The following is a 56,466-nucleotide window of genomic DNA, read 5'->3' as shown; positions in this document are numbered from 1 at the left end:
CGCGATTTCGCGTCTCACTCACCATCGACAAGTCGGACGTACTCCGCTTCCGCCACCCCGTAAGACTTGCCCGCGAGCTTGAGCAGGGTGTCTCGGCTGCGCACCGTGATGGTGCCTCGCCTCGTTCCGATGACGCGTGCCCGTTCCAGGGTGGCGACGGCGGTCGTCAGGCCGGTGCGGTTGACCCCCATCATCAACGATAGGAACCGATGGGTCGTCGGGAGGAGGTCGCCATCGACCCGGTCGTGGCACATAAGGAGCCATCGCGCGAGACGCTGCTCCAACCTGTAGCGTCCGTTGGCGAGCGCCGTCGAGGCGACCTGGACGTTGGCGGCCTGGGCGTAGCGAAGCAGGCTATCGTGTAGGCGGGGGCTGTCGCGCAAGGCGTCGCGCAGGGGACCGCACGGCATCGACCACGCCATCCCCGCCATCTGGACCCTCCCCTCGTCCGGGCTGCGCCCCGCATCGAGCACCACCGGCACGCCGACCATGCCTTCCCGTCCGACCAAGCCGAGCTCGATCTGTCCGGCATCCTCCGGCGCGGCGATGATCGAGACGATGCCCTGCTCGACGAACCAGACCCGCGGGATCGCCGTATTGGCCGTGATCAGGATCTCGCCGATGGCGAGGGGACCGATGTCGAGGTGCGGTTTCAGCAGAGCAAAATCGTCCGGGATCAGAACCGAGAGCAGGTGGTTCAGGCACCGATGCTGGATGGGCTTGGGCATTGGTCCGTCCTCGTCGGGACGGGGGGCGCGGAGCCTCGACCACTTCCTTCAAGATGCGCCGTACGTCCGCCGACGAACAGGGGGCCGACAGCCAAATCGGGCCATAACCCATCCTATGATTGGACGGAGGTCGGGTTTCAGACTTACGGTGAGCCATACCATTGAAAAGACATGGCTTGATGCAGCATGCGCTGATCCGGAAATTGGAGAGTTACGAGACGCTGTCCGACAAGGACCGGCGGGCTCTGAACGCGTTGGTGACGAGAATTCGCCAGGTCGGCGCTCACGTAGACTTGGCGCGGGAGGGCGATCCCCCGGACAACGTCCACCTCATCCTCGACGGCTTCGCTTGCCGCTACAAGGTCCTGGCGGACGGCAGTCGCCAGATCATGGCCTACCTCGTCCCGGGCGACTTCTGCGACCTCAACGTGTTCATCCTTGACCAGATGGACCACAACATCGGCACGATCTCGCAGTGCCAAGTCGCTGACATCCCGCGCGAGGCCATCGAGGAGATCACGGCGAACCATCCGCTCATCACGCGGGCGTTCTGGTGGTGTGCCCTCGTCGACGAGGCCGTCCTGCGGGAGTGGCTGGTCAACATGGGGGCCCGCGCCGCCGACGAGCGCATCGCCCACCTGATCTGCGAGCTTCACGCGCGCCTGGAGGCCGTGGGCCACTCCAAGGACTACAGCTATGCGTTTCCCTTTACCCAGACCGACATCGCCGACACGATGGGTCTGTCCAACGTCCACGTGCACCGGACCCTTCGCGACCTCCGGGGCATGGGCCTAATCACGCTCAAGCACAGGGTCCTGACCATCCTCGACGTCGAGCGCCTGAAGGACTTCTGCAAGTTCAACGCGAACTACCTTCACCTCAGGAACGCGCGCTGGATCGACCGGCGCAGCGTCATCTGGCCCATCCAATCGCAGGGAGGGTAGCCGTGCCCGCGCGGGGCAACGTCGAGACGCTGGTCACGATGCAGCCCATCGCCGTGAACACCGGGAGCGACGACCGGGACGGGATGCTGGTCATGGCGAACGGGATGCTGGTCGCCGTTCTGGTCCGGCTCGCCACGCCCGGGCACGAGCAGGAGGGCGACTGGTTCGTGGAGGTGGCGCTAGGTCCGCTTAGGGGCCACCTCGCCCCGACGTTCGGAAATCTCGACGACGCGACCCGTTGGATGCGCCAGCGCCTTCGGGTGTGACCCGCGCCATTCTGCTAAAGATGAAGACCAACCTCCACGTCGATAGGACAAACAAGAAAAATAAATAAATCCGAATGTTCCGAAACCGTCGATGTGATGCTCCCGTACATGCATCGACAGGTTGGACACACGCAATCGAACTCGATTGCGATTTCAGAATCATGTCTGGCTCCGATAGTTGCATAAAGTGAAATATTCAGCACGGAACCAATTTATAAAATAAGACTTTCTTAGTTGACGAAGCTACCACCACGACAACAGGATTTCATCGCATGAAGAAGATCACTTTCGCGCTCGTCGCCGCCACCGTCCTCGGCGGCCTCGCGGTCGGCGGCGCCGCCACGGCGGCTCCGATGGGACCCAACGGAATGCAGGGTGGCAACGCCGGCATGACCCAGGTCCGCATGATGAAGGGCGACCGCATGATGATGAGGAAGCGCATGATGCATAAGCGCATGATGAAGCGCCAGATGATGAAGAAGCGGATGATGAACCGCGGCATGTGATCCGCCCCGACCATCGAAGCGGGAGGTCCCATTGGGACCTCCCGACATCTTCGTCCTTTTGGAGGAGGCAGCGTGCCACGTACCTATCTCACGCGCTCCGCCCCCGATGTCGGCGAGATCGAACACCGGCGCTGGATGTTCCGGCCCCCCCTCGTCATCCGGATCGCGCATTGGGTGAACGCCCTCTGCCTGCTCGTCCTTCTGATGAGCGGCCTGCAGATCTTCAACGCCCACCCGGCCCTGTACTGGGGCAAGGTCTCGACCTTCGACGCGCCGCTGATGTCGATGGCGTCGAGCGAGGACGATCCGCCCAAGGGCGTGACCACCGTCGTGGGCCATGCCTTCGACACCACCGGCTTCCTCGGTTCCTCGGCCGGAGCCGACGGCCAGCCCGCCGACCGTGGCTTCCCTTCGTGGCTGACCCTGCCGGGCGAGCAGGACCTCACCGGCGGCCGCAGCTGGCACTTCTTCTTCGCCTGGGCCTTCGTCATCAACGGGCTCGCCTACCTGCTGTACGGCCTTCTCAGTGGCCAGCTCCGGTTCCGGTTGATCCCGTCGCGGGACCAGATCCGACACTTCGGCGCGTCGATTTGGGAACACCTGACGCTGCGCTTCCCGCAAGGAGACGAGGCCAAGCGCTACAACGTCATCCAGAAGCTCACCTACGTCGCCGTAATCCTCGTCCTCCTGCCGGTGCAGGTCCTGGCCGGCCTCGCGATGTCGCCGGCGATGGACGCGGCCGCCCCCTTCCTGCTGACGATGTTCGGTGGCCGGCAATCGGCGCGCACGGTGCACTTCGTCGTCGCCACCCTGCTCATCCTGTTCGTGGTCGTCCACGTCGCCCTGGTCCTGCTCTCGGGCTTCTGGAACAACATGCGCGGCATGGTCACCGGCTGGTTCGTGATCGAGCGCAAGGTCGAGCCGGCGCCCGCTTCCGACCGGGCGGGGGAACCCGCATGATCCGCCCCCCGAGCCGACGCTCGATCCTGCTCGGTGCCACGGGTGCTCTCGGAGCCGGCATGCTGGGCGGCTGCGACCGCCTGGGTGAGATGGCCTGGTTCAAGCGCACGCTGGCGACAGGCGAGGACGCCAACCACTTCGTCCAACGCCTGCTCCTGACCGAGCGAACGCTCGCGCCGGAATACGCCGAGGCCGACATCTCGCCCTTCTTCAAGCCGAACGGCACCGAGGACCCGCCGGACAAGGCATATAAGGCGCTCGCGAGGCGCAAGTTCGCCGGCTTCCAACTGGAGATGGGCGGACTTGTCGAGAAGCCCTTCAGGATCTCCCTCGCCGACCTTCGCAAGCTGCCGCCCCGGACCCAGATCACCCGCCACGATTGCGTCGAGGGCTGGAGTTGCATCGGCAAGTGGACCGACGTGCCGCTCTCGGAACTCCTCCAACCCGCCGTCCTCAAGCCGAACGCCCGCTACGTCGTGTTCCACTGCGCGGACACGATGGATCAGGGCGAGGCCGCGGGGGCCGAGGATGCCGATGACGCGGAGGCTCCGGCCGCCAACCCGAACCCGAACATGGCGAGGAAGGCCGCCGGCACCGGGAGCGCAAAGGGTGCGGGCGATCCACCCGACGGGGCACCGGCCAAGGACGCCGGCACGACGGAACCCGTCAGGTTCTACGAGAGCATCGACCTCGTCGACGCCTACCATCCCCAGACGATCCTGGCCTACGAGATGAACGGCCAGACCCTACCCGTCGCGCACGGGGCGCCCTTGCGCCTGCGTCTCGAACGCAACCTCGGCTACAAGCAGGCCAAGTACGTGATGCGCATCGAGGTGGTCGAAGGCTTCGCGGACATCGGCGAGGGCAAGGGCGGCTACTGGGAGGATCAGGGCTACGCTTGGTACGGCGGGATCTGACGGCGCCTTCCCCCGTCGAAACCCTTTCATCCATGGACACACGGGAGGCCCGCATGGCCCACGTCCTCGTCATCGGCGCCAGCAACGGCATCGGCCTGGAAACGGTCAAGGCCGCCCTGGCGGCCGGGCACCGCGTGCGTGCCTTCGCCCGCTCCGCGGCGAGGATCGACCTTCCCGGACAAGGCCTGGAGCGGTTCACGGGGAACGCGTTGAAGGACGCCGACGTCGAGGCGGCGCTCGAAGGGGTCGACGGCGTGGTCCAGGCGCTGGGCGTCCCGTTTCGAGACCTGTTCGGACCGGTGCGCCTGTTCTCGGATGCGACCAACGTGCTGGTGCCCGCCATGGAGAAGGCCGGCGTCCGTCGCCTCCTGTCGGTGACCGGCTTCGGGACGGGCGATAGCCGGGAGGCGATCGGCCTTCTGCAACGGGTCCCGTTCCGGCTCGTGTTCGGGCGTGCCTACGACGACAAGGACGCGCAGGAGATCCGCATCCGGAAGAGCGGCCTGGATTGGACGCTGGTGCGGCCGGGAGTGCTCACCGGCGGGGCCTCCACCGGCCGATACCGGGTCCTCGACGAACCGTCCTCATGGCGGAACGGCCTGATCCCGCGGGCCGACGTGGCACACTTCATCGTCCAGAACCTCCAGAACGATTCCTACGTCGGGAAAGCCGTGGTGCTGGTCGGATAGGCCGCTGCCATCGTTCTCATGGCCTGCGGTGTGGGCGCGAACCCTCTTCCTTTGCGTGGGACAGGAAGAAGCGCAGCATCTCGCGACTGGCGTCGGGACCCTTCGGATCGGTGTAGGAGCCGACCTCGCTGCCGCCGGCCCAGGCGTGACCGGCACCGTGGAGGAGCCACTGCTCCGTTCCCTGGTTGCCGGCCGGGGCGGTCAGCACCGTCCTCGTGTAGGCCATCCCGCCCGGGGCATGGCCAACGCTCACCGACGTCCGCAGGTCGCCGGCCGGCCTTGCCTGCGCGATGGCCTGGTCGCCGTTGACGGGGGAGACGGTCCTGTCGCGGTCGCCGTGGAACACGATGGTCGGGAGCGGCCGCGTCGCCCTCATGGGACGGATCAGGGCGCCCCTGCGCATCGCGGAGAAAGCGGACGACGCGCCCGTGGCCGATCCACCGGCCAGGCCGGAATGGATGCCGACGGCGGCATAGAGGTCCGGGTAGGCCAGCGCCATGATCGCCGCGGCGGCCCCGCCGGACGAGAGGCCCGAGACATAGACCCTGGCGGGATCGACGGCGAAGTCCCGCATGATCCGACGCTTCATCCCGGCCAGGATCGAAGGCTCCCCTCGGTCGCGCCGCTGGTCGCCGGGCCTGAACCAGTTCCAGCTCCTGGAGATGTTGGCCGACCTCGGCTGGTCCGGGTAGGCGACGAGTAAGCCCTGTTCCTCGGCCATCGCGTCCATCCGGGTCCCGATGGCGAAGTCGCGCGGGGTCTGGGAGCTGCCGTGCAGCATCACCACGAGTGGCACGGGCCGGCCGTCGTAACCGGACGGGACGTAGAGGCGGTAGGCCCGGCTTCCGGCCAGGTTTCCGAACCGACGCTCAAGCGCGGGTAGCGTTTTCACCAGGGCGGTCCCCGCGGATACGGTCATCGAGCTACTTCGACGAGGGGGAGCCGTCGGCGTCGCCGAGGATTGACGACGCAATGCGCCGATGATCCATCGGGCTCATCGATGGCGGCCTCCTCGAACGTATCCGGATGGTGCCCAGAGCTGCCGGTCTACTGCATGGCACCAACGCCGACGGGCATCGCCTGGAGGGCTAGCATGACTTGCACCGCTCGGATCAGGCCCACCGTCCGCTCGCTCGCCCCCCCGGAAGATGCCTCGTCCCGCAGCGCGATCAGGGCGAGTTCGAGCTCGGTCCGTTGCGCGCGGTGACGTGTGTCCCGCTCCTGGTCCAGGAGCGCGATGAGGTCATCGAGATATCTGCCGCTCACCGTCCGTTGCGCTTCTTCCATCCGGCGCCGCTCCAGGAATGCGTCGTGAAGGCCCCGTCTGACAGGGGCCGGTCGAGGCCGGGAAGCGTCTCGCGACCTCGACGGCCGCGAGACGTCGTCCGCTGCGGGCCACTTCGACTTGACGGATCGGGCGAACCGGCATTCGAAAAGGCGCCGGACCCTAGCATAGCGATGGGACTGCAATCGAATACGATCATAGGATGGGATGTTTTTATTATTCTCAATTCACGGAGTTTATTTTACCAAAACCGGATCGGACATAGACCTGGGCATCCTAGGTCTTAGGTTACGGGTTCGCACCGATAACCGAAGATGGTTCGTGAAAATATGGCAGACCACACGAGTAGAACGCCCGAGTTCTGGCAAGATATCGACCGGAGTGTCTCGATCCGCGTCGAGGATGCCTCGCTCCAACCCGGCAGCGATCGCGAGGCGTTGGTTTCCTCGTTGCGCGATCTTGAGGAGACCGCACGACGGGAATGCCGTCGGCGGGACACGATCCAGATCCTGACGAGCGGGCGTCGGCTTCTCGGGGACCTGTCACCCGTCGGGATCTCGGACGGCCCCTTCTCCCACACCATGGAGTAGCGATGACGACCTGTATGCCAACCTCGCCATGGCCGGTCCTGCCCTTTCGTCAGGTTGGCCGCCGAGCGACGATGACCGGGACGGGTCAACTTCGGACGCGTGGTGGGCGTCGCCAGTCAGGCCATCGAACCGCCCTGAACAGGTGAGGATCGAACCGCCGCCCCCTCGATCGCCGCATGGCCTTAAGGGATCATTCCGCGTCTCGTCTCCCCTGAACGACTATGTCGGGACGAACAGGATCCATCTGCGGCGGGCCGTCGCGATCCAGCAGAAGGGCCTCTACAAGGATGCGGCCTTCATGGGACGGCTGCTCGCCGAGCATGCGCGGATGAACTTGGCCATCGCCTTCGACGATGCGGGTCGGATCGTGCCCACGGTGGAGAGCGGTCGAGATATCTTCCAGGCGCTCCTGGACCACCGTCTGGAATCGCGCCTTACGCTCAGGATGTTCGACGTGCCGAGCACCGAGCGGGTCGGTTAGGAGGACGGGACTTCGGCCTGGGTCACCCGCATCGGGCGATCAGGCATGCATCCGGACCAACGCGTGCAGCAGGCGGAGGGGGGACCCGGCTGCGCGGGGCAACTCGCCCTCATAGATCCGGGCATCGCGATACCGGCTGGCCCAATCGACCTCCCGCAGCGGCGAGGCGCCGGCATGCTCGTTCAGGATGCGCGTCCCGAGGTCCGCGGCGACGATGTCGGAGGGAGGCGCCAGCACGTAGCCGACGAGCATCGCGCAGGGATGTCCGCCGGCATAGAGGCCATCGGCGTACTTCCCGATCCCGGTCTTGATGTAATATCGCGCGAGGGCCCCACGCCTAGGCGCGACGCGCTTGCACTCGATCCCGTAGTATTCCGTGTATCTACCCACCTGATGCGTGAACTTGACCTTGAAGTCGATCCTTCCCTGGATCTTCAAGGGGCGTTTGCCGGGCCGGTTCAGAATGCCCTCGGGAAAGAACTCGAACCCCCCAAGCTGGAGGCCGGCGCGCGCAGCGTCCGTGGCCTCCTCAGATGTCGGGTCGGGTGGCGGCGCGGGGGCCGGGTTTTCGCGTCATCGGAGGCCTCATCGGCTGGTGGAATCGAGACGATCGCAGCTGGCGATTCGGGCGTCCAGCGAGTTCACTCGGCAGGGTGAACGGATCCCTGGGCGCGCCTGCGCTGGCGGGTCGTGCGCCCCTCCGCCCAGGCCCTAGCAGAGGCGGCCGCCCTCCGTGCCTTCTCCTCGGCGGGGTCCTTCACGCCGCGTTGGCGCAGGTTCTCCGCGACCAGCATCGCCTTGAGCGTCTCGCTGTCCGGTAGCTCCACCTGGCGCTTGGCATCCACCAGGGCGCCCGCCCATTCCTCAAGCGCCGGCGCCTTGAACGCGAGCAACTGGTCCATCGTGTAACGGGACGTCATGCCGGTGTCGGCGTTCACCTGGAGAAGGTCGCTCTTGGCGTGATCGAGCACCATACCGACCTGCGCGACCTGGATGCCGAGTTCGTTCTGCAGCACGCTCGCGAACGCGCGACGGACATCGTGCGGGCTCGCCCGGCAACCCGGCATCGCCGCGACCGCGTGCGTCAGGGTGTCCTCGGCGAGGTGCCCGTCGCCGTGCGCGCCGACCCGTCGCGGACGCGTCTGCGGGAACATCCATTTGGACCGCTCGACCCCGCGCTCGGAGGCGGCCGCCTCGGTCCGCCGCAGGTACGCCTGCACCCGCCACCACACATGCGGGGGGAGGGGCAAAGCATGCGATCCGCGCCGGGGATCCTCTGCCGTGGGCGTGCCCCTCGCGATCTTGCGGTGCCCCTGCCACCACAAACCCCAATCCGGCCGGGCCGCCCATGGCTCGAACTCTGAGACCTTGGCCCGAACCACGCTCAGGCGGCGCTGGGCGGTGAAGATCAGGATCTCGATGGCCATGCCGACGCTGTCTGAGAGAACGCCGTGCTGTGCCACCGCGAGCATGCGGGCGGTCTCCGGCAACAGCGGGAAATGCCGGCGCATCTTCACGTCTCCGAGCTTCGGCGCCACGAGATCGTCCATCGCCTTCCGTGTCGCCCCGGAGCGCGTCGCCTGTCCCGGAGCGGCCATCCAAGCCCAGAACCGCTTAGCCACGCGGACAACGTCGCGGGCGGTGCTCCGCCGGCCATCGTCGACGAGAGATTCCACCACGGCGGCGACGTCCGCGTCCCTGATGCGTGAGACGAAGCGACCGTCCAGTGTGCGCATCGCCGGGCAGCCGACGACGCCGAGATAGTTGCGGACCGTGGCGGCGCGAAACGCACCGGCATCGCTCTCTCGGCGAAGCCAGGCCCCCCATGCCTCCCGCGCCTCGCCGTACGTCCAGGTTGTCGGCGGCGCCGTGCGGGGCATGTACTCCGGGACGGCGATCTCCTCGCCCGCGTCCTTGCCCCGGCGGCGCCTGGCCTCCCGGGCGACGGCGGCGCGCTTGAGCTCGACCCACTCCGAGGCGGGCTCGCCCTTGCCGGCGTCGATGTGCCGGCGGACCTCGACGGCGACGGCCCGGGCCTGCGGCAGGGTCCACGTCCTGGCGTCGCCGAGGAGGACGCGGTGCTGCCTACCCTCGTAGCGGGCGCGCACGTGCCACGAGGCCGCCGTGGGGGACAGGCGCAGCGTCAGCCCCGGGCAGCCGCCGTCGGCGACGTCGCGCGCCGGGCCGGCCGCGTCCCGGAGCAGGCCGGCCACGACGCCGGCGTCGAAGGATAGAGCGGCCTTTCTCGACATGTGCCCCCCGGGTCGAGCGGCTGCTCTACCGAATAGCACACGCGTAGCAATCGATTTCCCGCCTCCGGCCTGTGGACGGCGTCCCGGGATCAGGCGCCAGGGTTACCCGAGGCCTGCCGGGATCGGCGGAAAACGGGGGCATTTCAGAGGAGAAAGCGCAGTGGCAGGAGTCCCTTGGTGACAGGGGGCAGGGGGCCTGCTACCACCGGATTGGCGCATGACTCCGTAGCTCAGCTGGATAGAGCAGCCGCCTTCTAAGCGGCAGGTCGTTGGTTCGAGCCCAACCGGGGTCGCCACCAATTAGCCCGCCTGGTCAACGACTTGGCGGGCTTTTTCATGCCCGCAGCAGCCGCGATCCATGTTGCGACGGGCTGCAACACGACCATAACGTTTACAATGGGTTACGGCGCGGCGTAGGTTGGTCCGTGCAACACGGATGGAACACAGATTCAGCATCTTGATCCGCACTCCAAGGGAGATTGCAGCCCGCCGGAAATGGTCGGCCAACCTCGTTCGCAAGATGATCGACAACTGCGAGCTGCCTGCGTTCCAATCCGGTGGTAAGCTGCTTAGGATCCATCTGTGCGACCTAGAGGCCTACGAGGAGGCTCAGGGCACCGTGAGGTTGGTTTTTCCCCTCGAGGCGATGCTGGGGCGCCAAGGGTTGCGGTGGTCGGGTTCAAGGCCGCCATGGAACAGGATAGGCCGCGGACACACGGCGATCGCCGAAGCTAACTCGCCAAATGATTGAAGTGCGCCGTGGAGAGCGTGCGTTGTCGACGGCGCTGGATTGCCAACGGTGGGCGCATCGGCGGTCATATGATCAACCTCGTGCGCGTGTCGGCAATCTCACCCTGGTAATGCTCGGCATTCGGTTCGGCAGCTATCTCGATCGAGACGCTATCAGCGCGCACCACGATACGCACGACAACCAAGCCTGCAGCCTGAGCACCACGGATCACGCGTGTGATGTCGGCTTGCGGGATGGCGGCGGTGCGACGGGGCATAAACTGAACCCTGCTATTCGAGGGTTCTGGCACAGAGACAAGCTCGGAATACAGGATGGATCGCGCGGCCCGTCTCAACAGCCTGATCGAGCGGGTAGCAGATGCGCCGGCTCCGTCCCGCGAGCTCTTCGCCGAGGTGTGGTTCGCCACCACCGGCAAGCAGCATCCCGACATCAAGGGCCGGTTCGCTGTCCTGATGGATGCGAAGGCTTGGACCGAAGCAGCGCTGATCACCGTGGCTTGCGCGCTGCCGGATTGGCGCGTGGTGACGAAGGCCAGCGTTGGACCTGGGGAGGCGCTGATGCTGCCGCCTGATCCCAGGGGCATCGTGCCAGAGGGCTCAAGCGATACCGTCCGCCATGCCGGAGGGACTGCGCTGGCAATCCTTGAGGCCATGCTCCGAGTGAAGAGTGAGGACCGATGATCGCGCCATAATGAGGTCTGGCAGAACATGCTATCGGGGCCATTCACCGACGAGATAGCCAATCGGCCGGCTCGCCTTGGCTAATGGTGACCGACGACCGCGTTGCGCGCCATGCCTCGGCCCCTATCCCCGCCGGCCCACATCCGGCGAGATCCATGGCATCCCCAGCACCGATTCGACCCGCGCCCTCCGACGTCCAGGCCTGGCGTGATGCCCTCGAGGCTATGAAGCCCACGGTGCCGCCCTGTCCCGGCTTCTCGGCTCAGCGCTGGCAGGAGATGCGCGAGGCGGCGATCGACTTCCCCGACCGGTTCGGCGAGGACGCCATCGCCCTCGCCTGGACGGTCACCGACCTGTTCGGCGTGCATCCGACCGTCGGCGTCGTCCGCGTCGACTACTGCGGCGGCCTGATGATCAACGCCCGCCGCGTCGAGGCGATCGGCGACACCTGGATCCGGTATGGGAACCAGACCTACCGGCGGGATCGTCCGGGGCGGCCCGTAGGCGTGCCTGTGTGGGAGGTCGGGCGGTAGGCGGAAACAGAGCGCGAACACCCGCACTGCGACAGCGACGGGACCGGCCCTTGCCATGGTGGCAGCGCTACTTCAGTCTGCCTGTTCCGAAACGCAAAGCCCGCCCTGAATCGCTTCGGGACGGGCTAAGCTGATCGGGTCGGCCAGAGGCTGGACAACACCGTCGGGGCAGCGAGATCAAAGACACGATCTCGTCGACGCGTCCAGCCTCTGACCGAACGTTTTCCCGTTCGTGTCATAGGAGGCACATATGAAATACGCCTTGCAGATCTTCGAGACCGCGGACCACCTCCCCATCCGCACGATCACAATCAACGGGGAGCCGTGGTTCGTTTTCTCCGACGCGTGTCGCGCACTTGAGTACGTGCCGAAGAACGGAACCTTCTCTCGTCAGGCAGACCGGTTGGACGATGACCAGCGTCGTCTCGTGGCCCGATCTGTCATTGAGGGCGGCCCCTCCCACGTGCAGGGGGAGGGTCTAGATGCTCCTAACGGTGCGTCCCTGCTCTGCACGAACGAGTCCGGCCTCTACACGCTGATCATTCGCTCGGATAAGCCGAATGCGAAAGAGTTTCGGAAGTGGCTTACTTCTGAGGTTCTTCCGTCGATCCGTCGGACGGGGAATTACTCGACGGCTGCGCCCGCAAGCCTCGGCGAGTGGCAACCGTTCCACGATCGCATCAGCCTCACGCTGTCGAAGGTACCTGAGGGCTACTTCTGCATCTTTAAGGAGATGGCTGACCTTGCAGCGCAACTGATCACACAGGGCGCCAAGGTCAACGACGAGACGGTGCCCGACATCAGCCTCGGGTTGGCTTGGGGCAAGGAGTGGACGGCGAAGACTTACGAAGTCGAGTTCGGTCCGCGCGTCACCTACGAGCACAACTACCCGGCCTACTTCCGGCAATCGCGATCGAACCCGCAATGGCCCTGGTGCTACCCGGAGGAAGCGCTCGGGCCGTTCCGGCGGTGGTTGCGCAACACCTACCTGCCGACCGCTTATCCAAAGTACCTGGCCTCCAAGGAGAAGAAGGGCGACATTCCCGCCATCGTGGTCCAGGCCGCCCTTAAGGCCGTCGCGGCCGCCCGTCCAAAGGCGCTCCGCTAAGCCACACGAACGAAAAAGCCCGCCGCGGCTGGTGCCGGGCGGGCTGATCTGACGAGTTGCCTATCGGTCGAGAGGGCGAGCGCGAAGAGTCATTCCCCCCCGAGCGGCGTCACCTACTGACCGCTGCTACCGCTTCCGCCACCCGAGCTTCCATTCGGCACAGCCTGTTCAGGCTTTGAGGCGTTCCCGCCTGCAGCTGAGTTCGTTGTTGCCGTTTCAGCCCCCGTGCCGCCACGGGAGATCACCACGTCGCGGTCGTTGCCGGTGGTATTCGGCTGGCCCTGAATGACCGCGCCGCCGGCACCCGGCTGGCCAGGCGCGACGTTCTGAGCGAGCGCAGGTGCCGCGGCCAGCAGGATGCCGCTGACAATGATGAGTTTCTTCATGGGCCACCCTCGTATTTAACGCAGGGCACGACGCCGCTGCATCTGATGCTGGGTACAAGCGACGCCAGCCCCTTTAAGTTCGCAGGTGAGCGTTGCTTGGAGCGGTTTGACATGAAAAGCCCGCCGCGGCGGATGACGGGCGGGCGGGACGGAGAGCAAGATGACGCCGCAGGTTTGGTTCGAGCAATGGTGTCGCGCCGAGCGCGATGCTGCGGCAGCCGTTCTAGCTCGGATGGAGAACGGTGAAATGCGAACATACGCTACCGATCCACGCGGCGAATTGCTCGACGTGTCGCAAGAGATGATTGCCGCCAAGCGATCTTCGATCGAAGAAGTCGACGCAATCATCGCCAAAATCGACGCTGAGAAGCTATGAACACGAAAAAGCCCCGCGCGGCGGATGCCGGCGGGGCTTAAGGTGTCCCAGTGAAGGCGCGAAAAAGCGCTTGCTCACCCGATTAGGTGGAACCCGTTCTCGATCTGCCCGACGAGGTGCACCTGCGCCTCGGCACTCTGGCTGATCTCCAGGGCAACCGTGGCTTTCGAGATGCCATGCGCGAGCTGGTCGGCGTAGAACGCTGCGCCGCCCGCTTCCGCATGCCGCCCGAGTGCGCCGACGTAGAGGCTGTCGATGAACCCCGCATCGGTCAGACCCCCGTGAGACTGGGCGTACTCGGGTGAGGTCAGCATCGCGTTGGCGACGTTGCCCATCGCCTGGATCGCGCCGTTGGCCCCACCACTCCCCGCCGCCTGCTTCACCTGGAACTCGAAGCTCTGAAGCCCGGTCGCGTCTGGCGTCCGGCCCAGAACTGCATAGTACTCCCGCGCAACTGCGCTATCGATCGCGTCCGGCACGAACACGCCGGTGCTGAAGGCGGAGGCGTTCACATCCTGCGCCTCCTGGCTCGTGGCAATCTGCACCGCCACGGTGGCCTGCGAGACGCCCGCGTTCAGCTCGTTGGTGAAGTAGATGAGCCCGCCACCATCCGCAGAGCGATGCAGGACGTTGGTGTACAGGCTCTGCACGTAGGCGTTCGGATCGGCGATCGCCGGGCCGTGCTCGGGCGAGCCGAGGATCGCCTGAGCCACGCTGGTGAGGTACGAGCCGGCCTGGATGGACGCCGAGAAGTTCTCCAGCCCGAGCGCGTCGGGAGCCCGGCCGAGCAAGCCTTCGTACAGCGCGTAGACGCTGCCCGTTTGGGTCGCTGCGTTCGTGACCACCGTGCCGAACAGCGCCAGCACGCTCGCGGCTGGCGGGGCGACCGTTATGTCGAGGGTGGTCGTCGCGGTCTGCCCGTTGGCGGTGTCGGTGTAGGTGAAGTGATCCACCACCGAGCCGGTGAACACCGCCTTGGCCGGATCGGGGGCGTAGGCATAGGACCCATCCGCGTTCAGCGTGAGGTTGCCGTAGGCGCCGGCGAGCGCCTTGCCGACAGCCGCCGTTTGGCCATTCACCGCCGTGACGCTGAGCGTACCGCCCGAGCCGCTGTCATTAGCCAGCACGCCCATCGCGGCCGCTTTCGTCACGGCCGTGCCGATGACGGTGCTGTCTGTGTCGGGGGCGGCCGTCGGCCCGGAGGGAGCCGGCGGTGGTGGCGGGATCAAACCGAGCGTGATCTTGGCGTGCCCTGCGCCGTCGTCGGAGACGTTGAACTGGTAGCCGGAGGGCAGCGCATAGCCCGTGGCGAAGTGCAGGATGTCGGTTTGGCCGCCGCTGCTGACCGTGAGGTTGTGCGTGACAGCATCGTAGGAGGCTGACGCACCGGTCGATGCCAGGCCACGCAGGTCGATGGTGTCCTCGACGGCAAAGCCCGTGAGCGTGTTCGTGTAGGTGCCGACCGCGTCGAGGTTCAGCGTCTGCGCGCCTGTGCCGAAGGTAACGACGGCACGATCAAGGGCGTCGCGCTGCGTCAGGCTGATGGTACCGGCGTTGAACGCAACGCCGCCGGTGAACGCGGTGCTGTGCCCGGAGAACACCTCGGCGCCAGCGGCCAGCGTCAGCGTGCCGGTGGTTCCGGTGAGCGCGCCGGCGAAGGTGCCGGCGGCTGCCGTGAGCGTCAGCGTTTGGGTACCGAGCGCCAAGGTCCCGGTAGCCGAACCACTGAGTGTCGTGATCACAGCCCCGCCGGGCGCGTTCACAGCCGAGATGTCGAAGGTGCCGTCGGCGACCACACCCGACGAGGACGCGATAGAACCGGCGCCGGACAGGGCAAGCGTGCCCCCGGTGACGGTGGTCACGCCCTGATAGCCGTTCGTGTTCGACAGGGTTTCGGTTCCGGCCGCTAGGGTGATTCCGCCGGTCCCGTTGATGTGGCCAGAGAAAGTGTCAGCAGCATTCGTGATGGTCAGCGTCCTGTCACCAAGCAGAACGGTCCCAACCCCGCCCGTAAGCGAGGTAATGGCGGTCAGCGCATTGTTGTTGACATCGACAGTGGTGCTACCAGAGATGTCGAACGTGCCATAAACCAAGATCTTCGATGACGACGCAATCGAACCAGCCCCAGAAAGCGCGAGCGTAGAATTTCCAGTATTTATAGAAGTTTCTCGGGTGTAATTGTTCACCCCCGATAGCGTCAGATTACCATCGCCCACTAACACAAGGCGTCCACCCCCGGCACCATCTGAGACGACGCCAGACAACGTTAGTGTATTATTACCACCATCGACTTGGATGAGGCTGGCTGATTGGAGTGATATACCACGTGCACTCTCGAAGCTCGCTGTGGCTTCCAGCTTACCAGCCCCCAAGGCGAGAGCGCCCGATGCGGCGCCAAGATTGTTATCGGCGCTGACGGCCAGCGTACCAGTATCGATCTCCGTGCCGCCAGTATAAGTGTTGCTCCCCGACAGTGTCAGCGTACCGGAGCCAGCCTTCAGCAATTTGCCCGCGCCGGTGGTGATCGTTCCGGCGATCACCGTGTTGCCAGCACCGGTGACCGTAAGAGTGGAGTTGCCGGTCACGGCGTTCGTTGCGTTCAGCGTCAAGCTGCTGCCGGCGTCCGACTGGATGCCGGAAATGCCTGTCAGCGTGATCGTACCTCCGTAGGTGTTGGTGCCGCTCACGTTCTCCAATGCGCTACTAAAGCCGAAGCCCCTGCCGGCAAGGGTCAGCGCCTCGGCACCGACCGTGATGTTGCCCTGCAGCTGCAGCGTTGCGCCCGAAGCGACGGTGGTGCCGCCGGCAGTGGTGCCGAGGGCGTTGCCATTCTGGATGTTGAGAATGCCGGTCGAAACCGTCGTTGCGCCGGTGTAGTAGTTGGCGCCCATGAGTGTCAGCGGGCCTGTACCGGTGATCACGACGGAGCCACCGGTGTTGCCGCTCGACCCGTCCTGGATCACGCCGGCGAAGGTGGAGGCCTGCGTCGTCGCCAAGGTCAGCGTCGTGGCGCCGATCGAGTAGGTCGCTGCGCCGCCGGGGTTGGTCACCATCTCAGCGCCGCCCTGTGCCAGCAATACCTCGGCGGTCAGCGAGGAGTTGGCCGTGCCCCCGCTCGTTGAGGCGACGGTGTCGGTGAAGGCGTCGCGGATGGGCTGGCCGTCCGGGGCGATGACAATGGCGAGCCCGTTGGTGGCGGCATAACTGTATGAGCCGTCCGAGCCGATGTTGAGAGTGCCGTAGGTTCCGGTGACGGTAGTTGGGTTGGCCGCGGCGGTGCTGCCTGTGGCCACCGTCTGGCTCACGCCGTTGTGGGCGACGGAGGCGATGGACAGTGTACCGCCGGAGGGGTCGCTGTCACCGGCCAGCGCGCCGGTGCCGGCCGTGCCGCTGGTGCCGTTGGCAGTGGTTCCGGATAGGAGGTAGGTGTCCTCCGGAGCCACGTCGGGCGCGGGTGGGATGTAGAGCAAGCGCACGCTGCCGTTACCAGTGCTGACGCTGGCCCCGAACTTCGTCTCCTGGAAGTTCTGAATGCCGATGTTTGAAATGTACGAAGTGCCGCCGGTGCCAGCGTCAAATCTATTGCCACCGTTGCCGCCCGAATAGCCGCCGCCGCCACCACCGCCGCCAAAACCGCCGCCGCCGCCGCCGAAGCCTCCATCGGCAAACTGAGTTGCACCCCCTGTGCCGCCGCTATAGGTCGGACCGGTCATGCCGCCTGCAACAACAGGCGCCCCCCCCCCGGGTACGCTACAGCGTCGCCTCCGGAGCCAAGTGCACCAGCACCTCCCGCGCCACCGGGGCTGGTGCTGCCAGTGCCACCAAGGCCTGTTCCAGCAACTAGAACCGTCGCATTGCCGCCTGCACTGGTATAGGAGGCGCCGCCTCCACCACCCGCGAACAGGAGAGCGGTGCCGGGCATGCCATTGTTATCAAGGAATACCGCCGAGAAGCCACCACCTCCGCCAGCCCCCGATCCGGCGGTACTATTGCCGCCGGTGCCGCCGACGATGATGTCGAGTATCTGACCTTGCGTGAAGCTGAAGATCCCGCCGATCTGCGCACCGCTGCCACTGGGCTCGACCCCGCCTTTGGACAGTCCACCTGCTGCGCCGAAGGCGGAGATGTCGTAGGTGCCCGTCGCGGCGATCGTGTAGGGCTGGATCGTGGCGCCGTTGTAGCTGACCGTGGCCATATCCTGCTCCCATCCCGCATGGCCAGGGCGCGCCACACGGGCGGCGCCAGGCACATTATGGCGCCGAGGCAGGCACCGTGATTGTTCCTAAAACCATAGCGGGCGCTTCAAGTCAGGGGCAAGGCATCTTAGCCACATATAGTGGTGAGAATTGTTTCTATAGTGTAGTGTTGCACAATCCTTTCAGCGGGCGTCGCCTTTAAAGAGGCCCCTATTGTTTCGTATGCTCATGTGTGCTTCGAGGCATTTCGAGCAGGCACGTCCGCTATTGCGAGCGCCCTGGGACCGGCCAGGAAGCACTGACGGTATCGTCCGAGCGTACAGTTTCTAGGGCTTCAGCCGTGAGATCGTGCTGTGGCTGACGTTGTAGCTCCGGCCGACCTCGGCGTAGTGGATGCCGGCGGAGCTAAGTTGAGGGAGGAACGAGGCTGAGGGGCCTCACCCTTCGGGCGGTGGATCTCGGGAGGCGGCCAGATCGCGCAGGACCGCCACAAGCACCAGCACGGCGATCGCGCCGCACAGCGCCGCCATCCAGAGGTGGCCGGCGGTGAAAGCGCCTTCGTGGCAGGACTTCATGCCGGCCGCGCTCCCGACGTCAGCACTGTCGGGCGAGCGGATGGAGCTTCACCTACAGCTTGAGGACGGCAGGTGTGCTCAGCTACTCAGACAACGGCTGCCAGCAATTGCGTTCGGTAACGCGCCCCGAGCCTTTGCGATCTGCCTGCCGACCGCACTTCCGTCTTATCGAGGATGACGTCGAGCGAACCGTTGGGTCGCTGCTGCACCTGCGCAGTGACCGGTTCGCCGTTGTCGATGACGTTAACCATTGGCAGCGAGGCTTTGGTGCTCGCAGCTGCCTGGGCGACCGCCACTCGACAGGTGGCCGGCAACGCGTAGGGTCATTCGCATGCGTCACGCCCTGCTCACCGCCATCGTCATGTTGCAGGGTGGGGGCGCATTCGCTTCCGAACCGATCGTCGACCGCGCCAGCGTCACCGATGGCGACACGGTGGTGATCCATGGCACCCGCATTCGCCTCTTCGGCATCGACGCGCCAGAGAGCGCCCAGGTGTGCGAGGATGCCGCCGGCAAGGAGTACCGCTGCGGCCAGGTCGCGGCTCTCGCGCTGTCCGATCGGATCGGTGAGGCGCCGATCTCATGTGAGCCTCGAGACACCGACCGCTATGGTCGCACCGTTGCCATCTGCAGGAAGGGCTCTGAGGACCTGAACCTCTGGATGGTGGCGCAGGGCCACGCCGTCGCGTTCCGGCGCTACTCGACCGACTATGTGGGACAGGAAGCGCAAGCACGTGCGGCCAAGCGCGGGATCTGGGCTGGCACGTTCGAAGACCCAGCGGACTGGCGTAGGACACGTCGAGGTGGAGCAGCGGCGCGAGCGGCCGATGAGCCGACGCCGGCCGGCTCGAACGCGTCGATGACCTGCACGATCAAGGGCAACATCTCAGCGAAGGGTGACCGGATCTACCACCTGCCAGGGACGAGCGCCTACACGCGCACCGTGATCGACGAGAAGGCCGGCGAGCGCATGTTCTGCACCGAGGACGAGGCGAAAGCAGCCGGGTGGCGTGCACCGCGCGGATGAGATGGATCCAGAGGAGGCGGCGTTCAGACGCCAACCATGAACCAGAGTCCGACGCCCACCCAATTTGATCGGGGTGCGCCCATCGAGACGCTCGCCGGCACGATCGAGCGCGTCACCTTCCACAACGCCGAGACCGGCTTCTGCGTGCTCAAGGTCCAGGCGCGGGGAAAGCGTGACCTCGTACCGGTGATTGGTCATGCACCTGCCATTGCCGCCGGCGAGTGGATCACCGCGACCGGGATCTGGTTCACCGACCGGCAGCACGGGCTCCAGTTCAAAGCCGATACGCTCAAGGCCACGCCACCGACCGGGGTGGAGGGCATCAAGCGCTACCTCGCGTCTGGCTACATGCGCGGCATCGGACCGGCCATGGCCAAGCGCATCGTGGCGCTGTTCGGAGAAGCCACCTTCGAGGTCATCGAAGCCGATCCCGAGCGCCTGAAAGAGGTCTCAGGCATCGGTCCAACGCGGGCGGCTCGCATCGTCTCAGGCTGGGCCGAGCAGAAGGCGGTGCGCGAGATCATGATCTTCCTGCACGCGCACGGCGTCGGTACGGCGCGGGCGGTGCGAATCTTCAAGACCTACGGCTACGAGTCGATCGCCGTGATGACCGAGGATCCCTACCGCCTCGCGCGTGACATCCGCGGCATCGGCTTCCGGACAGCGGACGCGATCGCGATGCGTCTCGGGCTGACCAAGGAGGCGCCGCAGCGGCTGCGGGCCGGCGTGTCGTTCGCTTTGCAGACGGCCATGGACGAGGGGCATTGCGGTCTGCCGATCGAGCGGCTGATCGTGCTGGCTCAGAAACTCCTCGAGGTCGACGTCGTCCTCGTCCGCACCGCGGTTGCCGACGAGCTCGCGCGTGGCGAGGAGGTCATCGCCGACACGGTCGACAATGAGCCCTGCATCTTCTTGAAAGGCCTACATGCGGCTGAACGAGCGATCGCAGAGCGGCTCGTCACCCGGGCTCGTGGTTCACCACCCTGGCCCAGCATCGACCTCGACAAGGCTCGGCCCTGGGTCGAGGCGAAGACCGGCAAGATGCTGTCGCCCTCCCAGGCCGAAGCCATCCGCCTGATGCTGGCTTCGAAGCTCTGCGTCATCACCGGCGGTCCCGGCGTCGGCAAGACCAGCACCCTCGACTCGCTGCTGCGCATCCTCACGGCCAAGGGCGTGAAGGTACTGCTTTCCGCACCCACAGGGCGTGCCGCCAAGCGGATGACCGAGCAGACCCGGCTCGAGGCCAAGACCATCCACCGCCTGCTGGAGATCGACCCGAAGCGCGGCGGCTTCTCGCGCAACGAGGAGAACCCGCTCGACTGCGACCTGCTCGTGCTCGACGAGTGCTCGATGATCGACGTGCCGTTGATGAACGCCTTGCTGAAGGCGGTGCCTGAGCGCGCCGGGCTTCTGCTCGTCGGCGACGTCGATCAGCTCCCCTCAGTCGGCCCAGGCCAAATGCTGGCCGACGTCATCGCCTCGGGCCGTGTGCCGGTAGCGCGACTGACTGAGGTGTTCCGCCAGGCAGCCGAGAGCCGGATCATCGTGAACGCGCACCGCATCAACCAGGGCCAGATGCCGGAGCGACCGCAGCCGGGCGAGAAGGCCGACTTCTACCTGATCGAGATCGACGATCCTGACGTCGGTGTCGCCAAGCTGATCGAGGTCGTGACCAAGCGCATCCCGCGCTCGTTCGGTCTTGATCCGATCCGCGACGTCCAAGTCCTGACGCCGATGCTGCGGGGCTCGCTCGGCTCGCGCAACCTCAACCACGAGCTCCAACGCGTATTAAATCCGAACCCTGCCCAGCAGATTGAGCGCTTTGGCTGGCGCTTCGCCCCTGGCGATCGGGTGATGGAGACCCAGAACGACTACGACCGCGATGTCTTCAACGGCGATCTCGGCATGGTGGCGCGCATCGACGAGGAGGAAGGTGCGGTCATTGTCACCTTCGATGGGCGTGAAGTCGTCTACCCCTACGGCGAGCTCGACACATTGGTGCCGGCCTTCGCCACGACGATCCACAAGAGCCAGGGCTCAGAATATCCCGCGGTGGCGATCCCGATCGTGACCCAGCACTTCAACATGCTGGCCAGAAACCTCCTCTACACCGGCGTCACCCGCGGCAAGCAGCTCGTTGTGCTCATCGGCCAGCGCAAGGCGATTGGCATGGCGGTTCGCGGCGGAAGTGCGAAACGACGTTGGACGAAGCTACGGGAATGGTTGGCCGGCCCATATCAGGCACCATCGCTCCGCGATCCATGAGCAACTTCTATGATCTCGGCGTACCGCAGCGGCCGCTGAAGCTGCAGGCTGACTGATTATACTCTGACCATAAGCGGCTGATTCATACATCAATCTTGTTTAACGACAATTTTGCCTTTGTCAGCGTTCCTGTTTACATCCAACGCAGCTGATCCGCCATTAGTCCTGAGTTCAATTAATAATGTGTTAATTTAGGTACATGGAAGCAAAAGCTTCACTCTTTTACTAAAAGAATTATCATAGGTTAAGGACATCTAGCCCCTCACCGTAGTCTCCCGTTCGGGGAACTGTTAACAGGGTGGAAGCGGACCATGAGCGAGAATGTTCAGCCCGGATCACAGACCGGAGCCAAAGAAGTTGTCCTGAACAAAGCAGATCTGGGGACCTTCCGAAGAGCCTTCATTCAGGCACTCGGCCTCGGCACCGTAGGAGCGGCCATACTCGGAGCTGCTGGTCCAGATGCTGCTATGGCGCAAGGTGCGCCTGCAGACATCACCGATATCGACATTGTTCAATTCGCGCTCAATTTCGAGTACTTGGGTGCTGAGTATTATCTGCGCGCTGTCAATGGAATAGGCCTCAAGGCTGGAGATATCGACGGCGTTGGGGGCGTAGGAACGGTCAACGGCGGCAAACAGGTACCGTTCGCGGATCCTTTCATCCGCAAATTTGCTTTCGAACTGGGGGCCGATGAAGAAGCCCATGTTCGGACACTTCGCGCCGCGCTACCGGTTGCGAACCGAATTGGCCGGCCGCAACTCGATCTCGATTTCGCATTCACCTTCGCCGCTCGCTCGGCCGGGCTCGTCGGACCGAACGACCGTTTCGACATTTATGCCAGCGATGACACGTTCCTCCTTGGGGCCTTCCTGCTGGAGGACGTTTGCGTCACGGCCCTAATCGGCGGTGCGCCATTCATTAAGGACAAAGGCGTTCTTATGACGGCCGCCGGCTTCCTCGGTACCGAGGGATACCAGGCGGGCGCTATCCGTACCCTCCTCTACTCCCGTGGTCTCATCACTCAAGCAAATGCGATTTCGAACGCGCGCGATGCCCTCGACGGCAACACCGATCTTGATCAAGGCATCAGTGGCGATCAGTCGGCGACACCAGGCTTCTCTCAGAACGATGCCAATCTTGTTCCAGCCGATCGCAACAGTCTCGCTTTCGGACGAACGTTTGGTCAAGTACTGAATATCGCCTATTTAAACACCACGCAAAGCCCAGGCGGCTTCTTCCCGCAAGGTCTTCGCGGTCGACTGCGTTAATTTCCACCATCACCTTTAACGACAAAGCAAAAATAGCGAGCTAGGAGTTCAATAAACCATAAATGCGGCCACGCGATTGAATATTGCGTGGCCGTTTATCACGTTGTTTTGCGCAGTTCGCCTGACGGCTTTAACCTGGTGTTCCGTTGTGATACGGACATATCCATGCGCATGCTGTATTTGAGGCAAGGAAGACTGTCACTCGCAGGCTCGCTGATTGCTGGCCTCTGTTATGTTGGACGGTTTCCCTGCACCTACGACGATAGCACTGGTCGTATCCGGGCGAGCGCTGGCGAGCTCGTGCAGGATCTCGAACTAAAGAGGCCTGCGAACTCGGGTTCGTCGCGGATGCATCGACCAAGGGTTCGTAACTTCTGGCTCGGTGGACCAGTCGGACGGACGCTCCGCTTGGACATCCAATCTGAGGAGAGACTCAAGACGCCCCGACTAGGGCGTCAAGCGTCGGGAACTTGGCAATAGGTTCGATGCATATCAGAGAATGGCCTCATCTTCTGATCCAACTCTCCCGTCGTTGGTCGTCAAGCGTTGACGCTTAGGGAACATTCATTTGTGCTTGACGACAACCAATGGAAAATTGAAAGTCAGCTTAAACGATGTCAGTCTCGTTAGCAGGCAGCAGACTGATATAGATCAAAGTGTCCGCAGTAAAGTTGCGGCTCTCGCCGAAGACTTTTTGCGCATGGCCGAGCAAAAGCATGAAACTTAGGTCATAAATTTAACGCTTGATATATAAATTATTGCTTCGATGCCGAGTGTAGAGGAAAAACTTAGATATCATCCTTGCATCGTATTCGCTGAGCTGGAATGGTAGTGCTGAACAGATGTATCTTGGTCCTTATCATCCTGTTGTATGATCGTAGGGTGTAATGGTTTAGTCTTCGCATCGAAGTGGGGGACGCAGCTCAGGGCAAGGTCCTTCACGGCAGCGCCAACAATGACGGAAACGGTCCGTCGAGCGATCCAATATAGCCAAGCGGGCCTGAGGGCACACTCGAAACGCTACCGAATCAATCCGAAGATGCTTGCCAAGTGGAGGCAGCGGTCCTCAGTTGCCGACCAGCGCATGGGACCGAAGTTTCCGCTTTAGACGGTGATGTCACCAGAGGACGAGGCGGTCGTTGTCGCCTTTCGCCGTCACACGCACCTGCTGCTCGATGACTGCCTCTACGCGCTCCAGGCGACGATCCCGCAGCTGACCCGCTCGTCGCTGCATTGTTGCCTATAGCACCACAGCAGCAGTCGATCGCCGGAGGTCGAGGGCGGCAAGCCCAAGCGGTTGCGCTTCATGGCCAACACGCTCGGCTACTTCCAAATAGATTTGGTTGAAGTCCGCACGGCCGAAGGACGGCTCTACCTGCTCGTGACCATCGCCCGCACAACCAGGGTCGCCTTCGTCGAACTTCATAAGAAGGCCACGCGGCGGGTCGCAGGCGACCTTCCTTCACCATCTCATCGAGGCCGTGCCCTACAAGGTGCGCATGGTGCTCACCGCCAATGGCACCCAGTTTACCACGCCCGGCAACGTTGCTTCGGCCGCTTCCAACATCAAAGAGGCGGTTGAAGCTGGCGAGACATTCCGAACTCACAGCTTTGAGCCTGCTTGTCCCACAACAATATCGATGATCGCTTAGACGAACCTCGTCATTTCAGGGTCAAAGGACAGGTCTGGCAGATTAACCGCACGATCAAGTACGAGACGGTCAAGCGTTACAACAACGATAGCTAAGTGCCGCTCTGCGCTCACCCGGCCGGCTTTGTCAGCATTTACAACTTCGGTACGCCGCCTAAAGACTTTGAACGGCCGTACGCTCTTTGAGGCCAACTGCAAGGCATAGTTCACCGAGCCCAGCCGCCCGCGCCGATCCACCTGCTGTTGGACACCGCCCGTGCGAGTCTGTCGAGCCTCCGCCAGTTCCTCGACCACATGCGTCCTCACGCTAAGAGCAGGGCTTGGCAGTAAGGGCGGCCTGCATCGTAGGAAAGGGGGAAATACGTCCGCATAGCAGCGGCGCTCTTCGATCGGCCACTGCGTGCATTGGGCCGGCATCCGAGCTATGCCGCCAACAGCGTTCGGCAGGTGCGAGCATTGTATGCCCCGCGCTTGTGCGCACCGTAAAGCGTTCTCAGACAGGCGAAGCCTACGCCGGTTCAAATCTTGATCGTGCCGTTCGGAAGTGTCACCACGACTCGCGGCTTGATCGGTCGGATGTCCCAAAGGTTAGCTTCGGCGTAGCGAATGATCCGCGTCCCATCGTTTGCGATGGGATAAAGATAGCAATGATCGAGCGCCAGCACCAAGCTCGGTACGCTGGCGCCACGCGAAGGATCGGCATTCAAAGTGAACTGCATAATATCCTGAAAGCCAGTCGGAGTCCGTGCCATCATGTCAATGAATTGATCAACCACTCCGAAATCCAAACCGAGCGAAAGTCTCAGCCGCTTGATCGGTTCCGCTGCCGGATGGTCGGGCGCCGTTCGAAGCAGCGTAAGCTTGGAGTGCGCTTGCCCGCTTTTTGGCATCTCCCAATGATGGGCTGTCGGAATTCCGAACAGCGGGGGGATCGTCCGCGGCAAGCGTTTCGAATGATCGGCGATGCGAAGTTCGGGCCGGCCGTTTTCACGATAGTGTAGTAGCGGGTTGACCTTGCTGCCCACCACGTCTGGATAGCGTCCAAGATAGCAGAACGTGCTAAAATGCGGATGCGGATCAAGACCTTTCGCAGCACCGACCTTGAGGTAGTGCCGCAAGGGATTTTGCCAGGCTCTCGTCTGAAGCCGATAGAATGCAGTGTCGAAGTCCGCGTTCGGGTCGTAACCCCGGCGCCCACCAATCAGGCTGTAATGCAGGTAGGGATCGAGGGCGGAGGCTGCCGCATCAGGATGGCTGCGCAGGTAATAAGCGGTGTCGAACAACTTCGGCACCCGGCCTAAAATGATGCGGCGCAAAACGCCGGTGAGCCTTCGGCCGAGGCGCGGTGCGGCAGTGTGGATCATGAAGCAATCGGTCGTGCGCGGCTCGGTCATGCGAAAGTTGAGGCCTCGCAAATCCGGCGCAGATGTTCGCGGTAGGCCTCCGGCGCACATTCCGAGCGGATGCGTGCTAGTCCCGCGGACTGTACGCGTCGCCAGAGGTCGGCGTTCTCGTGGAGGCGCACGAGCCCCTCAGCGAAAGCTTCCGGATCTAGCCAGTCGCAACTCTCGAAGCCGACGCCTTCCTCCCAGCCGATCTGCGCGGCCAGGATCGGCGTGATGAAACACGGAAGTCCGTGCCGTACCGCGTCGTGTACCTTGTGCGGGATGCCGGCGGCAAAGCGTGTCGGAGCGAGGCAGACGCGGGCTGCATCGAAGAACGGTCCCGCCTCGGGCACCCGGCCCATCACCATGACACCAGGCCTCGTGTAGCGGGCGCAAATCGCGGGCGCGATAGTGCCGACGATCCGCAGCGTCGTGTCGGGCATTCGCGCTAGCAGGCGAGGCCAAACAGCGTCGAAAAACCAATCTAGCGAATCGACGTTTGGCTGCCCGTCCTGCTCCAACGCGCCAATGAACAGGAACCCAGTCCGATCGGCGAAGCGTGGGCCCGAGGTCTCCGGCAACGCCATGGCGTGACCTAGGACCGTTGCATTGACGCGGGCGTAGCTCGCCAACAGCCGCGACTCCGCCTCCGAAACGCACACAACCTGATCAGCATTCGCGTAATATCGCGTCTCGGAAATGGCAGCATTCGCAAGATCGGCCGCGGTACCCAAACCCTGCTCCATCACGGCTCCGACGAAGGAGCGGGACGCGAACAGGGCTTCGGAATCGAAGACGACTCGGGATTTGACGAAGGCGCGCGGGCTCGATCCAACATCAAAAAGAAGTTGCATCACGAGGGCGATGTTGTGCGGTCGGCTGACCCAGAGAACATCGAAATAGCCCGGTCGCTCGCCGATCAACCGCGCGAGGCCATCGCGGCCGTCCGAGGCGAGGATCTCTACCCGCTGATCGATGTCGCGGCAGCGCTGAGCCTGCTCGGCATCTGCCCGGTAGATCGGATAGAGCGTCACCCCGTAGCCGAGTTTGGCCATCGTATTAAGGATGTGGTTTGCGCGCGGATAGCCGGCGCCCATATCGAGATGCGGCACGGTGTCGTCGATGAACAGGACGCGTAACACCCACGGGTCGTGGTCGCGGGCGGCAAGCCCTGATTGCGACGGGCCCTGGTGGAAGAGCCAGTTGCGGTGCCGCTCCAGAAACAGTGCACGGTTGCGATCGAGGAGCATCTCCACATCGGCGCGCTTGGCGCTGGTGGCGTTCTCAAAATGCACCGCCATGGCACGGGCCTGGTAGATCACGCGCCGCCCGGCCTGATGGCATCGCACGCAGAGGTCAGTATCCTCGAAATAGGCCGGTGCGTAGGCGTCGTCAAAGCCACAGAGCGTCTGGAACAGCGCCTGCTCGATCATCAACACGGCGCCGGAGACGTATCCGACATCGCGGGTGAAGCCGGCTTCCGGTGCGAACGGGTCGGGTACCCCACGAAGATAGGGGTAGGTGATCTGCGCATCCTCTTGGAAGTTAGCGCCCGCCTCCTGCAGGATGCCGCCGGGGAACACGAGGCGCGCCCCGACAATCCCAACATGGTCGAGATTGGTGAAAGTCTGTGCCATAGCCCGAATTGCGCCGGGCATTAGGTCGACGTCAGGGTTGAGAAACAGGATGAGACGGCCGCGTGCGCGTGCCGCGCCGTCGTTGCAGGCCGGCCCGAACCCGGCATTCGCCGCGTTTCGGATGAGCGTCGCTCCGTCGATCCGGTCGAACAGGGCACTGGTCTCGGGCATCGACGCGTTGTCGACGACGATCACCTCGAACGGCACGCCTGCAAGCCCCTGCTGCGCAGCGAGGCGCCACAGGGTGAGCGCGAGGATATGGCGGGCGTTCAACGAAACAATAACGATCGAAATGAGCGGTGCTTCTTCCGGCCGAAAAGCGATCCGCACGTCGTTGAGAAAAAGGGCGTCCCAGATCAGGCGCGCTTCGGCGATCACCACCCGGCGCCCGACGTCGGCATCGACGGCGTCGAAAGACTCAACCAGGATGGTTTCGCTCTTGGCTGCGTCACCCTTGGACACGTCGCTTTCGGTGCCACTTTCCTCGACGCCGCCACCCTTGCCGGCGGTGCTCTCGAGCAGATCGGTCTTGGGCATGTCGCTCATGGCTGGATTGTCCCGCCCGCATGCGCGGATGCGATCGCGATCCGGCCGATCAGGTCGTCTGTGAGGAACAGCACCGTCCCGTTCGAGGCGATTGGAGCCAGTCCGATGCCCGACACGCTGACGACCGCAGGAACCGGTGTCAGCTCCCGGCGCAGCGCCTCGAAGGCGAAGCCGGGCGACAAGCTGAGCGGTGCGATCCCGTCGAGCGTAAGCTCATGCGCGCGGCCCCCATCGGGCTCGATTAAGAACACGGCAACTGCACGAACACCGGTGAGAAGGTGGCTCGGCAGGACAAGCGCCAGGGCAAACCCGTTCGCGCTTGCGCCGACGCACCGCGCCGCGGTCGCCCAATCGGGCTGGACGTCGCGGAACGCACGGGCGGCAGCCTCACGGATCTCCCGAGGCAAGCGTTTCTCGCGGACCCATTCCGGCGACATCGCCACGGCGACAAGACCGAGCGATGCCGTCGTCTCCCGTGCCGGCGTGGAACCGGCAAACCAGCGGCGGCGCTCCGGTGCGTACCTGATCGCTTGTGCCGCCGTCTCGCCTAGGCGCTCGGTCGCCAATAGCCGGCCAAACGCCGGATGGTCCTGAAGCGCGGAATTCGCCGAGCGGACACCGATCGGCCAGGACTGCTCCATCGATTCGACGATTGCGGCGGGCGGTGCGACGGTAACGGGTCGCCTGTGACTTGCGGCGTGGATCACGTCAGCGAGTTCGGCCTCGGCCTGCAACGAGATCGCGTTGAAGCGCGCAAACAGTGTAGCGCAAGCCTGCGTCAACGCTGAGAGACCGGCGGGATCCGAACGCAGCGCCAGGATCGCCGCTTTAACCTCGGCGACGTCCGCGCAACGATGCGCCAACTCCTCGGCGCCGAACCCCTCGAAGCCTATCGCGGTGCCGACCACCGGCACGCCGTAGGACAGGGCCTCGGCGACTTTCATCTTCAGGCCGCTGCCCATCAGCATCGGCGCCACGATCACGTCGGTCTCGGCGTAGAACCTTTCGAGATCGTCGACGTAGCCGAGCAGCATCACCCCCGGCAGGTCAAGACCGCCCAGCGCATGGCAAATCTCGCCGGCGATCCGCAATTCCGGCTTGTCCGGTGTCCAGCCCGCGGCCCATGCGTGGGCGAACTTGCTGATTGAGAACAGGTTGGGATCGTTGCCATGCCCGACGAAGCCGATCCGTGCGATCACGCGCGGCGCTGAGAACGGTGCGCGGACCGGAAATACCGGCGGCAGCAGCAGCACCCGCCGGTCGGTCAACCCGGCGAAGTAAGCCGCCTCCTCCGATTGGATCGCCAGTACCACATCGGCGCGGTCGAGCGCAGCCGCCTCGCTCTTGCGGTCGGTGTAGTAGAAGTTTGGTTCAGCCCGAAACGGACGGTACTGCAGCTGCCGGTCGGCGAAGCGGTCATGCGTGTCGATGAGCTTGAGCATGTCCTGCGCGTAATTGAGGCAGCGCGACAGGAACATGTAGTTGACGAGGATCGCCACAGTGTCGGGGTGTTCCGCCGCATACCACGCCACGAACCGGTCGAGCGCTGCCGAGCCCCATTCGTCGATCCCGAAAATTTGGGAGCGCGTTTTCAGCGGGATCGTCTCGTTCGCTTCAATCAGGAATGTACGCTGGAAGCTCGCTCGCATCGCCGCGAGATCGGTTGGCGGATGCTGGCCGAAGCGGCGGTAGACCTGATCCTCGTGGGCGAAGTAGGCGAAGTCGACGGCAAAGCCCGCGCGTTGAAGCGCCGAACAGGTGAGCGCCAGCCGTTTGCGGTTGCCGGCGCTGGCTGGCACGGCTGGCATCGGCGCAACTACGAGGACCGTGGCGATCGGTGTCAGAGTGGACGACGGGGTCTCGGCGCTCATCTGGCAGCTGCGCTCAGTCGCGCCGCGGTGAAGCCGCCATTCGCGATCAAGAAGACACGTCGGGGTCGCCCAACCTCTGGTCCCCAAAGCGGATCAAGGTCAAGATCCATCCGCGACGCCGGCGAGAACGTCATGCGCGCCGTCGCGACGCGGGCGCAGCGGAGTCCGGACCCGGAATCGAACAAGACGTAGTTCGGCACCTCCGTGCCCGAGACGCTGCAGGCTCGCGGATCGTCGGCGAGCGTGACCTCTGGCCCGTCCTTCGGCACCGGAACGTCGCGAATAGCCGGCGCCAGCAGGGTAATCGGGTCGGCCAGGGCAGTGGCGTTCCGAGGCGTCATCGACGAGAGCACGGCTCGGGCCATCACGGCGGCGTCGCCGGGTGACAGCGTCCCCGCCAGCTCGGCCGGGCCGGTCGCAAGGATGATGGGATTGAAATGCGTGGCGACGACGAGCCGTGTCCCGCGTGCAAGTGCCGTCCCCGCAGCGTCGCCTCGTTTGCGCAGCAGCAGCAAGCCAGTTGGCCGCTTCTCCCGCGCCGTCATGCCAGCGAACGCCCAGGTCTCGAGTGTGACGTCGCCGGGCGCGACCACCGCGAGGGGAATCGGTATTGAGGTAGGCAAGCGAAAGCTGCAGAGAACCCAATCGGATCCGAAGCGGAAGATGCGGGCGTCGCACCGGGTGGACGCGCCTTCACGGTCGAACGACGCGGTCATCCGTTGCCTTCATGAAACGATCGCATCGCTACAATTCACGGTTCGAACGCATGACGCTCGCGGCGCTATGTCCGTCCCCCGAGGGTGAGCGTGGTACGGGAGCGCCGGTGCATGCGCAACCCGGATGAAGCCACGGCCTACGTGAAGATGTCGCTGTCCGAAGAGCTTGGTCGCGACATTGTATCCTTGATGTCGCTAACCTGACACAGCCAATGGTTTTGGCGCGATTTCTCACCTTGATCTGGTCGTAGGCCGGACAATCCGTGTAGGCTCCGGCTGATTGTGGCGCCTAGCGCACGGGCGACCGGCTGGATCGGAGAGGACGTATGCAGATCGACGCCCCCGCCGCCATCCAGGGCGAGACCCTGGCGGAATTCCTTCGCCGTCGGCGCGGGCTCGCGACGGTACCGGCACCGCCGCGCGCCAGCGGCGGCGCGGCGGAAGCGATCTGGCGGGGCGGGACGGTCTCGGCGATCGACCTAGCGGATGCGGTCGCGGCCTTTCACGGGGTCCCACGGGCCGACCGTCACGCGATCGCCGGACTTCCCCATGCCCTCGACACATTGTCCCGCGACTTCCTACGCGAGGCCTACCTGTATCCGGTCATGCGCGACGGGCACCCGCTGCTGGTGACCGCGGACCCCGGCCATCTCGAACCGATCCGCGCGGTCGCCCTCGCGCTTGGCGGGGCGGTGCCGTTGGCAGTGCTCTCGTTCGAAGAAATCGAGGAGCTGTTCGAGCGTAGTCGCCCCGCCGACGCGCCACGCGACGAGGTCGAGAGCGAGACCGGGACCGACTACGCCCTCTCCGACGACATCGAGACGCTGCAGGATCTCGCCCGCGGCGCCCCGATCGTACGCGTCATCGACGGGCTGTTAGAACGTGCGATCCAGGCGGGCGCCACCGACATCCACATCGAGACCGGACGCGAGGAACTGAAGGTCCGGTTCCGCGTAGACGGTCACTTGCGGGCGCAGCAGACGATGCCGCGTCACATGGCAGCCGCGGTAATCTCGCGGGTGAAGATTCTCGCCGGCCTCGACATCGCCGAACGCCGCCTGCCGCAGGACGGGCGCACCAACGTCAAGATCGGCAACACCGAGGCGGATCTGCGCGTCGCAATCATGCCGACACTTTACGGCGAGACGGCAGTGCTCCGTATTCTGCTGAAGGACACGCGGCTACTCGACTTCAAGCGCGTTGGCCTGTCCGACCGCGACCGCGACGCGGTGGTCAGGCTGCTCGCCGAGCCACACGGCATTATTATTGTTACCGGCCCCACCGGCAGCGGCAAGACTACGACGCTCGCCACCGCGATCTCTCTGCTGAACGATCCCACGCGCAAGATCGTCACCGTCGAGGACCCGGTGGAGTACCAACTCTCCGGAATCCACCAGACCCAGATCAAGCCGGCAATCGGCCTAACCTTCGCAACCGCACTGCGATCGTTCCTTCGCCACGACCCAGATGTGATTATGGTCGGCGAGATGCGGGACCGCGAAACCGCGGCGATCGGCATCCAGGCCGCTCTCACCGGGCACCTTGTGCTGACGACACTGCATACCAACAGCGCGGTCGACGCGGTGGTGCGTCTCGTCGATATGGGGGTCGAGCCGTATCTCATCGCGTCGAGCCTGCGCGGGGTGATAGGCCAGCGGCTGGTTCGTCGCTTGTGCGAGCGCTGCCGGGTTCCAGATCCAAAGGGCCTCGAGTTCGCTCGCGACCTCCGCGCCCGCCGTGGCGGCCCCGAGGCGACGGGCCACAACTTTCACGCAGCGACCGGCTGTGCCCATTGCAACGAGAGCGGCTTCCGCGGGCGCATCGGAGTGTTCGAGGCACTCGCTGTCGGCGACGACTTGCGTGACCTCATCCGCGGCCAGCCCGATCCCCGCATCCTGCTCCAGGCGGCGCGTGCGGTCGGCATGACTACGATGCTTGACGATGGGATCGAGAAGGCGAGCCTTGGACTGACCTCACTCGACGAGGTTATGCGGATTTCGGGATGACGCTCTCTACCGGAATGATGCCGGCCACGATCCGGCCCGCAGCGACCGCGATGCAGACGATCGGCGCAGCGCTGCTCGACTCCTTTGTTGCGACCCTCCGGCCACTCGTTGCCCGCTTCTCGACGGGCGTGAGCCACGTCGTCTTGATCGCGCCGGATGGACTCTTGCTCCACAGCCTGCGGAAAGATTGTCTTGGCCCGCCGCTGCATCTGGCCGACGACGTGCGCGCACCGGAGGCGTTCCACGTGGGCGCGGTGCAGTTGAGACTGCCACCAGAGGTGTTCCTGACGCGCTCGCTGCGCCTTCCCGATGCCGGGCGAAGTTATCTCCAGCCGATCATCGCGCACCGCTTGGAACGTCTGACGCCATGGCGAGCGGACCACGTTCTCTATGCCTACAGCGTCGTCGACGGCGTCTCCGAGGATGGCACGATCGGTGTCGATCTGCTCGCGACCTCCGTCGATCTCGTGGCGCCGTTCCTGGCGCGCCTCGCAGGTGCGGGGCTCATGGCGACGGCGCTGGGCAGTGCCGCGGAACCGCTCGACGCGCCGCTACGCTTCGACCTCTATAAGGGGCGTACGCAGGCTTCCGACGGCCGCCTTCGGGCGCGTATCGGCCGCGGCTTCGCAATCCTGCTCGGCGGGCTCGCGACCGCCTGCCTGTTCTCAGCGATCGTGGCGGCTTCGGCCACGTCGGACGCAGAGGATGTCCAGCAGAGGCTGACTGCGCTACGCACGAAGCTCGCGCTGCGCGGCGGCCCTGGCACATCACGCGAACGCGCCCTGTTAGAGGGCAAGCGCGCCGATACCGCGACGATCGTGCTCATCGATAAGCTGAGCCGCGCCTTGCCCGACGACACGGTACTGCGCGAACTCGACATCGATCCGACTCGGATTCGCCTCGTGGGCCGCTCTGTCGATGCGCCGGCGCTGATCGCACGCCTCGAAGTGGATGCCGGCTTGAAGAACCCGCGTTTCGCCGCGCCGGTGATCCGCGATGCTGACAGGCGGGACGCCTTCGATCTGGTAGCGACCCGCAGCGATGCGCCGGGCACGGCACGATGACGCTCGCGGAAGCCCGTGTCACTCGCTGGTTCGGGCCGCTTGCTGTCGCGCTGTGCGTTGGCATACCGCTACTGTTGCTCGCAATCACGATCACCAATCTCACGCGCTGGTTGGAGGCCGGTGCCGAGGTGAATATCGCAGCCGGCCATCTCGCTCAGGTCGAGGCGAGGATCCGGGCGGAGGCCGGTCGTCCGGTGCCGACGCGCGGTGACCTCTCGGCCCTTTATCTGACAGCTGAAACGGGGAGCCTCGCCCGCGCAGAACTGCAGCAGCGTCTCGCCGGCCTCGTCGAACGCGCTGGCGGCCGGCTGATTGAGGTTCGCGGCGACGAAGCACCCGACGCGGCGGCTCAGCGCAGCATCCAGCTTCGCCTTAGTCTCGACATCGGCAACGAAGAACTCTTCGATTTGCTAAAGGCAGTCGAGACCGGCCTGCCGCTGCTTACGGTCGAGGCCGTGAACATCCGCCCTGTGTCGGGGCGTAGCGCGGGGGGCGAGGAAGCCAATCCGACCCTGCGCGTCGCACTCGCAATCCGCGGCTACCGCCGCGAGAGCACGCAATGATCTGCCCGTATCGTCATGCCCGACGCCGTGGCGCCGCCGCCGGTGCCGTTCTGGTTCTCGTCCTTCTCGAATCGGCGATCGTGCCGACGTCGGCTCAAGTCGCTGACGACCGCCCGCCACCAGGCCCAGCGCAGAACCTGAACCCGCTGAGCACGCTCGATCCCGCGACGCTCGATGCCTTTAGGGGACGGCCGCTCTTCGCACCATCGCGCCGACCGCCACCACCGCGACAGGTTATTACCGCTCCACCGGCGCCCGTGGCGGTCGAAGCTCCGCCGCCGGATCTGCGCCTCGTCGGCGTCGTCGCGGGTGTGGACAAAGCTGTAGCGATCCTGCGCCGTCCAACAGGAGGTTCTTCGCTCAGCCTCAAACTCGGGGACTCGGTGGAAACATGGCGTGTCCAGGCCATCGGGCCCGACCGCGTAACGCTTCGCGATGGGACGCGCGAGACCACCTATCGGCTCTTTAGCGTAGGTACATCGAGCCCTCCGGGTGCACGTCCAGGCAGTCCTCTGCCGATCGGCATTCCGCTAGGGCGATGAGCCATCTTGGTGCTCGGGGGACCTAAATGGGGTACCGCCAGCCTTTATCGGAGAAGGATTGCCCCGCGATTTTCACCGACAGAGGGCATGAGTCCCGCCCGACTATATAGAACTCAACCGTGATCGGCTTTCTAAAGCATCGCCACACCTTCACGCCACGCGGCGATCTCACGATGTGATTCTGCTGAGGGGATGGCTGATGGCCTGCCCGCATTTCCTCGACGTCGTGTCGTCCACGCCGGGCATGGTCGGGCCTGCGATCCTCGCGAACGTTCCGGCGAGCTGGTGTATTTGATCGCGCGCGTCGCTCTCGATGTCGGCGCCGGTTCTACCTGCGGTCGAAACGACGACCGAACCCGTGATCCGGCCCGCCTCGCTGATGAGCGTGAAGTTGAACCTGCCCATGCGGCTGCGCCGCACGACGTAGTGGACCTTCGACATCGCCCGCCTCCGGCAAAATGTTTCCGAAGGAGCCTACGGTGCGAGATGTGCTCAAGTTTCAAGGAAGCGTCTCGACTCGGGCCAGCGATCCGAGTGGTCGGTCGCGTGTACCGCAGATCGGGACCGACGATCGTCCGCGCACGCGCTAGCAGAAGCCGAGCCGACCGAGATAGCGATGACGATAGGCCCGCGCCGGTCGCCGATTGATCAGCCTCTTTCACGACTGAACTCGGTGACCCACGTTTCGCGTCGTCGGAGAACGATGCCTTGCCCTCCGACGACGATACCTGTGGGGCGACTAGCGCAGGGTTCCGTTGAGGCCGCCGGGGAAGAAGCCGCCCGGGCTCTGGGTGGTGTTGAGGTAGACGATGTTCAGAACCTGGCCGGGGGTGCGGGCGAACACAAGGCCTTGGGCGTTGGTCGGAACGAGGTTCGCATCCGAGAACTGGAAGCCTGGGGTCGCAGACTGAGTTCCGCTAATGCCCTGGTCGAGGTCGGTATTGCCGTCGAGCGAGTCGCGAGCGTTTGAGATCGCGTCCGCCTGATTAATCAGGCCCTTAGCGTACAGCGTAGTGCGGATGATGCCAGCGTGATAGGCCTCGACCGCGAGGATGCTGGCAGCAGCGCTTAGATAGGTCTTGTTCTGGATCGCGCCGGCAGCGCCGTTATAAGCGGTGACTCCAACATCCTCGAAGATGAAGGAGGCGAGAAGGAAGTTCGTGTCATTGGCGTAGGCATCGAACCGGTCGTTTGCGCCGATCAGGCCCGCCGCGCGGGCGGCGGCGGTGAAGGCGAAGTCGATGTCGAGGCGAGGACGGCTGACGGCGGCGCTGCCCAGTGCAGCGCGCAGGAAGCGGACGTGGGCCTCCTCGTCGGCGGCGATCTCGAAAGCGTACTTGCGGACGTTCGGATCGGTGAACGGCACGGCACGGCCACCGCCGTTGACGGCGCCGATGGCACCGACGCCCTGCAGGTCGGCGGCCTTCAGGCCGGCCCCGTTGACGGCGTTGAGGTAGAATTCCGCCTCGAGATACTCGAGGTTAAGTGCGAAGTTCAGGATGTCCGCGTCGGTGACGTTCGGCGGCAGTGCTTGAGCCTGGGACTGGGTCGTGGCGTTGCCGAGGATGGCGGCGCCAGCGATGCCGAGGCCGAGCGTCTGGAGGAAGGCGCGACGACCTTTTTCGAGATTGACGACGCGAGTGCCGGGCTCGAGGCCCGCAAGCTCGCTCTCTGCAGTGTTCTGCCTGTCGATCATGGTCCGTTTTCTCCCAACGTGTCGCACGCCTGAAATCGCGGCGTCGACGGCGAAGTTAGCGGTAACGCGATTCGCCACAATGACGGGTTTACTAAAAGTGGCTTAACTGTGTAGCATTTTCTTTGACTGTGTCTAATCAGACACGCAATAGCAAGAAAGCTGTTTTAGGGCGCTCGTCCCGGTGGGCACGGACAGAAATGAAGGGTACGTTAACGAAAGGCCGAGATCGGAAAAATTTCCCATGTCTTTGACGCGGCTATCCTTTGCTCTGGTTTTTTGCGCGGGACTCCTCGGCTCCATCGCCCTCGCCCGTGATATCGCCCCCCCGCGTGCCAGCCTTACAGGCCCCGAAACAGAGGTGGATCTGACGGCGCGTCCGCTGCGCCGGACCGTTGCAGGCAAACCGTCGCGGGATGCGGTCGTTGCGCCTGATCGTGGCGAGGGGCGGACCTACAATTTCAGCCCTGAGGATGTCGAGGCGACGGCGGGGCTTGGCTCCGACGCGGTGGAGATCGGGACCCAGCCCGGCGAGGCCGGCAGCTACCGTCTCAACTTCGAGCGGGCTGAAGTGAAGGATGTGGTCCACGCCATTCTGAACGATACGCTCGGCCTCAACTACACGATGGCTTCCGACGTCGCTGGCCAGATTACAATCTCCTCGCCCCGGCCGATGACGCGCGTAGAGCTGCTCTCCGCGCTGGAGACGGTGCTGTCAGGCCAGGGCTACACTATGACCCGCAACGCGGCCGGCTACCGCATCACCTCGGCCGCCACCAGCATCGGAAACGTCAGCTTCGGCAACGCGCAGGTGCCGGGCTACGGCGTCTCGGTGGTTCCGTTGCGCTATGTCTCGGCCGCGGTGATGTCGAAGCTCGTTTCGGGTTTCGTTACCGAGGCAGACGGCCTGCGCTTCGATACTGGGCGCAACACCATCATCGTGAAGGGACCCGGCCCGCGTCGCCAGGAAGCGGTGAGCGCGATCCTGGCCTTTGATGCGGACTGGATGCGGGGGCAGTCGGTGAGCCTGTTCGAGCTACGCCGTGCCCGGCCGGAGGCGGTCGTCGCCGACCTGACGCAGCTGTTTGACACTGGCGAGAACGGGGCGAGTTCGGGCCTGATCCAGTTCAAGCCGATCACGCGCCTGCGCGCCGTGATGGCGATGTCGAAGAACCCGTCCCTGATCCGCCGGGCCGAAACCTTCGTGCGCAAGCTCGACGGCACGGTCGAGGCCGCCGAGGAGACGGTGTTCATCTACAAGGCGCGTTACCGCGACGCAAAGGAACTGGCGCGCGTCATCAATGGCCTCTTCGGGACCGGAAACTCGAACATGAACACCAACACCCCGACTCAGGGCGCCGGGCTCGGGGGCCTCAACGGGGGCGGACAGGGGCAGGGCCGGAATTTTGCCGGTGGCAATCAGGGCGGTGGCCTGAACGGCGGAAATTCCGGCTCTAGTTATGGCAGCCTCGGCCAGGGCAATTCCGCCAACCAGGGCGGCGGCCAGCAGAACACCGGCGCCGACCTCCTCCGGGCGCGGTTCGCCTCAGCCTACGGCGACTCGGTGCAAAGCAACGGCATGGCCGATGGCGGCCCAACGGCGCTCGGCGGCGGCAGCGACAGCCTCGACCTGACCCGGCGCGGCAACGGAGCGCGGCGCGTCTCGATCAGCGCGGACCCGTCGAACAATTCGGTCATCACCTATGCCGACGGCGAGACCTACCGAAAGATCAACGCAGCGCTCCGTCAGCTCGACGCGACCCCGGCGCAGGTGGCCGTTAACGTAACCATCGCCGAGGTGACGCTCACCGACCAGCTCAAGTACGGCGTGCAGTACTTTCTCGACTCTAAGAACATCGGGCTGGGCAAGGGCAAGGGATCGATTGGCCTGCTGAGCGCGGCCGCGGCGACGGCCGGCGGCGCCACCAACGCGCTCACGGCGGGGGCCGGCGGCGGCTTCAATTTCCTTGTCGGCGGTTATTCCGGCCCGGACGTGGTGCTCTCGGCGCTCGACGGCTTCACCGACGTCAAGATCCTGTCCTCGCCCTCCCTCGTCGTCATTGAGAACCAGCCTGCCTCGCTCCAGGTTGGCGATTCCGTGCCGATCACCACGACGCAGGCACAGGGGATCACCGTGCCCGGCGCTCCGCTCGTCAGCCAGGTCGAGTTCCGCGACACCGGCATCATTCTCAACGTTGTCCCCCGCATCGGCCAGAACGATGCCGTGACCATGCAGATCGAGCAGGAGATCTCGGCGGTGGTCGGCGCTTCAAACACCCTGACGCCGACGATCTCGAAACGCCGCGTCGCGAGCACGATCTCGGTGGCTAACGGACAGACCGTGCTGCTCGCCGGCCTGATCAGCGAAAAGCGGCAGACCTCCCGCGACGGTATCCCGTTCATCGATCGTATCCCGAACGTCGGTGATCTGTTCAGCTCCGTCGACAACGGCGCCCAGCGTACCGAACTCGTGGTGTTCATCCGACCCGTGGTGGTGCGATCGGGTCGCGATGCACAGCGGGTCGCGGAGGATTACCGTGGCAAGCTGCTCGATGCAGGCGCTCGACGCGGTGCTGCGCTGCCTGCCCGCCGCCCGGTCTACAAGCCCTGACCCACCCGCATGTTCGTCAGACGCGTCGAAACGACCGATTTCGCTGGGCTCGTGATCGCTGTTGCCGTCGCTGGCGCGGCGTTCGCGACCTGGGTCGGTCCGGGGCCCATCGCGACGGGAGTCGTCGCGCTCGCTCTGGCCATAATCGGCTTGCGGATCGTCTGGCAGGATCTAGCGGATTTCACGATTCCCGACGCCGCGACTCTGGCTCTCGGACTGATCGGCCTCACGGCACGGATCGGCGACGGCGCCTATCTGGGCGAGACTCCAGTTGTGAGTATCGGCTTGGCGGCTCTCGACGCCGCGATCTGCGGCGGCGTCCTGCTCGGGTTGCGCGAGGGCTATTACCGTCTCCGCGGCCATGACGGCATCGGTCTTGGCGACGTGAAGCTCGCGGCTGCAGGCGGCGTCCTGCTCGGCACCGTTGGGCTCTCCTGGGCGGTCCTCGGCGCGAGCCTGACCAGCCTCGCCGTGGTCGGCGCGGGCCGCATGCTACCCGCTCTGGCGCGCGCGGTTCCGGTGACCGACCGGATTGCCTTCGGCGCCGTCCTCGCCCCCGCGCTTTGGGCGACGTGGCTCGTCGGACAGATCCTACCCGGCGTGCTGGGGCACCCGTAGATGTCGACCTTCGCCTACATGGCCCTCGATTCGGCGGGCAAAATCCTGAAGGGGACGATGGAGGCCGAGGCGAGCGGCGAGGTCTTCGCCCATCTCGACCGGATCGGCTGCACCCCGATCTCGGTCAAGACGGAAGCCCGCGGGACGCGGCCGGCCGGGCGCTCGCTGCGGGACTGGTTGACGCCTGACCCGCGCCCCGAGGACATCACCGGCCTGACGCTGGATCTAGCGATGCTACTCAAGGGTGGCGTCGCGCTCACCGAGGCGCTTCAGATCCTCTCCCAAATGGAGAGCCGGAGCTGGCTCGTGCGGGTGCTGCGCGACCTTCATGCCGCGCTTAGCCACGGCAAAAGCCTGTCGGAGGCGATCTCCGCGCACCCGAAGCTCTTCCCTCCGATCTACGTGAAGATGGTTGAGGTCGCCGAGACCTCCGGGCGACTGGAGGAGGCATTGAGCGGGCTCGCCGCCGAGCGCCAACGGGGCGAACGCCTCCGAAAGCGCTTCATCTCGGCGATCTCCTACCCCTGCTTTCTGGTGGTCGCGGCGGTGGGCGTGCTGTTCTTCATCCTGATCTACCTGATCCCGAAGTTCGAGGTCGCGCTGCAGGGCTTCCGCGACAAGATCGATCCATCGGCGCTGGTGGTGTTCGAGATGTCGGGCTTTCTCAACCGCAACCTCGACGTCGTGGTGCTGTCGATGGCTGGCCTCCTAGGGGGCACCGTCTTACTTAACCGGATTGGCAGCGAGCGCGGGCTGTGGCTCGCCCTGCTCGCACGCCTGCCGTTCAGCCGGGCGGTGCTGGCCAACGAACTCACCGTCACCTTCTGCCGGACGCTGGCGATCTTAGTGCGCAACCGCGTCGATATCTCCACCGCGCTCCGCCTGATCCGTGGCGTCGTGCGCTTGCCCGGTGCTGGCTCCGAGATCGACCGGGTCGTCGCAGACGTGCGCCAGGGCCAGCGCCTCTCCGAAACCTTGTCGCGCGGAAAACTTTTCCCCCGGCACGTGGTGCAGATGCTGCGCGTCGGGGAGGAATCCGGCGATCTCGCCGACAGTGCCAGCCGCGTCGCGGTGTTCTACGAGGCCAAGCTCGACGCGGCTCTGGGTCGTGTCATAGCGGTGGTGGGGCCGGCGGTGATGGTTCTGGTAAGTCTTCTGATCGCGTGGCTCATCATCTCGGTTATGACCGCGCTCATGAGCATCAACGACCTGCTGGTCTGAGGTTTCGTCCCGATGATGGCTTCCGTGCGTTTCCGCTTCGATCAATCCGTGCGTCCCCGGCGCGATGCGCAGGGTGGCTTCACCCTCGTCGAGTTGCTCGTCGTGCTGGTGATCCTCGGCCTCGTCATGGGCCTCGCGGGTCCGCGAGTGCTCGGCTACCTGTCGAGCTCGCGCGACAAGGCGGCCAAGCTTCAGATCGAGTCCTTCGCCTCAGCGCTCGACCTGTTCTACCTCGACAACGGCCGTTACCCGTCGACGAGCGAGGGCCTGCAATCATTAGTGCAGCGCCCGCCCGCCGCGGAGAACTGGAGCGGTCCCTACCTCAAGCAGGGCAGCGTTCCGGCCGACCCTTGGGGACATCCCTACGAGTACCGGACGCCAGGCAAGACCGCCCCCTACGCCATCCTCTCGCTCGGCGCCGACGGCGTGATGGGCGGCAACGGCGTGATCGGCAAGGAATGACGGCCGGGGTTCGAAGCGACTCGCGCAAGCGCGGGGCGTCGGCGGGCTTTACGCTAATCGAGGCGCTCGCGGCCTTTGCGATCGTAGCTGTCCTGAGCCTCGTGGTGCAGCGGGGCGTGGTGCAGTCGCGCGCCGGGCTCGTGGCGGTAGAGGACAGGCTCGCCGCCGAGCGCGTCGCCCGCTCGCTCCTGGCCGAACCTTTGCGCGTATCGGACATCGGCAGGGGCGGACGCACTGGAACCCTGGACGGCTACCGCTACACCATCCTCCTCGCGGCACTGGAGCTTCCTCTACCCGAGGCCGAGCGGGACGCGGAAGGCGGCTGCCAGCAATCGGCCGGCTCCTGCGATCCGGCAAGCCCCGCCCCGCGCATCCGCTGGACGCCCATGCGCCAGGACATTGAGGTTTTGACCCGCCGCGGAACGGCCGTAACGGTCGAGACGATCCGCCTTGGGCAGACGGCATCGGCCGATGGCGGGGGGCGGTAGCATGATCGCTACCGAGACAGGCCCGTGGCCTTCGCGATCCGGCCGGAACCGTCGGGTTTCCGAACCTCCGGACTCACGACGCGAGGCAGACTGAAAGTGATCCGTATGATGGGCCTCGAGATCTTCCTGAAGCGCTTCTCGAAAGCCGCGCGACCGATCCCGAATCCGATCCCTCCTGAGCCGGAGGCTGCCTCTATCGCGTCTGCACCGGCCCCGATGGAACCGGCGCCCGCCGCAGACGGCGCGGTCTCGGGCGAGCCGGTCGCACCAGGCGAGACCACCTGGCGGCAAGTGCTCGACCCCGACTGGGAGGCACGGCGCCAAGTGCTCGACTGGAAGGGCCTACCGCCGGTTCACGACTATGTAGCCCGCCTGATGACCGGCCGCTCCACCGCCGAGCGCGGTCTATGGCTCGACTGGACCCTCGACCGCCACCTCGCGCCGCTGCGCGAGCGGCTCGGCCGCAACCTCAGCCTCGCCTCGTTCGGCTGCGGCCCGGGCGGGATCGAGGAGGCAATCCTGCGCCAGGGACACTGGCCTCTGTCGAAGATCACGCTCTACGAGTATGACGCGGCCCTGCTCGCGGACGCTCGGCGCAAGATCGAGCAGTTTCCGCTCGAATCCGAGTTTTTAGCCTTCGATTTCAACCATCCGCCTCCGATCGACCGCAGCTTCGACGTGGTGTTTTTCTGCCACTCCCTGCACCATTGCGCCGACCTCGAACGGTTCCTGCCCTTCCTCAACCGGATCGTCTCGCCGGACGGGCTGATCCTCGGTCTCGATTACTTCGGGCCGCCGCGCCTTCAGATGGATCGGGATGCCCGCCGGCTCGCCGACGAGATCTTCGGCTACCTGCCCGCGCACTTGCGGCGGAACCTGAAAGAGGAGCAGGAGGACCGGATCGATGCCCGCTTGACGCTGCCGACCATCCCGGCGGTAGCCAGTTACGATCCAAGCGAGGCGCCCCGCAGCGCCGACCTGCGCTCGATGCTGTTTGCCGCCTTCGACGTGGTCGAGGTGCTGCCGATGGGGGGCACGCTGCTGCGCAACCTGCTCGCCGACCGCGCCGGAAATTTCCGCAGCGAGAATGACATGGCGATCCTCGACCTGACGATGATGATCGAGCGGATGGCGATCGAGACCCGGCTCGTGGCGTCTGACGACCTCTACTTCGTAGTCAAGCCAACCAACCGGATCTGACCCTTGCCGCTTCGGAGCCGGTCAGCGCTCCCAAGCGGTGACGTAGTATGGTGCGTCGCGGACCGGAGCACGGGCCAGGGTAACGGCGACGCTGCGGTTGGCGGCCGCCACGGTGGTGACCATGACGCGGACGCGGAAGGCCGTGCCGCGTGTCGTGGTGATCAACGGCTGCTGCTTCGGCAGCAAAAGCTTGAGTCGATCGTCGATCGTCGCACGCGGCGCAGCACGCAAAGCCACCACCTGCGCGACGAGGCTCGGACTCATCTCGGGCAGCGCCATCAGAACCGTCGCGGAGGCTTCCAGCACGTTCACGCGGCCCTGGACGTTGTCGACGGTGAGCAGGGGCGCGAGGGCGGCCACATCGTCGTCCGTGACGTCGGCCAACCAGCGGAGTTCCCCCACGGTACGGAAGCCGTCTTTGCCCCGGCCGACGGGCTTGGCCGCGAGGTTGATCTTGGCCGGATCGGCGTTCGCCGGCGGCTTGTCCTCGTAGCGGTTGCGCCATTGCACGACGCGGGCAGCGAATACCTCGGGCTTTAAGCCGGTTAGCCCAACGGCGCGATACGCGCCTGCCAGCAGCATGGGATCAGACCAGTTCAGGTCGATCCGGCCAGATTCGTCGACTGCGGACAGGGTGATGGTGCCGCCGTCGACGGCGATCCGCTGGTCGCGGATCCGCGCCGCCGGGAGTTTCAATGCGAACAGTTCGTGGGCCGCGAGATCGATGCCGGAGCGGACCATCGCCTCGAGTCTGAGGTCGTCGGCGGTACCGCGCACGCCATTGATGGCTGAGCGCACCATCAGCGCCGTCCCGCCAGCAAGGCTCAGGAGTAGGGCCATGATGCCGAGCACCGCCACGAGGATGAAGCCGTCCTGCCGGCTGCGCATCTTAGCGCCCAACCGCAGCGGCCATGCCGGGCGTCGGCACGCCGGGCTCGCCTTGGGCCTCAAGCGAGCGCGGATCGATGCGGCTGCAGAACGCCTTTCGCGGTGCGGCGCAGCCCGGCTCTGCCTCGATCCGTAGCGGGACGCGAAGGCTCGACAGGATTTCCCCGCTTGCGGGATCGGTGAAGGCGATGCGCACGGCGATCGGCAGCGTTTCGGCCGCGGGCCAGACGTCGACCAAGAGTTCGGGAGTGCCTTCGCCGGGCGCCACCACATAGGCGAAGCGGACTGAGGCCGTGCCAGCGTAGACCGTGTGCGCGGGCGCGAAATCGAGTGCGGCCTCGTCGCGATCGAGGGGCGAAAGCGGCGCCTCGGCGCGAAGCATGGTGCTTTCGTCCTTTGTCTCGGTCCTTTGCAGCAGGATCGCGAGGCTCCGGGGCGTGCGGTCCGTGTCAGTTCGGTCTAGGGAGAACAGCATCCGGTCGGGCAGGCCCGCGAACACGAAGTTCCGCTGGCCCGGCCCGGCCCAACGCGCGCGCGCGATCGACCCGATGTCGCGGGCGAGCGCGGCCATAGCGTGGCTGGCGACGTCTAAGCGTTCGGTGCGCTCCGCCGTCCGGTCAGCCTGCCGCGACATTAGCCCGAGCATTGACCCGACCGCGACGAGGATGATCGCACCGATCGCCATCGTCGCCAGCGCCTCCAGAAGGAGGAAGCCAGCCGAACGCGGCCGCGCGGGCGGGACGCGGAGACGTCGCGCGGTGTGTGTTGCGCGGGCGTCCCCCTCACTCGTCAAGACGTGCGCCCCGGTCAATCACGATCGCTGCGGTCTGCGGATCGACCCGGACCGACAGAATGCCGGACCGGTCGGCCCGCATCAGAAAAATCTCTCCGCCCGACGCCCGCCCGTCCGGCAGGAAGCGGATGCCGTCGAGCCCCGCGCCGGAGATGCGCAGGAACAGGTTGGTTGGAATGGCGACTACCCCATTCTCGGCGCTGGACAGCACGCGGCCGCCCGCGAGATCGACGACGCTTGTCACCGGGCGCCCGCTGCGGACGGCTTCATCGCGGTCGGCCCTAAGAATCGCCGCGATCTCGAACCCCTTAACCCGCAAGCTCGTCGCGCTCCCCGAGAACGACACACGCGGCAAGGCAAGTGCAGCGATCAGGCTGATGATCGCCAGGACCAGCGTCATCTCGATCAGGGTGAAACCCGCATGGTTCGCGCGGTGGGAGGCGTCGGCCGGTTTCATGCGGTGTTTTCAGAATCCTGGCCCTACGGCGGAACTTCAGCCGCAGGAAGTCTGCCCCACGGGGAAGCACTTGCATCGGAGCGCGTCGAATTCGAGGCGTCGCGTGAGGTGCTCAGATCCAATATTCGGCAATATCGCGGTCCAAGTCGAGGGCGATCGTGTCCGCCAGCACGGCCAGAGGATCCGCGCCGGGCATGAGTACCGCCGTCCGGTGCACAGTGCCTGCGCGCCAGCTTTCTGCATGGGGCATAATCAGCCGGTACAAACCTGGCAGGTCCGCCGCGATCTCAAGGGGATAGGCACGATGAGCCGCGATCTCTGATGCGACCACCGGCAGCCCCATGGCAAGCGCGAGCGCAATGCCGCACGCGACGCCCTGCCGGCGTTGCGGGGTCAGATAGAGGTCGCTGGCCGCCAACAGGTCGAAGAGGTCGGCATCGCCAAGAGACGCGAACGTGACGAGGTCGGTAGGCTCGTCGGGACAGGCGACGGGACCACGGCTGGCCGCGACGAAAAGAGGTCGAACTTTAAGTGCCGGATCGGTGAACGGATATTCGGTGGCAAGTGCGACGAAGTCCTCAATGCCATCGTCCCGCGCGTCTCCTGCGTCCATGCCGAAGAGATTGATCACGACGAAGCGCCCGGTGAAACCGAATTTTTCGCGGAGAGCCGGGCGTCGCACAGCCCAGGCCTCGGACCATGCCGCACCCGCCGGGCGGTCATGGGCAAGCAGCACCGTCTCCTGGCCGAACAGGGCGTCCCGTGCGGACGGCGACGTCGAGAAGACGCGGCGCGCCAGCGCGGCGTGGTAGCGCTTGTCGAGGATTGCGTCCGCCCGCGCGTCGCGATCGGGCCCCGATCCCGGCGGCGCGTCGCCGTGATCGACGCAGTAGACGAGCGGCCGCCGCCCAAGATGCTGCGTCACCGCAAAGAACGGCGCGGTGTGGGCGATGACCGCATCGACGCCTTCGCGCGTCGCGAAGACCGCCGCTTCCGCGGGATTCGCGAGTCGGACCTGACGGCGATCCGGGCCGGCGGTCACGTCCTCCCGGTCGGGGCCGCCGAGGATGACCTCGAAGCCCCGCGCGGTGAGAAACGCCGCCTGATCCGCCACCCACCGGCCGATGCCGCCTCCGGCGCTCAGCAGCAGAACCCTGCGAACGCCGGAGGGCGGACGCCGCCACGGGAGAACCACACGCGGCGGAACGGCGAGGCCCCCGATCCTCTCCCGCGACAGATTCGGATTGTAGAACGGATCGTCCCGGATCACCGCCGCGTGTCGCCGCCGCACGCGGATCGCCTCGCGGACGTTGCGGCCTTGGTCCGCCCGGGTCGTGGAGGCGCCGCGCGAGAGCGATTCGTGATGCAGCAGCAGCGGCTCTGCGACGTAGAGGTTGCGGTATCCCGCAGCATGCGCGGCGCAGCAGAGGTCCACGTCGTTGTAATCGATCCGCAGCAGCGGGTCGAAGCCGCCGATCTCCGCGAAGACCGAACGCCGGATCGCGAGGCAGGCCCCGGTGACGGCGCTCATCTCACGGGTCGCATCGAGGACGCGCGCAGTCGCCTCAGGCAGATCGACGAGGGCATGCGCGCCGACGCCGGCGATGCCGAGGACTACGCCGCCATGCTGCACCGTCTCGCTCGGATAGAGCAACCGCGCGCCGACGGCGCCCGCCTCCGGCCGGGCGGCGTGGACGGCGAGCCGGCGCAGCCAATCCGGCTGCCGGACGGTGGTGTCGTTGTTGAGGAAAACGAGGATGTCTTCGTCCGCGCCCGCGGCGCCGGCGTTGCAGATCTCGGAGAAGTTGAACGGGCCGGGCGAGGCGACGACGCGCACCCGCGCATCCGACGTGACCTCCGCGAAGTATCGCGCCGTCTCATCCTCCGACGAACCGTTGTCCACGACAACGATGCGATAACGCTCGGACGGGTAGTCGGTGCGTGTAAGGACGCTGTCGATGCAGGCCCGCAGTAGGGCGCTCCGGTCCCGCGTCGGGATGACAATTCGGACGGTGGGCAGCGGCTCCGGCGGGTCGTCAGATGCCTCGGCCGCGTTCCACGACGGATCGGGAACGGGCTGGTTCGTGCGCGATGGCGGCACCGCCTCGTCCACGGCGCGGTGGTGGAGGATCAACGGGATGCGGATCACTCGCGCGGGGTCGAGCCCGAGCAGTAGGTCCGCCCAGGCCCGGTCGGGATCCCCGAGGCGGCCCGATGCACCCGCCAGCATCTCACGGGTCGGCGGGGCGATGCGCAGGGCGATTACCGGGCCGGCATAGGGCACCTGCCGCATGAGCACGGGCGACATGGCGGGCGCGAACACCGGCGCATGCCGCGCCCCGATTCCGTCGATTCGGTCGTGATCGCTGTAGGCGCCGAGCGCCGCCCCGTGGCCGAGCGCGGCCGCGAACGCGTGACAGGCGTGCGGCCGCAGCCGGCTCCCCCCGCTGGCGAGCAGCACGATGTCCCCGTCCGCCAGCCCTGCCAGCGCCTCGGCGATAGTATCGACGCAGGCGATCCGCCGCTCGGCGGCGACCTGGGCGACGATCTTCTTCCAGAAGGCGCTGTCCACGTCCGGGCCGCGCAGCAGCATGGCGCGCCAAGAGGCACCGGCCTGACCTGCGAGGGCGCTCACGAATGCGCCGGGGCCGTCCCGGCCGACGACAATGATGCAATGCACGGTCGACGGCACCGGTTCGGCGGCGATCCGCTCCAGATCCGCCACTTCGAGATCGTCGTGGACGGCGAGCCAGCGCTCGTAGCGCGAGACGCCCGTCGGCCGATGACCGCGGCGGAGACCCAGCCGAAGGTAATGGACGAGCGGGATCGGGAAGGTTTCGTGGTAGCGCGGATACGTGAGCGCGTAATGCTCGGCATCGAAGGCCGGGCCGGGGTCCCGCAGTTCGGCCGCGCCGTATTCGAGGTAGTGGGCCAGCGCATCCCATCCGCCCCTGGCGACGTCCGGGTAGGTGTCGCGGTACCACGCTTCGTCGAACAGCCCGCTGGTGCGGATTAAGTAGATCTGCGACGCGTCGTCGTCCCGCAGCCAGACCGGGCATCCGGTCGCGGCCTCGCCTGCCTCGATCGCGTGCAGGAAAGGCGGCAGCGGACCCGTACCGGCCGCGGGGACGGCGTCGAGGTAGCGGCGCGTGTCGAAGTTTGGCCCGGGATCGCGATGCTCGTGCAGGCCGTATTCGCAGAAATGCGCCAGGGGGCCCGGCCCGAAGCCCGCGAGTTCCGGATAGGTCGCAAGATACCATTCGGCGTCGAACAGGCCGGAATCCTGAACGCGTCGGGTATGATCCGCGATGACCGGATCAACGCGCGGACGACGTTTGCTGCGAAAGAACTTCATCGCGTCCTGTTCCGCCCACCCTCTATCGCCGATCCGGAAGCACCCTCGACGCGGCAAAGACAACGTGCCGAAGCATCGCGCACCGGGATCGGACCCGCTTCCCGCCGTTCACGCGCCGACGGCATGGCGGCCAGTTCGAGGAACGGGGATGCGCTCGAACGAAGGTTTGCCGCCGCGCGCGCGGTCAGTCGAGATCGAACACCCACCCCTTACCCTCGGCGCGAAACCCAGAATCGGCGAAGACCTCGGCACAAGGTGCGTTCCTGTCCGTCGCGAGAAAGCACGCCGAGACCCGGGTCGAACCGTCCCGCTTCAGCCCGTCGACGATGCTCGCCAGCATCCGCCGCTCGATGTCGAGCCCGACGACGCGGCAACTCATGACGAGCTGTTCTATCGCGGCGCCGCGCACGAGGACGGCGCCGACGAGGCCGTAATCGGTGAAGCGGTCGGCAACCGAGAAGGCATGGATCACCGCGCCCTCCTGAAGGGCCGCCTGCATCGCCTCCGAAGTCCACCGGTGGCCGGTGGTGTTGAACTGATTGGTCTTATTGATGAGTTCGAGCGTGCGGGGAAAGCGGCCATGCCCAATCGTCGTGATGACGTCCGACGCGACCCGGATGTCGAGATCGTCTAGAAACTCGGTGCGAGAGACCGTCTTGCGGGTCTCCTCGCGCACCACCTGCGCCCGGATCATCTCGGTCCTCCTTCCGGATTCTGCCGAGATGAACGGCACCTGCGTCTCGGCCGACCACAGAAGCGTCCGGCGGATGCCGTAGAGGTCGGCCCCGAGCGTCCGGATGCCCGGAAACGCCGTCTCGATGGCGGCCCGCTCGACCGGGTTGTCGTCGATGAACACGGTGCTCGACGGCAGGACGTTGACCTGTTGTAGGATCGCGGCGACGCTCTCGACCTTCGGATTCCAGCCGATCATCACGACCGCGAAATCGGCGAGTTCCAGGCGGTCGCCGAGTTGAGAATCCCAGGCGGCGCGGATTGTCGCGTCGTCGTTCTTGCTCGCGATGGCGAGCACGATCCCCCTCGCCTTAAGTACGTCCAGCGCCTCGGCCAGGCCGAACGGCCAGCCCTCGTTGGTCTTCGCCTCGCCCGAGTTCTCGGCGAGCACGCCGCGCCAGAGCGTGTCGTCCAAGTCGACGATCACCAGCTTGACGGCATCGATCTGCCGCAGCGTCCGGACCATCGCCTCGATCTCAGCGTGGACCGCATCGAAGAACGCGTCGATCCGCAGATCGCTCTGTCGGCTGACCGGCGGCGGCGGGTGGAGGCGGGCGCGATCGTGAGCGGCATCGAAGTCGCTCAACGTCGAATTGTGGTTCAGCATCCAAAGATGCTCGTCCTGAACGTGGATGCGTCCGATCGTTGCGGAGATAGCGTCGAAATCGAGGATGTGGCTGTTCGCATAGCCAGCGACGAGATCGGCAAGACTCTCGTTAAGGCGATCGATGAAATAGCTGAAATTCCTCAAGTCGTTGCGTGGTAACAGGCGCCCAAGCACGTCCTGTTGTGGGCGGAAGTAGTTGACGACGAGGCTCGCAAGTCCGGTCTCGCGGTTCCAGCGCATCGCCGCGTCGAGGGCGAGGCTCAGGCGCTGCACGGCTTGATCGAAGACGAGCTGGTAATCCCCGGTGCGATGATACTTCAGCTTGGCAAAATGCGCGTCGGCCAGCAGGGTGCGCAGCGGGATCTGGACGATCTGCACGTCGTAGGTAGCGATCGGCTGCGGCGGGGTGTCGGGCAGTCGTCCAATGTTGTTGAACAGGACGAAGTCCCCAGGCGTCGCCCCGCTGTCGTTCGAATAGGAGACCAGATCTTCGACGAGGCAAGAGCCGATCACCAGGATCCGCCGCAAGCCGGTCGGGGTTGCCCGCAGGCTGGTCGGGATCCGAAACTCCTTCGGGGTCCGGGGGCTCCGTGAACCCGCAACGGGATCGGCCGGTACGTCCCCATCGCGCGACGTGGCACTGGAAATCGGCCCGAAATCCGACCTCCGCGGCGACAAGAACCTCCAGAGCGACGTCATACGACTTCCTGCTGGGCCGACGTAAATGTCGCCCGTGCCATCTCCATAACCGTGTCGATCGCGCAGGGGTATCCCGGTATCTAGAGGGCAACAGGCGCGGCGCCTTTATGGTGCGCGCCGGTGCGGCGATGGTGCCTTCTTCTCCCGAAAGGCGCCATCCCGTTGCAACCACAAGCTCGCTTGCAGGGACGTCTCGGTTGTCGTCGTCGCCTTCTGGTGCTGATCGAGCCAAGGCTCGAGTATGTTTTCGGGCTGTGCCGAATCGGACGGGTAGGGTTCTGGAGGCAGGCCACGTCGCCTACGCCGCGTTTTTTTTATTTTCTGTTCGCGAGAATCGGTTTCCCATCCGGTCCTGAAGCCGCGATGCGTTTCGATTAATCGACACCCCCCACCCCTTGCTGGCCGACCCCGATTGAAGCGAACGGCGAATGGGATGCGATGAATGGGTCTGGGGGTATGGGCCCCCTTGGGCTGGTGGAGCAGAGGCAGTGTGGCTGTGTCCCCGGGTAGGGGGCGGGACCGGGGTGGTGTTGGTATCTGCCGGAAGGCGCGAGACCGGAGTTTTATGGCGATCGGTTCAAGGTCGGCAGTACCGGCCTAGCCGTACGTCGTTGATGCTGTCGGGCTACTCGCCCACGGACGGCCACCGTCTAAAGCTCCACCTCGAACCCGTGCGGATCCGTAGGTGGAGGGGCGCATCTATTCGTTGCCGCGAGGAGCGAGAGTGGTGCGGTCGACAGCTGGTTCGCTGAATGGCGGGGGGCCGATGTTCCCGCCCAACTGGGTCGGGGCTGAAGCCTATGGGCCGGTAAGGAGGGTCACCCTCCTTTGGGCAGGCTCTTTCAAGAGCCTTCAAAGGCTCGGGCTTTCCGCTGATGCGCTCCGCCTCGTCACGAGATCTGGACCTCGCACTGCGCCGCCACGGTCATCACCTTCCGTAGGCTGTTCCGGTGGTGCGTGACGCCCTTCGATGATCCCGCTGCCTGATGAGCTGCGGCCTGATCGCGGTGCCAGTGGACAAGCCACCGGAGCCGAAGGGCACGGTCACCGGCGGGGAAGCGCATCAGCTCGACGGCGCTGGGGATTCGAGCGGCCGGCATCAGACCGCCACCGCGCCGAGCCAACGTTTCAGAATGCGGCTCGTGATCCCGGCTCGCGTCAGGGTCGTGAGCTGGCAGAACCCGCCGACTCCAACGACCTTCTTGCCATCCTCAAGCGCGAAGGGGCGCGACCGCTGCGATTCCATGATCTGCACCGCGGCCGCCTCCGGCATCAGGCGTGGATCACCGATCCGATCCACCATGGCGTCGAAGTCGACCATTACCTGATCGTCTACGGGCGACAGCGCGCCTTCACTGATCGGGACGAGGGCCCATGGCTCGCCGCCGTTCCACGCCTTGCTGTGCATCCCGTAGGCCTCCACCTGGTCGCGGGCGGTGGAGAAGCCGGCGATGACGAACTCGGCCTCGCGGGGGGCGATGTCAGCCAGCCCGCGGGCTTCCATCTCGCGCCGGTACTGCCGTCGCACACCACGGAACAGCGCGGGCGCCTCGGGTAAGAGATCGTCGAAGGCCAGGAAGTGCGCGCTGATGCTCGCCCCCAGCATGTGCACGAAGGCCGAGGCGCCCCGTACGGCGATTACCGCCGGCAGGTGCGCCAGCAGCGCCACCTTCTGACCCTGCCCACGCGGCGTGCCGTCCATCAGGTAGCCGGCGCCGTCCGTGGAGATGTGCACGGCCTCGGGCTGACGAAGCAATTCATCGCTGTCATCGGTCAGGTGTCCTTCGGTGCTGGTCGCGCGTAGGCGGTCGGTGATGGAGAGCAGCGCCGTTGCGCCGATGACAGGTCCGGCAGTGAGGATCGTGGCCCCGATTCCTGGCCCCAACAACGCCAAGCCGATCGGCCCAGCGAACGCGACCAGCGCCAGCCCTGCGATGCCGAGCGCGATGTTGAGGGGCGACTTCGACCGCGATCCGCTGGAACCGGTTGCGCCGCCCCGGGGCAGGTAGACGACGATGATCAAGGCGTCCGTCGGCAGGTAGCGCCGTGGCCATGGCCTGACCTTGCCGGCCTTGTCTCGGCCGCGGACGACCCACGCCTCTCCGATCGGCTGCAACGGGTCGCTCATCCGCTGCACGGCCACCATGAAGGGCCGGCTGTGGTCGACGTGGCGGCCGAGCACCTGCGTAAGCCGACGGCGGCGACGATCGATCGGCCGGGGCGCTGCGAGCGCCTTGCCGGCCGCGTTGAGGGTGTGCAGCTGCATGTCTTCAGCCTCGAAGTCGTCGGCCACCGGCAACGGCGGCGGTGAGGGGCCCGCGCGCGCGCGCGATGTCCGCGGCCTGACTCGCCGAGAGCATGTCGACGATCAGGCGGGGATTCCCGTCTGGCCCACGCTCCATGCGGGTCCGGGCTTTGTCGCCGCCGGGCGCCTCATTGATGGTGACGTTCATTCCACCGCCACTCCCGTAGGAGCCGCCCGGGCTCGGACCACCGACGAAGCCGCCATCGGCATATCCACGCATGCCGCGTGCGATGGCCGCCAGCGAGGCCGGCCCGATCCGCCGGACGGTCTCCTGATCGAACACGAACTCGCCCCGGTGCACGATGCCAGCGGGGTCATACTTGCCGCCGTCGCCCGTGTAGCCACCACCGGAGAAGCCTCCGAAGTTGAGGTTCGGCAGCCCGGAATCGGCGCCACCGCCAAAGCCTCGGCTGAACAGCCCAGCGAGACCGCCGACCGAGTTGCTGCCGCCGCTGGCCGGCGCTGCGGTTCCCAGGAGGCCGGCGAGCGGCCCCTCGCCCGTGAACACCGAGCGCAGCGCCGAGCGGGCGATCTGCTTCTCTAGATCCTTCAATACGTCCCCGAAGGATTTGCCTTCGAGGATCGCGTCCGCGAACCCATCTGAGAGCGCGTCTCCGAGGAACCTCGCCGCGCTGGCAGCCTGGCGCTGCTGCTGCTCCAGATCAGAGAGCTTGTCCTTGTAGTTCGAAGTCTCGGTCGCGGCCTTGCGCACCGCCTCGGTCTGCTCGTCCGTCAGCTTCGTGCCGTTCTGCGTCGCGATCTCGTTTGCCTTCGCAAGCTGGATCGCGACCGCCTTCTCGGCATTGGATTTGTCGAAGGCCTCGGTCTCTGCTTTCAGGGCCGCTGCCTGCTTCTCCAGGGCGTTAGTGAAGGTCTCGATCGGATCCGTCTCGGACGCGCCGCTACTGCCACGGCCCTTCGACTCGTGAGGCGTGCGCTGCGCATCCTGGATGATGTCGAGCGGCCGACGCGGCGGGCCACCCGGCGGGGGCATCACCGTCGGGATGAACGGCTCCGGTCCGATCGGCTTGTCGTACAACGTGCGTCCGCGAGCGCCGGTGCCAGCTACCGCGCCTAGGTCTGAGCCAAGGCTGCCTTCGCCCTCTCCTCGGGTGCGAGGTCGCGACAGGGGAGATTGCAGGTCGGCACCCTGCGGGACGTTGAGCGGCACCGCCGCTGCCTTCAGCACCTTGTCGAGGAAGGTGCCGGCCGACGTCGCAGCCTTGGCCGTCGCCTCCGCAATCTTGAGGAACACGTCGAGCACCGACTGCCCGGCACCGGCGAGCCCGACCGAGAGGTGCAGAGCCTTGTCGATCTCCTCCGCCGCGTCGGCGAGGCGGTCGCGGAACTCCTCGGCGGTGCGTACTTGATCCTCGCTCACGAGGTCTTCACGCTTCCGGTCCAGCGCTTCGGCGATGGCCTCGATCTCGAGCCGGCCGGAGCGGATGCGGTCGGCCACCTCGGGACCGAACACCTTGTTCGCCAGATCGATCGCACCGAACTGCAGCCCGAGGTCGCGCAGTTCCTGCATCGCTGTGACGACGGCGCGGATGCGGGCTTCGTTGTCCTTCGATCCAAGGTACTGCGAGAGCCCCTTGGACTGGAAGTCGCCAGTGTAGCCACTCTCGAACACGTCAAAGAGCTGCTTCTTGATCGGATCGGTCTGCTCGAACTTCGGGCTGAGCGTCTGCCCGGCCTTCTGGAGCGCCGCCTCGATCTGCTCAGCGGTGAGCTTCGCCTCCTTGCCGATGTCCTGGAACCGCTGGACGAGATCGACGCCGATGCCGGTCTTCTCCGAGGTCGCGCCGAGCGCCACGAACTTGTCGAGCTGCGCATTAGCTTGACCGACGGCAGCCGAGACAACGGCATAAGAGAGGCCGACGGTGCCGAGCGCGACAGCGATGCCGCCGAGCGCTGGGACCTGCGCCAGGATCGTCGTCAGGGCCGTACTGGTGCCGGCGACGCCAGCCTGGACGCCTGCCGCCGCGGTCTTCGACCCCAGGGCCGCGGCGGTGAACGCGGTGGTGACGCTCTGAAGGGTAGCGGCGTCCTTCGTGGCCGCCCCCACAGTGGCGCTGCTGATCTTGCCGATGTCGCCAGCGACCGACGCGGCGGCCTTGGCCGCGTTGGTGGCAAGCGTGCCGATCGCGCCGCCGAAGCCGTTGGTGTTGGCCGCACCGCCGCTCATGGCGACGCCGATCTGGGTCATGTTGCCGACGAGTTGCGAGGCCAGCGTATTCATCGCCGACTGCGCGCGGCTGGTGTCAGCCGCAAACTGGATTACGAGCGGCTCAGCCATGGTAGCGCGGTCCCTTCGCGGCTTCCGTGATGGTTTTGGCCGCAGCCTCGTACATCTCGATCTGGTCCGTTCGACCATCGAGGATCAGCATCATCGCGTTGCCGGCGGCGGTGAGCGCGAGAGCTAAGTCCCGGTTGTCTCCGACCCATGCCGCAATGGCGTTCCGGACGTGGTTCTGCGCTTCTTCGCTGAAACGGAGTTCTGGCACGATCATTCGGATCTCATGTCGTTGGCATTGCAAACCGGGCTGGGCGCGCCGAAGGATCGTCGCACCAGATAACCAGACGATCGATTTGGTCGTGGAGGCGCGCATACCTCTCCATCTCGGTTTTGAGCCCGTGATGCGGGAGGCACAGGCCCCACCAGTTCTGCGGCTCGAACACCGCTCCACCATCCACGACTGGGATCTTGTGGTCGACGACCGCGACAGGCCTCAGTCGGCCGATCTGCTCGCACCACTGACAGAATGGGTGCTCCCGCCGATACGCTTTGGAGAGGCGGTCCCAGCGCGAACTGTACCCCCGCTCTCGCGGAGAGGTCCTCTTGGGTCGGATCATCCTTGCTGTGTGTGCAGGTGACCGCTTGCGGAAAATCTCTGGCATGGGCTGTCTCTGGCGGCATGAGTTCTCGCCCCGATGGACCGGTGGGCCCGTGGTTGGCAGATGCGATGTTTCAGGTCGGCGATGTCCGCGCGCGTATCCGGATAGCGCCGGGCGATGGTGGCCAGACCTGCACTGACCTCACGCCACCGAGCATCATCTTGATCAGCGACGGCGGCGCTGAGTGCGGCGCGGTACTCGGTTGGCAGACCTCGCCACCACCGCCACAACGACATGCGGGGAATCTCGAACCGCTCGGCCACGCGGCGTATGCTGATGCCGGCGGCGCAAGCAGCTTCGATCGCATCACGCTGCGAATGCGCGCCGACAATCGAGCGCCGACCTGGCTTTCTTTGGGCAGAGATATCGGACGACACGCGGGCGGGCTCCTCCGGCTATCCGGATCGAAGGCCCGCGGTCGACCCTGTCTCAGGCCGACCCTATGGCATGTCGATCACTGGCTCAGGCCAGCATCGACATGAGAACATAACGTGAAACCGAGTCACGGATCAAGTGGCTCGCTCGATCGCAAGGGCTCTACGGCGCCGGGCTCGGCGCCTACCACGCCGGCGCGGAGTGGGGGTTCTGGCCGGGCCCGACCGATTGCGGCGGCGGAACCGGCGCGAACCCGGCAGCCGTCGGCGATTTTCTGAACGCGTTGCAGACGACGAAGGT

52 protein-coding genes, 1 tRNA gene and 1 pseudogene are annotated in these 56,466 nt (G+C 65.4%); 27 read left to right on the top strand and 27 right to left on the bottom strand.

Annotated elements, in window-relative coordinates; translation table 11 throughout:
• Positions 1-14: 14 nt before the first annotated feature.
• On the bottom strand, positions 15-728 hold the full coding sequence (locus MKK68_RS25080; protein ID WP_244033271.1) for a Crp/Fnr family transcriptional regulator: 714 nt from the start codon (positions 726-728) through the stop codon (positions 15-17).
• A 179-nt stretch (positions 729-907) separates the two neighbouring features.
• Here MKK68_RS25080 and MKK68_RS25075 point away from each other — a divergent pair, with 179 nt between their 5' ends.
• From MKK68_RS25075 to MKK68_RS25050, 6 genes are all read left to right on the top strand, one after another.
• Positions 908-1,672, top strand: coding sequence for a Crp/Fnr family transcriptional regulator (locus MKK68_RS25075; RefSeq protein ID WP_244033270.1), 765 nt, complete (start codon positions 908-910; stop codon positions 1,670-1,672).
• Positions 1,673-1,674: 2 nt separating this feature from the next.
• On the top strand, positions 1,675-1,938 hold the full coding sequence (locus MKK68_RS25070) for a hypothetical protein (RefSeq protein WP_244033269.1): 264 nt from the start codon (positions 1,675-1,677) through the stop codon (positions 1,936-1,938).
• Between the two features lie 272 nt (positions 1,939-2,210).
• Complete coding sequence (locus MKK68_RS25065; RefSeq protein WP_244033268.1) at positions 2,211-2,444, top strand: hypothetical protein; 234 nt, start codon at positions 2,211-2,213, stop codon at positions 2,442-2,444.
• Between the two features lie 135 nt (positions 2,445-2,579).
• Positions 2,580-3,404 carry a cytochrome b/b6 domain-containing protein gene (locus tag MKK68_RS25060; RefSeq protein ID WP_244033275.1) on the top strand — a complete coding sequence of 275 codons (825 nt, stop codon included), beginning with the start codon at positions 2,580-2,582 and terminating at the stop codon, positions 3,402-3,404.
• Positions 3,401-4,321, top strand: a complete 921-nt coding sequence (locus tag MKK68_RS25055; protein WP_244033267.1) for a molybdopterin-dependent oxidoreductase — start codon at positions 3,401-3,403, stop codon at positions 4,319-4,321. The genes MKK68_RS25060 and MKK68_RS25055 overlap by 4 nt, the downstream gene beginning before the upstream one ends.
• Before the next feature lie 53 nt (positions 4,322-4,374).
• Entirely contained in the window at positions 4,375-5,010 is a 636-nt protein-coding gene (locus tag MKK68_RS25050; protein WP_244033266.1) for an NAD(P)-dependent oxidoreductase, read from the top strand.
• 16 nt (positions 5,011-5,026) lie between these two features.
• Here MKK68_RS25050 and MKK68_RS25045 read toward each other — a convergent pair whose 3' ends face one another.
• Together MKK68_RS25045 and MKK68_RS25040 are read right to left on the bottom strand one after the other, a co-directional pair.
• Entirely contained in the window at positions 5,027-5,902 is an 876-nt protein-coding gene (locus MKK68_RS25045; protein ID WP_244033265.1) for an alpha/beta hydrolase family esterase, read from the bottom strand.
• 155 nt (positions 5,903-6,057) lie between these two features.
• Positions 6,058-6,297, bottom strand: coding sequence for a hypothetical protein (locus MKK68_RS25040; RefSeq protein ID WP_244033264.1), 240 nt, complete (start codon positions 6,295-6,297; stop codon positions 6,058-6,060).
• Between the two features lie 312 nt (positions 6,298-6,609).
• Between MKK68_RS25040 and MKK68_RS25035 the strand changes: the two genes are divergently transcribed.
• Together MKK68_RS25035 and MKK68_RS29980 are read left to right on the top strand one after the other, a co-directional pair.
• Complete coding sequence (locus MKK68_RS25035) at positions 6,610-6,885, top strand: hypothetical protein (protein WP_244033263.1); 276 nt, start codon at positions 6,610-6,612, stop codon at positions 6,883-6,885.
• Positions 6,886-6,913: 28 nt separating this feature from the next.
• On the top strand, positions 6,914-7,366 hold the full coding sequence (locus MKK68_RS29980) for a Kiwa anti-phage protein KwaB-like domain-containing protein (protein ID WP_409567324.1): 453 nt from the start codon (positions 6,914-6,916) through the stop codon (positions 7,364-7,366).
• 39 nt (positions 7,367-7,405) lie between these two features.
• On the opposite strand, the gene MKK68_RS25025 is transcribed toward MKK68_RS29980, so the two are convergent.
• Positions 7,406-7,804, bottom strand: a complete 399-nt coding sequence (locus MKK68_RS25025; protein ID WP_244033261.1) for a hypothetical protein — start codon at positions 7,802-7,804, stop codon at positions 7,406-7,408.
• A 203-nt stretch (positions 7,805-8,007) separates the two neighbouring features.
• Positions 8,008-9,618, bottom strand: a complete 1,611-nt coding sequence (locus MKK68_RS25020) for an integrase family protein (RefSeq protein WP_409567323.1) — start codon at positions 9,616-9,618, stop codon at positions 8,008-8,010.
• A gap of 219 nt (positions 9,619-9,837) precedes the next feature.
• Between MKK68_RS25020 and MKK68_RS25015 the strand changes: the two genes are divergently transcribed.
• A tRNA-Arg gene (locus tag MKK68_RS25015) sits at positions 9,838-9,914 on the top strand.
• A 519-nt stretch (positions 9,915-10,433) separates the two neighbouring features.
• On the opposite strand, the gene MKK68_RS25010 is transcribed toward MKK68_RS25015, so the two are convergent.
• Entirely contained in the window at positions 10,434-10,625 is a 192-nt protein-coding gene (locus MKK68_RS25010) for a hypothetical protein (protein ID WP_244033259.1), read from the bottom strand.
• 55 nt (positions 10,626-10,680) lie between these two features.
• On the opposite strand from MKK68_RS25010, the gene MKK68_RS25005 reads away from it, so the two are divergent.
• From MKK68_RS25005 to MKK68_RS24995, 3 genes are all read left to right on the top strand, one after another.
• Positions 10,681-11,049, top strand: coding sequence for a hypothetical protein (locus MKK68_RS25005; RefSeq protein WP_244033258.1), 369 nt, complete (start codon positions 10,681-10,683; stop codon positions 11,047-11,049).
• Between the two features lie 236 nt (positions 11,050-11,285).
• Positions 11,286-11,582, top strand: coding sequence for a hypothetical protein (locus tag MKK68_RS25000; protein ID WP_244033257.1), 297 nt, complete (start codon positions 11,286-11,288; stop codon positions 11,580-11,582).
• Positions 11,583-11,832: 250 nt separating this feature from the next.
• Entirely contained in the window at positions 11,833-12,690 is an 858-nt protein-coding gene (locus MKK68_RS24995; protein ID WP_244033256.1) for a Bro-N domain-containing protein, read from the top strand.
• 113 nt (positions 12,691-12,803) lie between these two features.
• On the opposite strand, the gene MKK68_RS24990 is transcribed toward MKK68_RS24995, so the two are convergent.
• Positions 12,804-13,076 carry a hypothetical protein gene (locus MKK68_RS24990; RefSeq protein WP_244033255.1) on the bottom strand — a complete coding sequence of 91 codons (273 nt, stop codon included), beginning with the start codon at positions 13,074-13,076 and terminating at the stop codon, positions 12,804-12,806.
• 160 nt (positions 13,077-13,236) lie between these two features.
• Here MKK68_RS24990 and MKK68_RS24985 point away from each other — a divergent pair, with 160 nt between their 5' ends.
• Positions 13,237-13,452: a hypothetical protein gene (locus MKK68_RS24985; protein ID WP_244033254.1), complete on the top strand. Its 216-nt coding sequence runs from the start codon at positions 13,237-13,239 to the stop codon at positions 13,450-13,452.
• A gap of 74 nt (positions 13,453-13,526) precedes the next feature.
• On the opposite strand, the gene MKK68_RS24980 is transcribed toward MKK68_RS24985, so the two are convergent.
• The 4 genes from MKK68_RS24980 to MKK68_RS24960 form a co-directional block, all read right to left on the bottom strand.
• Entirely contained in the window at positions 13,527-17,165 is a 3,639-nt protein-coding gene (locus tag MKK68_RS24980; RefSeq protein WP_279605496.1) for a DUF4214 domain-containing protein, read from the bottom strand.
• Positions 17,162-17,647, bottom strand: coding sequence for a hypothetical protein (locus tag MKK68_RS24970; protein ID WP_244033253.1), 486 nt, complete (start codon positions 17,645-17,647; stop codon positions 17,162-17,164). Before MKK68_RS24970 ends, MKK68_RS24980 begins: the two co-directional genes overlap by 4 nt.
• A 438-nt stretch (positions 17,648-18,085) precedes the next feature.
• Positions 18,086-18,223, bottom strand: a complete 138-nt coding sequence (locus MKK68_RS24965) for a hypothetical protein (RefSeq protein ID WP_244033252.1) — start codon at positions 18,221-18,223, stop codon at positions 18,086-18,088.
• Between the two features lie 86 nt (positions 18,224-18,309).
• Positions 18,310-18,519 (bottom strand): hypothetical protein, encoded by a 210-nt coding sequence (locus tag MKK68_RS24960; protein ID WP_244033251.1) that lies wholly within the window; start codon positions 18,517-18,519, stop codon positions 18,310-18,312.
• Positions 18,520-18,554: 35 nt separating this feature from the next.
• Between MKK68_RS24960 and MKK68_RS24955 the strand changes: the two genes are divergently transcribed.
• From MKK68_RS24955 to MKK68_RS24945, 3 genes are all read left to right on the top strand, one after another.
• On the top strand, positions 18,555-19,250 hold the full coding sequence (locus MKK68_RS24955) for a thermonuclease family protein (RefSeq protein ID WP_244033250.1): 696 nt from the start codon (positions 18,555-18,557) through the stop codon (positions 19,248-19,250).
• A gap of 36 nt (positions 19,251-19,286) precedes the next feature.
• A complete protein-coding gene (locus MKK68_RS24950; RefSeq protein WP_244033249.1) occupies positions 19,287-21,515 on the top strand; it encodes an ATP-dependent RecD-like DNA helicase in 2,229 nt (742 codons plus the stop codon).
• A gap of 311 nt (positions 21,516-21,826) precedes the next feature.
• A complete protein-coding gene (locus MKK68_RS24945) occupies positions 21,827-22,783 on the top strand; it encodes a ferritin-like domain-containing protein (RefSeq protein ID WP_244033248.1) in 957 nt (318 codons plus the stop codon).
• 1,240 nt (positions 22,784-24,023) lie between these two features.
• On the opposite strand, the gene MKK68_RS29975 is transcribed toward MKK68_RS24945, so the two are convergent.
• Positions 24,024-24,209 carry a hypothetical protein gene (locus tag MKK68_RS29975; protein WP_409567321.1) on the bottom strand — a complete coding sequence of 62 codons (186 nt, stop codon included), beginning with the start codon at positions 24,207-24,209 and terminating at the stop codon, positions 24,024-24,026.
• A 55-nt stretch (positions 24,210-24,264) separates the two neighbouring features.
• Here MKK68_RS29975 and MKK68_RS29970 point away from each other — a divergent pair, with 55 nt between their 5' ends.
• Positions 24,265-24,435 carry a hypothetical protein gene (locus MKK68_RS29970; RefSeq protein WP_409567320.1) on the top strand — a complete coding sequence of 57 codons (171 nt, stop codon included), beginning with the start codon at positions 24,265-24,267 and terminating at the stop codon, positions 24,433-24,435.
• 517 nt (positions 24,436-24,952) lie between these two features.
• Here MKK68_RS29970 and MKK68_RS24935 read toward each other — a convergent pair.
• The 4 genes from MKK68_RS24935 to MKK68_RS24920 are packed head-to-tail and all read right to left on the bottom strand — an operon-like array spanning position 24,953 to position 30,589.
• A complete protein-coding gene (locus MKK68_RS24935) occupies positions 24,953-25,828 on the bottom strand; it encodes a hypothetical protein (protein WP_244033247.1) in 876 nt (291 codons plus the stop codon).
• The gene (locus tag MKK68_RS24930) at positions 25,825-28,002 is read right to left on the bottom strand and encodes a glycosyltransferase (RefSeq protein WP_244033246.1); all 2,178 of its coding nucleotides are present in this window, start codon (positions 28,000-28,002) and stop codon (positions 25,825-25,827) included. Before MKK68_RS24930 ends, MKK68_RS24935 begins: the two co-directional genes overlap by 4 nt.
• A complete protein-coding gene (locus MKK68_RS24925; RefSeq protein ID WP_244033245.1) occupies positions 27,999-29,873 on the bottom strand; it encodes a glycosyltransferase in 1,875 nt (624 codons plus the stop codon). Before MKK68_RS24925 ends, MKK68_RS24930 begins: the two co-directional genes overlap by 4 nt.
• Positions 29,870-30,589: a hypothetical protein gene (locus MKK68_RS24920; RefSeq protein WP_244033244.1), complete on the bottom strand. Its 720-nt coding sequence runs from the start codon at positions 30,587-30,589 to the stop codon at positions 29,870-29,872. The genes MKK68_RS24925 and MKK68_RS24920 overlap by 4 nt, the downstream gene beginning before the upstream one ends.
• A gap of 326 nt (positions 30,590-30,915) precedes the next feature.
• Here MKK68_RS24920 and MKK68_RS24915 point away from each other — a divergent pair, with 326 nt between their 5' ends.
• Genes MKK68_RS24915 through gspM form a run of 3 tightly spaced genes read left to right on the top strand, consistent with a single transcriptional unit; the run spans position 30,916 to position 34,222 of the window.
• Positions 30,916-32,595 (top strand): GspE/PulE family protein, encoded by a 1,680-nt coding sequence (locus MKK68_RS24915; protein ID WP_244033243.1) that lies wholly within the window; start codon positions 30,916-30,918, stop codon positions 32,593-32,595.
• Positions 32,592-33,659, top strand: coding sequence for a PilN domain-containing protein (locus MKK68_RS24910; protein WP_244033242.1), 1,068 nt, complete (start codon positions 32,592-32,594; stop codon positions 33,657-33,659). Before MKK68_RS24915 ends, MKK68_RS24910 begins: the two co-directional genes overlap by 4 nt.
• Positions 33,656-34,222, top strand: a complete 567-nt coding sequence (gene gspM / locus MKK68_RS24905) for a type II secretion system protein GspM (RefSeq protein ID WP_244033241.1) — start codon at positions 33,656-33,658, stop codon at positions 34,220-34,222. Before MKK68_RS24910 ends, gspM begins: the two co-directional genes overlap by 4 nt.
• A gap of 710 nt (positions 34,223-34,932) precedes the next feature.
• Here gspM and MKK68_RS24900 read toward each other — a convergent pair.
• Together MKK68_RS24900 and MKK68_RS24895 are read right to left on the bottom strand one after the other, a co-directional pair.
• Positions 34,933-35,205, bottom strand: coding sequence for a hypothetical protein (locus tag MKK68_RS24900; RefSeq protein WP_244033240.1), 273 nt, complete (start codon positions 35,203-35,205; stop codon positions 34,933-34,935).
• 298 nt (positions 35,206-35,503) lie between these two features.
• On the bottom strand, positions 35,504-36,460 hold the full coding sequence (locus tag MKK68_RS24895; protein ID WP_147725306.1) for a ferritin-like domain-containing protein: 957 nt from the start codon (positions 36,458-36,460) through the stop codon (positions 35,504-35,506).
• 358 nt (positions 36,461-36,818) lie between these two features.
• Between MKK68_RS24895 and gspD the strand changes: the two genes are divergently transcribed.
• From gspD to MKK68_RS24865, 6 genes are read left to right on the top strand one after another with little or no spacing between them, the layout of a single operon-like run.
• A complete protein-coding gene (gspD, locus tag MKK68_RS24890) occupies positions 36,819-39,068 on the top strand; it encodes a type II secretion system secretin GspD (RefSeq protein ID WP_244033239.1) in 2,250 nt (749 codons plus the stop codon).
• 9 nt (positions 39,069-39,077) lie between these two features.
• Entirely contained in the window at positions 39,078-39,686 is a 609-nt protein-coding gene (locus MKK68_RS24885) for a prepilin peptidase (RefSeq protein ID WP_244033238.1), read from the top strand.
• Positions 39,687-40,907, top strand: a complete 1,221-nt coding sequence (locus tag MKK68_RS24880; RefSeq protein ID WP_244033237.1) for a type II secretion system F family protein — start codon at positions 39,687-39,689, stop codon at positions 40,905-40,907.
• A 12-nt stretch (positions 40,908-40,919) separates the two neighbouring features.
• Positions 40,920-41,369, top strand: a complete 450-nt coding sequence (gene gspG, locus MKK68_RS24875) for a type II secretion system major pseudopilin GspG (protein ID WP_244033236.1) — start codon at positions 40,920-40,922, stop codon at positions 41,367-41,369.
• Complete coding sequence (locus MKK68_RS24870; RefSeq protein WP_244033235.1) at positions 41,366-41,857, top strand: type II secretion system protein J; 492 nt, start codon at positions 41,366-41,368, stop codon at positions 41,855-41,857. The genes gspG and MKK68_RS24870 overlap by 4 nt, the downstream gene beginning before the upstream one ends.
• 24 nt (positions 41,858-41,881) lie before the next feature.
• Positions 41,882-43,057 (top strand): class I SAM-dependent methyltransferase, encoded by a 1,176-nt coding sequence (locus tag MKK68_RS24865; protein WP_244033234.1) that lies wholly within the window; start codon positions 41,882-41,884, stop codon positions 43,055-43,057.
• A gap of 21 nt (positions 43,058-43,078) precedes the next feature.
• On the opposite strand, the gene MKK68_RS24860 is transcribed toward MKK68_RS24865, so the two are convergent.
• From MKK68_RS24860 to MKK68_RS24820, 9 genes are all read right to left on the bottom strand, one after another.
• Positions 43,079-43,945, bottom strand: a complete 867-nt coding sequence (locus MKK68_RS24860) for a general secretion pathway protein GspK (protein WP_244033233.1) — start codon at positions 43,943-43,945, stop codon at positions 43,079-43,081.
• A 1-nt stretch (position 43,946) separates the two neighbouring features.
• On the bottom strand, positions 43,947-44,630 hold the full coding sequence (locus tag MKK68_RS24855; protein WP_244033232.1) for a type II secretion system protein J: 684 nt from the start codon (positions 44,628-44,630) through the stop codon (positions 43,947-43,949).
• A 97-nt stretch (positions 44,631-44,727) separates the two neighbouring features.
• Entirely contained in the window at positions 44,728-45,195 is a 468-nt protein-coding gene (locus MKK68_RS24850) for a GspH/FimT family pseudopilin (protein WP_147725297.1), read from the bottom strand.
• 112 nt (positions 45,196-45,307) lie between these two features.
• A complete protein-coding gene (locus MKK68_RS24845; RefSeq protein WP_244033231.1) occupies positions 45,308-48,550 on the bottom strand; it encodes a glycosyltransferase in 3,243 nt (1,080 codons plus the stop codon).
• 184 nt (positions 48,551-48,734) lie between these two features.
• Positions 48,735-50,417, bottom strand: coding sequence for an HAD-IIIC family phosphatase (locus MKK68_RS24840; RefSeq protein ID WP_244033230.1), 1,683 nt, complete (start codon positions 50,415-50,417; stop codon positions 48,735-48,737).
• A 1,270-nt stretch (positions 50,418-51,687) separates the two neighbouring features.
• Complete coding sequence (locus MKK68_RS24835; RefSeq protein ID WP_244033229.1) at positions 51,688-52,881, bottom strand: hypothetical protein; 1,194 nt, start codon at positions 52,879-52,881, stop codon at positions 51,688-51,690.
• Positions 52,859-55,192, bottom strand: a complete 2,334-nt coding sequence (locus tag MKK68_RS24830) for a hypothetical protein (RefSeq protein ID WP_244033228.1) — start codon at positions 55,190-55,192, stop codon at positions 52,859-52,861. The genes MKK68_RS24835 and MKK68_RS24830 overlap by 23 nt, the downstream gene beginning before the upstream one ends.
• Positions 55,185-55,505 (bottom strand): hypothetical protein, encoded by a 321-nt coding sequence (locus tag MKK68_RS24825; protein WP_244033227.1) that lies wholly within the window; start codon positions 55,503-55,505, stop codon positions 55,185-55,187. Before MKK68_RS24825 ends, MKK68_RS24830 begins: the two co-directional genes overlap by 8 nt.
• Before the next feature lie 240 nt (positions 55,506-55,745).
• Positions 55,746-56,168 carry a hypothetical protein gene (locus MKK68_RS24820; protein ID WP_244033226.1) on the bottom strand — a complete coding sequence of 141 codons (423 nt, stop codon included), beginning with the start codon at positions 56,166-56,168 and terminating at the stop codon, positions 55,746-55,748.
• A gap of 158 nt (positions 56,169-56,326) precedes the next feature.
• On the opposite strand from MKK68_RS24820, the pseudogene MKK68_RS24815 reads away from it, so the two are divergent.
• Positions 56,327-56,466 (top strand): annotated as a pseudogene (locus MKK68_RS24815) (disulfide bond formation protein B); the annotation flags it as partial.

It is taken from the genome of Methylobacterium sp. E-016 (assembly GCF_022829745.1).
In the GTDB taxonomy this organism is placed as follows: Bacteria; Pseudomonadota; Alphaproteobacteria; order Rhizobiales; family Beijerinckiaceae; genus Methylobacterium.
This window is presented reverse-complemented; position numbering and strand designations above follow the sequence as displayed.

Coding starts and splice junctions, on each gene's coding strand:
- MKK68_RS25080 (WP_244033271.1), bottom strand. CDS start 728: ATGCCCAAGCCCATCCAGCATCGGTGCCTGAACCACCTGCTCTCGGTT.
- MKK68_RS25075 (WP_244033270.1), top strand. CDS start 908: ATGCAGCATGCGCTGATCCGGAAATTGGAGAGTTACGAGACGCTGTCC.
- MKK68_RS25065 (WP_244033268.1), top strand. CDS start 2,211: ATGAAGAAGATCACTTTCGCGCTCGTCGCCGCCACCGTCCTCGGCGGC.
- MKK68_RS25060 (WP_244033275.1), top strand. CDS start 2,580: ATGTTCCGGCCCCCCCTCGTCATCCGGATCGCGCATTGGGTGAACGCC.
- MKK68_RS25055 (WP_244033267.1), top strand. CDS start 3,401: ATGATCCGCCCCCCGAGCCGACGCTCGATCCTGCTCGGTGCCACGGGT.
- MKK68_RS25050 (WP_244033266.1), top strand. CDS start 4,375: ATGGCCCACGTCCTCGTCATCGGCGCCAGCAACGGCATCGGCCTGGAA.
- MKK68_RS25040 (WP_244033264.1), bottom strand. CDS start 6,297: ATGGAAGAAGCGCAACGGACGGTGAGCGGCAGATATCTCGATGACCTC.
- MKK68_RS25035 (WP_244033263.1), top strand. CDS start 6,610: ATGGTTCGTGAAAATATGGCAGACCACACGAGTAGAACGCCCGAGTTC.
- MKK68_RS29980 (WP_409567324.1), top strand. CDS start 6,914: ATGGCCGGTCCTGCCCTTTCGTCAGGTTGGCCGCCGAGCGACGATGAC.
- MKK68_RS25020 (WP_409567323.1), bottom strand. CDS start 9,618: ATGTCGAGAAAGGCCGCTCTATCCTTCGACGCCGGCGTCGTGGCCGGC.
- MKK68_RS25010 (WP_244033259.1), bottom strand. CDS start 10,625: ATGCCCCGTCGCACCGCCGCCATCCCGCAAGCCGACATCACACGCGTG.
- MKK68_RS25005 (WP_244033258.1), top strand. CDS start 10,681: ATGGATCGCGCGGCCCGTCTCAACAGCCTGATCGAGCGGGTAGCAGAT.
- MKK68_RS24995 (WP_244033256.1), top strand. CDS start 11,833: ATGAAATACGCCTTGCAGATCTTCGAGACCGCGGACCACCTCCCCATC.
- MKK68_RS24990 (WP_244033255.1), bottom strand. CDS start 13,076: ATGAAGAAACTCATCATTGTCAGCGGCATCCTGCTGGCCGCGGCACCT.
- MKK68_RS24985 (WP_244033254.1), top strand. CDS start 13,237: ATGACGCCGCAGGTTTGGTTCGAGCAATGGTGTCGCGCCGAGCGCGAT.
- MKK68_RS24980 (WP_279605496.1), bottom strand. CDS start 17,165: ATGACCGGTCCGACCTATAGCGGCGGCACAGGGGGTGCAACTCAGTTT.
- MKK68_RS24970 (WP_244033253.1), bottom strand. CDS start 17,647: ATGGCCACGGTCAGCTACAACGGCGCCACGATCCAGCCCTACACGATC.
- MKK68_RS24965 (WP_244033252.1), bottom strand. CDS start 18,223: ATGAAGTCCTGCCACGAAGGCGCTTTCACCGCCGGCCACCTCTGGATG.
- MKK68_RS24955 (WP_244033250.1), top strand. CDS start 18,555: ATGCGTCACGCCCTGCTCACCGCCATCGTCATGTTGCAGGGTGGGGGC.
- MKK68_RS24950 (WP_244033249.1), top strand. CDS start 19,287: ATGAACCAGAGTCCGACGCCCACCCAATTTGATCGGGGTGCGCCCATC.
- MKK68_RS24945 (WP_244033248.1), top strand. CDS start 21,827: ATGAGCGAGAATGTTCAGCCCGGATCACAGACCGGAGCCAAAGAAGTT.
- MKK68_RS29975 (WP_409567321.1), bottom strand. CDS start 24,209: ATGAAGTTCGACGAAGGCGACCCTGGTTGTGCGGGCGATGGTCACGAG.
- MKK68_RS24935 (WP_244033247.1), bottom strand. CDS start 25,828: ATGACCGAGCCGCGCACGACCGATTGCTTCATGATCCACACTGCCGCA.
- MKK68_RS24930 (WP_244033246.1), bottom strand. CDS start 28,002: ATGAGCGACATGCCCAAGACCGATCTGCTCGAGAGCACCGCCGGCAAG.
- MKK68_RS24925 (WP_244033245.1), bottom strand. CDS start 29,873: ATGAGCGCCGAGACCCCGTCGTCCACTCTGACACCGATCGCCACGGTC.
- MKK68_RS24920 (WP_244033244.1), bottom strand. CDS start 30,589: ATGACCGCGTCGTTCGACCGTGAAGGCGCGTCCACCCGGTGCGACGCC.
- MKK68_RS24915 (WP_244033243.1), top strand. CDS start 30,916: ATGCAGATCGACGCCCCCGCCGCCATCCAGGGCGAGACCCTGGCGGAA.
- MKK68_RS24910 (WP_244033242.1), top strand. CDS start 32,592: ATGACGCTCTCTACCGGAATGATGCCGGCCACGATCCGGCCCGCAGCG.
- gspM (WP_244033241.1), top strand. CDS start 33,656: ATGACGCTCGCGGAAGCCCGTGTCACTCGCTGGTTCGGGCCGCTTGCT.
- MKK68_RS24900 (WP_244033240.1), bottom strand. CDS start 35,205: ATGTCGAAGGTCCACTACGTCGTGCGGCGCAGCCGCATGGGCAGGTTC.
- MKK68_RS24895 (WP_147725306.1), bottom strand. CDS start 36,460: ATGATCGACAGGCAGAACACTGCAGAGAGCGAGCTTGCGGGCCTCGAG.
- MKK68_RS24885 (WP_244033238.1), top strand. CDS start 39,078: ATGTTCGTCAGACGCGTCGAAACGACCGATTTCGCTGGGCTCGTGATC.
- MKK68_RS24880 (WP_244033237.1), top strand. CDS start 39,687: ATGTCGACCTTCGCCTACATGGCCCTCGATTCGGCGGGCAAAATCCTG.
- gspG (WP_244033236.1), top strand. CDS start 40,920: ATGATGGCTTCCGTGCGTTTCCGCTTCGATCAATCCGTGCGTCCCCGG.
- MKK68_RS24870 (WP_244033235.1), top strand. CDS start 41,366: ATGACGGCCGGGGTTCGAAGCGACTCGCGCAAGCGCGGGGCGTCGGCG.
- MKK68_RS24860 (WP_244033233.1), bottom strand. CDS start 43,945: ATGCGCAGCCGGCAGGACGGCTTCATCCTCGTGGCGGTGCTCGGCATC.
- MKK68_RS24855 (WP_244033232.1), bottom strand. CDS start 44,630: ATGGCGATCGGTGCGATCATCCTCGTCGCGGTCGGGTCAATGCTCGGG.
- MKK68_RS24850 (WP_147725297.1), bottom strand. CDS start 45,195: ATGAAACCGGCCGACGCCTCCCACCGCGCGAACCATGCGGGTTTCACC.
- MKK68_RS24845 (WP_244033231.1), bottom strand. CDS start 48,550: ATGAAGTTCTTTCGCAGCAAACGTCGTCCGCGCGTTGATCCGGTCATC.
- MKK68_RS24830 (WP_244033228.1), bottom strand. CDS start 55,192: ATGGCTGAGCCGCTCGTAATCCAGTTTGCGGCTGACACCAGCCGCGCG.
- MKK68_RS24825 (WP_244033227.1), bottom strand. CDS start 55,505: ATGCGCGCCTCCACGACCAAATCGATCGTCTGGTTATCTGGTGCGACG.